A 57,671-nucleotide genomic window follows, 5' to 3' on the forward strand; every position below is an offset into this window, starting at 1 on the left:
GGATTACAACGAGTTCTACAAGTCCACGTTCCACGACTTTGACGATCCCGCGCGCACTATCAGCTTCCATGCCGAGGGTACGCTTGAGTACGATGCGCTGCTGTTTGTGCCGGGTCGCGCCCCGTTCGATCTGTACAGCAAGGACTACGAGAAGGGCCTGGCGCTCTACAGTTCCAACGTGCTGATTATGGAGAAGTGCGACGACCTGCTGCCCGACTACTACAACTTTGTGCGCGGTGTCGTGGACTCTGCCGACGTGACGCTCAACATCTCGCGTGAGACGCTGCAACAGAACCGTCAGCTCAAGGCCATTGCCAAGCGTGTCGAGAAGAAGATCACTGCCGATCTTGAGGACATGCGCGACAACGACCGCGAGGCATACGAGAAGTTCTTTGAGAACTTTGGTCGCGGTCTGAAGTACGGCATCTACTCGAGCTACGGCATGAAGGCCGACGAGCTCGCCGACCTGCTGCTGTTCTGGTCTGCCAAGGAGCAGAAGATGATCACCCTGGCCGAGTATGCCAAGGGCATGCCCGAGGATCAGAAGGCCATCTACTACGCCGCCGGCGACTCGCGTGAGCGCTTGGCCAAGATGCCCGTGGTAAAGGGCGTGCTCGAGCGCGGCTATGACGTGCTGTTGCTGACGCAGGATGTGGATGAGTTCACGTTCCAGGCTATGCGTGAGTACGTTGCCGCCGATATGCCTAAGATCTACGAGGACGACGCCGCCCGCGAGGCTGCCGAGAAGGCCGTTGCCGACGGTGCCGAGCCCGAGGTCGAGGATCGTCACCTGGAGCTCAAGAACGTCGCGACTGGCGATCTTGATCTGGCGACCGAGGACGAGAAGAAGGAGGCCGAGGACGCCACCAAGGAAAACGAGGACCTCTTTAGCGCTATGAAGGAGGCGCTCGGTGACAAGGTCGAGAAAGTTGCCGTCTCCGCGCGCCTGACCGATGCCCCCGCTTGCATCACCACCGAGGGTCCGCTTTCGCTCGAGATGGAGAAGGTGCTCCAGAAGGGACCCGAGGGTGCGCCCGACGGCATGCCCAAGAGCCAGCGCGTGCTCGAGCTCAACGCCAAGCACCCGGTCTTTGACAAGCTTGTCGCTGCCCAGAAGGCAGGTGACGCCGACAAGATCAAGCAGTACTCCGGCCTGCTCTACGATCAGGCCCTGCTGGTCGAGGGCATCCTCCCGGAGGACCCCGTTGCCTTCGCGGCGGCCATTTGCGAACTAATGTAACTACTCGACGCTGCAAACGCCCCTAAGCGGCAATTTGACGTTCAATCGTCGGTCGCGTACCAAAGTACGCTTCCCTCCTCTTTCACGTCACCTTGCTCGCTTAGGGGCGTTTTCGCTGACTTATGCTCAACCTGCGACGCTTTCGTGGCCCTAAGTAGTCGTTGGGGACGTCCCCAATGACTAGTTGGGTTGCTAATTTGTGCGCGTTGTGGTTTTGTGACCTGCTGAAATTAAAGATACTGTACAACTGTACGTTAACTCATCTTCGTAGTATATTGCTACCCGCAAAACTCAACACCATTGTGCTTTGAGACGTTAAAGCGCCTACTACAATGGTTGTCGATAGTACGATTCGATTCAACGACAGGATGGATGGTCCAAGCGTGAGTCTCGGCAGCAAACTATCCGATGCAAAGGTCTCCTTTGCGATATTTAAGCGCGACATTAAGCGACTGCTTGTGAACCCCGTCGCCTTGGTGGTTACCCTCGGCGTGTGTGTTATTCCCTCGCTGTATGCCTGGTACAACATCGTGGCAAACTGGGATCCGTACGGAAACACCCAGGGCATCAAGATTGCTATCGCCAACAACGACCAGGGAACCCAAAACGACCTAGTGGGCGAGCTCAATGCGGGCGATAAGGTGGTCGACCAGCTCAAGGAAAACGATCAGCTGGGCTGGACCTTCGTCGACTCGGCTGCCGATGCCAAAGAGGGCGTCGAGAGCGGGGAATACTACGCGGCGATCGTAATCCCCAAGAACTTCTCCGACAATCTTGTCTCGATGCTCGATGGCAATTACCATCAGCCGAAGCTCACCTATTACGTCAATGAGAAGAAGAGCGCCATTGCGCCCAAGGTCACCGATACCGGTGCCAACACCATCGAGGAGCAGATCAACTCGGAGTTTGTCTCCACGGTGGGCGAGACCGTAGCGGGCATCGCCAAGGATGCCGGCATCGATTTAAAGGACAAGGCAACCCAGACTCAGGACTCGCTGACAAGTTCGGTGTCCGAGGCATCCGACACCTTGGGTGAGGTGCGCGATTCGATTGGCGATATGAATGCCGCCATCGATAAGACGAGTGGCGCTATCGCCTCGGCTGATGCGGCGCTTGCCGGCTTGCAAGGTCAGGCACCGTCGCTGACGCAGGCAATCTCCCAGGGCAACGACCTGCTGGGCGAGGCTCGCGCCACGGCGGGCAACTCTATCACCTCGCTCTCCAAGGCACTCTCGGAAGGTAGCCTTGCACTCACCAAGACGTCAGCCTCCGCGAACGCTGCGATTGGCAAGCTAACGGGTACGGTCACATCTACGACCACCCGCATCGACAACTCGCTCGAGTCTCTCCAGGCGACGATCGATCACAATAAGGCCGTTATCGGGCACTTGGAGATTCTCGTTAATGACACGTCGACAGGTTCCGAGGAAATTGACGCGCGCATTGTATCGACCATCGATTCGCTTCGCGAGCAAAACCAGAAGCTGCAGAGCATCAAGGATGGCCTTTCTGCACAGTCGAGCGCCATGGCAAACGACGCTACGGCAATCTCGAACGCGAGCAACGCACTCAACGCGGCAATTCAGACCGGTACGGCTAGCCTCGGTCAGGCTCAGACCGATCTGGTTCAGAACGCACTTCCGAAGGCTTCGAGCGCGCTTGACTCCTTTGCCGCCGTTTCGGGCGATTTGACCGGCATTGTGTCGGGTATGACCCCCACGATAGCGAGCGCGCGCGGCACGCTGGCGCAGCTCGACGCCACGCTCAAGCAGGCAAAGACCACGCTGTCCCAAACCGACGCCTCCCTTGCCAAGGTTCAGGACAAGCTCGCGACCGCCGCCAATGACATTGCGGCGCTGCAGACCTCTGAGTCTATGGGCGAGTTAGCCGACCTCATGGACGTCGACGTCAATGACGTGGCAGATTTCATGGCATCTCCGGTTGAGCTGACGTCCAAGTCAATCTATCCGGTCAAGAGCTTTGGCTCGGGCATCGCGCCCTTCTACACCAATCTGGCGCTGTGGGTAGGCGGCTATGTGCTCATCGCTATCTATAAACTCGAGGTCGACCGCGAGGGCATCGGTAGCTTTACGGCGCGTCAGGGCTACTTTGGCCGCTGGCTGCTGCTGGTGATCCTGGGCGCGTTCCAGGCCATTATCGTTACGGTGGGCGACCTGGTCATTGGCGTTCAGTGCGTCAATCCGCTGCTCTTTGTACTGGGCGGCATCGCTATTTCGTTCACCTACGTCAACATCATCTATGCGCTGTCCACCACGTTTAAGCATATCGGTAAAGCCATTGGCGTCATCCTCGTCATTGTGCAGATCCCCGGCTCGTCGGGCATGTATCCCATCGAGATGATGCCCGGCTTCTTCCAATGGCTGCATCCGCTGCTGCCCTTCACCTATGGCATCAACCTGCTGCGCGAGACCGTCGGTGGCATGTATTCGTTCAACTACCTGTTCAACCTGTGCATCCTGGGCGTGTTCCTTGCCATCGCACTCTTTATTGGCTTGCAGCTGCGTCCGCTGCTGCTCAACCTCAACCTGCTCTTTGACAAGCAGCTTTCCACGACGGGCCTCATGATCTGCGAGTCCAACGACCTGCCGCGCCAGCGCTATTCGCTGCGCACGGCCATGCGCGTCATGCTCGATTCGGATTCGTACCGTCGCGAGCTGCTCGATCATGCCGTGGCGTTTGAGCATCGCTACCCGTACTACATCAAGGGCGGTTTTGCCGCCGTGGTAGGCGTGCAGGTTCTGCTCTTTGTGCTTTCGACGGTGCTCGATATCGACAATAACGGCAAGATCATCCTGCTCGTTATCTGGATCATTTCGGTTATCGCCATCTGCGGCTGGCTCATCAACATCGAATACATCCGTGCGAGCCTCAATACCCAGATGCGTATCTCGGCGCTTTCGGACGAGGACCTTCGCCGCGAGATGCGCGAGCACACGGCTGCCATCCCTGCCGCCCGTCGCATGTTTGGTCTCAACGCCAGCGAGCGTGGCGCCAAGGGAGGCGAACAGCCTACGAGCCGTCTGTCGCATATCGGTGCGCATCGTAAGGCTCAAGATGCCGACGGCGCTGACAACGTAAACGGAAACGACGGGGACACCACCTCGCTTGGCAAGCACTCTAAAGGAGGTGAGGCATAAATGAAAAACATCCTGCACCTGTTTAAGCGCGATGTCCAAAACGTGTCTCGCTCCGTGATCGGCATGGTCGTCGTGATGGGCCTGATCATCGTGCCATGTCTCTATGCATGGTTTAACATCGCCGGAAGCTGGGATCCGTACGGCAACACCGGCAACCTTAAGATCGCCGTGGTCAACACTGATGAGGGTTACGAGAGCGATCTGATTCCCGTCGAGGTCAACGTGGGCGAAAACGTAACCGCCACCCTGCGCGGCAACGAGAACTTCGACTGGGTTGTGCTCAACGATCGCGATAAGGCCATCGATGGCGTCAAGTCGGGCGCGTACTACGCTGCCGTCGTTATCCCTAAAACGTTTAGCGCCGACATGATGACGCTTTTCTCGACCGAGGTGAAGCACGCCGATATCGAGTTCTACGAGAACCAGAAGGCTAACGCCATCGCACAGATCGTGACTGAAAAGGGCTCGAGCGCCGTCCAGAGTCAGGTCAACGAGACCTTTACCAAGACCATCACGACCATCGGCCTTAAGACCGTGTCCAGCCTGCTCGACTATATGAGTACCGACCAGGTGAGCAACTTTATCGCCAATCTGTCCTCGACGCTGGGCGATTCGGTCGAGGACCTGCAGGACGTTCAGGCGAGTGCGACGTCGCTCGCGGGCATTTTGAGCTCCACGTCCGATTCACTGACATCGGCGGGCGGCATGCTCAAGCAGACGGGCACCGTTGATGAGTCGACGAAGCAGCTGATGGAGCACGCCAAGAGCGGCATCAATGATTCCAAGGAAGCGCTCAAGGCCGCCAACGATGCCGTTGACGCGGCGATTGACGGAAGCGCGGGCTCGTTCGACAACGTGTCCGCCGAGCTTGCGAAGGCATTCGATGCCGCGAATCAGCATGTTGACCTTACGGTGTCTCAGCTCAACGAAGCCGCAGCGGCGCTCAATACGCGTGCTGACGATATCGATGCGATGGCCGATCAGCTCCGCAACCTTGCCGACCAGGTGAGTGATGACAAGCTCAAAGACGGTCTCGAGTCCGCTGCGACGTCGCTGGGCAGAATTGCCGTGGAGTACCGCAACAATGCGAAGGACCTGACGGCGACCGCAAAGTCCCTTTCGGACGGCATGGCGGAGGTCAACAACTCGCGTGCCGAGGTCGACCAGGCCATCGCCGATGCCAAGGCGGGTATCTCGGGAGCCAAGTCCGACTACGATTCCACGTTCTCGGTTAAGGCCAAGGAGCTCAAGAAGACCATTTCGGGCGTTCTGGATTCCCTGAACGGTATCTCGGGTGACTTGGATAGCGCTGTGAGCGGTCTGACCGACGCCTCTGGCTCGCTCGCAAAGGGCCTCTCCAAGGCTGCGACGCTGGTCAACAAGGCTTCTGATCAGTTGGGCGAGGCGTCGGACAAGATCAGCGCTTTTAAGGACGAGCTTGATAGCGCTCTGATGTCGGGTGACCTGGCCATGATTAAGACAATGATTGGCAACGACCCCGAGGGCCTCGCCGTGTCGCTTTCCGGCCCCGTCGCGCTCGACCGCAAACCGGTCTATCCGATCCGCAACTACGGTTCGGCCATGGCACCGTTCTACACGATTCTGTCGCTGTGGGTGGGCTCGATTGTACTGGCGGCCATGATGAAGGTCTCGGTTGACGATGAGCTCATCAACGAGCTCATCCCCGTACGCCTGCACGAGATCTATCTGGGCCGTTACCTGTTCTTTGGCGGTTTGGCCCTGCTGCAGGCAACGCTCGTGTGCGCGGGTGACATCCTGTTCTTTGGCATTCAGTGCGACAACCCGCTGCAGTTTGTGCTGGCGGGCTGGGTCGCGAGTCTCGTGTTCTCCAATATCGTCTATACGCTTACGGTTTCGTTTGGCGATATCGGCAAGGCGCTCGCTGTCGTGCTGTTGGTCATGCAGGTCGGTGGTTCGGGCGGCACGTTCCCCATCGAGATGACCGGTCCCGTGTTCCAGGCGATCTATCCGTTCCTGCCGTTCACCCATGGCATCAACGCCATGCATGCTGCCATGGCCGGCGCCTACCATATGGAGTACTGGGTTGAGCTAGGCATTCTGGCGAGCTATCTGATTCCGTCGCTGGCCCTGGGCGTCGTCTTCCGCCGTCCGGTCATCAAAGCCAACGACTGGATCATCGAAAAGCTTGAAAGCACGAAGCTAATTTAGTTACGCGGTTTTACCAAACCGCGTAACGGCTCGACGCTGCAAACGTCCCTAAGCGGCAATCTGACGTTCAATTTCAAGGGCGCGGCCAGAGAAGGTCGGCGCCCTTTCATTTCACGTCACCTTGCTCGCTTAGGGGCGTTTTCGCTGACGTTGCCGGAACATCGAGGTTTTCTGTTCCGACGCTTTAGTTGAGTGAATTGCACGGGCTGCTTGGTTGTTGCTACAGTAGCGGGGCGTGCCGGGGGTCCGGCGCGTCCCGTTTTTATTTGACCATGAGGCGGCACGCAGCCATACGCGTGCGGACACCACGCCCAGATTGAGTGCGAGGATGTTCCATGGCCCAATACGCTGCCAACGAAATCGAAAACATGCCCGATAGTCCTGTAGCCCGTGAGGATTTGGGCGCGGGCGGTATTCCCCGGGGTGCCGGCGCACGTTCTCCGCTGTTCTGGAAAGTTTTGCTACTTTCGGTGGCGGTCATCTGGGGCTACTCCTTTACCACTATGAAGGACGCACTCGGCACCATTCCGGTGTTCGAGCTGCTCTATGTACGCTTTCTGCCTGCAGCGTTGGTCATGTTTGCCGTCTTCCACAAGCGCATCACTGCACATTTCAACGCTCGCAACCTGATCGTTGGCCTGAGTATGGGCGTGCTCATGTGGGCGGCCTATGCGTTGCAGACGGTCGGCCTGGCGCATACTACGGCAGGCAAGAATGCTTTTTTGACGGGCACGTACTGTATCCTTGTGCCGTTTGCCAGCTATGTCCTGAGCGGCGAAAAGCTCACCCGCTATAACCTGGGTGCGGCACTGCTGTGCCTGGCGGGCATTGGCCTGGTGGCACTCGATAGCGTCGAGTTCAATGCTGGAGATGTCATCACGCTGGGCGGCGCGGTCTTCTTTGCTATCCAGATGGCAGTGACCGCCAAGTATGGCCGCAAGATGGACATCAACGTCATCACGTTTTGGATGTTTGTGGGCAATGGCGTTTTGAGCTTAATCACGTCGCTGCTATTCGAGACTCAGGCGCCTCTGTCCGTGTGGACGCCGAGCTTTGTCGGCGTGGCGGCCTTTCTCTCGGTGGGCTGTACGTGCGTGGCACTGCTCGTCCAAAACGTTGGATTGGCGCACGTCCCGGCCTCGACGGGCTCGCTGCTCCTTTCGATGGAGTCCCCCTCGGGCGTGCTGTTCTCGGTGCTGCTGATGGGGGAGGCGCTCACCTCGCGCCTGCTTGCCGGCTTTGCGCTCATCTTTTTGTCGATTATCTTGAGCGAGACGCATTTCGATTTCTTGCGCCGAAAATCTCGCCCGCAATTGTAAACAACTTGTTGCGCCGCCCTCCTGGGGCGGCGTTTTTTATGCCTCGCCTTTAAAGTTGTACCTTGCACTTTACGCTATCAAAGTGCTTACTGCAAAAACGCTACTGGAGGGCATTTATGGCACCAGCTCAGTCCGATCTTCAACCGCAATCAGCGCCCAAGGCCACCGCAGCGGCGCAGGCCGCTATCGGTGACGGTCTCGTTGCAGAAGCTCAGGCTTTTGCAGACGAGCTCGCTGCGTGGCGACACGATTTACACCAGGTGCCCGAGCTGGGTAATAGCCTCCCACAGACCTCTGCGTATATTCAAGCGCGCCTGACCGAGATGGAAATCCCATTTGCCACGCTCGTCGATGGTTCCTGTGTCGTGGGCCTTGTCGGCGCCGGTGCCGCCGCGGCCCAGGGCAATGGCGTCTGCACGGACGAACAGGCCGGTACGGTCATCATGCTCCGTGGCGACATGGACGCCCTGCCCGTTGCCGAAGAGTCAGGCGAGCCTTTCGCCTCTACGAACGGCTGCATGCACGCATGTGGACACGATATGCACGCGACGGCGTTGCTTGGAGCGGCGCGCCTGCTCAAGGCCCGCGAGTCTGCGCTTGTCGACGCCAACGCCACGGTTAAGTTGCTGTTCCAGCCGGGCGAGGAAACCTTTGAGGGTGCCCGCGCCGCCATCGCCGACGGTCTGCTGCAGAACCCGCGTCCCCAGGCCGCCTTTGCCATGCATGTCAATAGCCAGTCGCCGCTTGGCCTGGTGCTCTACGGCAGCCCGGCGCTCTCGGGCGTGTACGGTTTCCGCATCACGCTCCAGGGCAAGGGTGGCCACGGTTCCAGCCCCGAGATTTGCATCGACCCCATCACGGCGGGCGTGCATGTGCACCTGGCGCTCCAGGAGCTTATCTCCCGCGAGGTGCCGGCGGCCAAGGAAGTCGCACTTACCGTTGGTAAGTTCGCTGGCGGCCTGGCGGCCAACGTCATCCCCGACGCCTGTGTGCTCGAGGGAACGCTGCGCGGCTTTGATGTTGAGCTCATGGAACACCTCAAGACCCGCATCGCGGAGGTCGTTAACGGCGTTGCCACGACCTATCGTACGCCGGCGACCATCGAGACGCTTTCGGATGTTCCGCCGCTTGTACTCGACAGCGATATGACTCAGGCGTCGCTTGGCTACGTGGGCGCAGTGCTGCCCAAGGCGGCTTTCTTGCCGCTTTTCCATGCCATGGCGAGTGAGGACTTCGCGCTTATCTCGAGCAAGATTCCGAGTGCGTACTTTACCGTGGGCGCGGCCGTAACCGACACGGACGAACACTTTGCCCAGCACCATCCCAAGGCACGTTTTAACGATGCCGAGCTTCCTCTCGGCGCCGCGGCTTATACCGCCGTCGCTTTGGGCTATATCGCCGACCACAAGGAGTAACCAATGCCCCAGCAGCGTAAGTTCTTCCCCGGCTGGCTCGTGGTGACCTCCGGCTTCGTGATCATGGCCACGTGCTACACGATTTTCGTCAACTGCATGAGCCTGTTCCAGCCGCTCATCGTCAGCGACCTGGGCATTTCCCTTGCGCAGTACACCATCTCCAACGCCCACGATCGCTGCGTCTAAGCAGTTTGGCATGGCCGACCTCGGTAAGGTCACGGGCACCATTACCTCGCTCGAGATGGTCGGCGGCACCGTGGGCGCTATCGTCTCGGGCGTGCTGTTCGATGCCACGGGCTCCTTTGCGAGCGCCTGGATCGTGTGCCTGGCGTGCTCCGTGGTCATGCTCGTGTTCCTGCTGGCATCCGAGCCCATCGCCGCCAAGCTGCGCGCAAGCGTGGCGGGGGAGTAGCGGGTCGCCGCCTATTCCTGTTTGCCTGTTCTGCCCGTGGCTGCCCTGGAAGCCGAATGGATGCTCGTACTGTCATTCGGTTTCCAGGGCAGCCACGGGTCTACGAAATGATCTCTTTTCCTCCGTCCCCAAGGGATCACGTAATCCGAAGGGGACGGAGGAAAAGGGATCACAAACCGCGGCGGCGTGTCTGGCCGAACGAGTCCCCATACCCTCGTTCGGTCAGACACGCCGCCGCGTTGCTGCTTTGTGCCGTATAATGTCCACTACCTATGACGCGATACAAAAGAAAGGTGTTTGCCCATGCAGGCACAGAAGGCGGAGGGAACCCGCGACCTTATCGGCGCCGAGATGCGCGCTTGGCAAAAGATGCAGCAGATCGCTGCCGGCGTGTTCGAGCCGTTTGGTTTTAAACCCATCGAGACGCCCGCGATCGAGCAGGTGGACGTCTTTGTCCACGGCATCGGCCAGTCGACCGACGTCGTGCGCAAGGAGATGTTCCGCGTCTTTAGCGGCGCCAACCTGGAGCGCGTCTTTACCGAGGGCACCGACACAAAACTCAAGCCCAAGCAGCGCCTGGCGCTTCGTCCCGAGGGCACGGCCGGCGTGGTGCGCGCCGTCGTGGAGAACAACCTGGTGCCCCAGGGCTCCACGCCGTTTAAGGCCTATTACGCCGAGGCCATGTTCCGCGGCGAGCGTCCCCAGAAGGGCCGCCTGCGCCAGTTCCACCAGGTGGGTATCGAGTGGCTCGGCGCCCCCGATCCGGCGGCAGACGCCGAGTGCATCATCATGCTCATGGAGTTCTACAAGCGCCTTGGTTTCGATCTTTCCAAGCTCCGTCTACTCATTAACTCGATGGGCGATGCCCAGTGCCGTCCGGCCTATCGTGAGCGGGTCAAGCAGTTCATTCTCGATCACGCCGACGAGATGTGCGACGAGTGCCGCGAGCGCGCCGAGCTTAACCCGCTGCGCGCCTTCGACTGCAAGAACGACCATTGCCGCGAGATCATGGCCGAGGCCCCGCTGATGGGTGACAACCTGTGCGACGAGTGTCGCGAGCACTACGAGCAGGTCAAGCACTATCTGGATGCCGCCGGTATCGAGTATGTCGAGGATCCCACCCTGGTGCGCGGCCTGGACTACTACACCCGCACCGTCTTTGAGGTCGAGGCCCCTGGCGCCGGCGTCGGCTCCATCGGTGGCGGCGGCCGCTACGACGGCCTGGTCGAGCTCGAGGGCGGCAAGCCCACGGCAGGCGTCGGCTTCGCTGTCGGTTTTGAGCGCGCCCTGCTGGCCCTGCAGGCCTTTGGCAGCGACCTGGGTGCGGAAGAAGTCCCGTGCGTCTACGTTGCTAACGCCGGCAAAGAGCTGCGTCAGAACGTCTTTACCATTACGCAGCAGCTTCGCGCCGCAGGGATTGTGACCGAGGCCGACTATCAGGGCCGTTCGCTCAAGGCCCAGTTTAAGCAGGCCGATAAGGTGGGCGCCAAGCTCATCCTGGTCCTGGGTGGCGACGAGCTTGCCGCCGGCAAGGTCAAAGTGCGCGACATGGAGAGCCACGACGAGGTCCTCGTCGATCTGACCAACGTGGTCGAGGCGGTTCGCGAGCGCCTGTAGCGCATCATTTTGAACTGCGGGTCCGCCAACACGTCCCGCTCGCGGCGCACGATTGTTACGGGGGCGTTTCGCTTTTATGCTGAATGCCCTCGTTTGCGTATGCCGCCCACCGAGAAATACGACCATTTGGGGCAAAAAGCCTTGCAATGCAGAAAATACTTTTGTGTGGTAAAGCGCAATCAGGGCCGAAAGTTTTTGCCGAGTGCCTATAATGAATACCGCATGTTACGTGCATAGAAGGAGGAATGGGAGGAAACGTGGCTGAGAACCTAAGCAACCAGTCTGTACCCGAAGCCGCGGCGCGTGTCGCTGCCGTGGTCAACCGCCTCGTTAACCGAATCGGCTCGAATGCCGAGTCCAAGGAGCGTCTCGCCGAGATCGAGATTCCTGAGGAGCTGCGCGACGATCTGGCGCTGTTCTTGCGCCTGGAGCGCCGTGTGCTTAGCGAGTATGATCCCGAGATCACAGACCTGTTCGACAAGATTTTGACAGCCGAGATTGTGGCCAACGCCGGAAACCCCGGTACGCGTGCTGCCGACGAGTCCGTCGACGAGCAGGGCGTGCCCACTGCCGACGAGCCCACCGCCGTGGCGTTTCGCGAGGTCGTCGATCTGATCGACAGTCTGCCGCTCGATAAGCAGCAGGTTATCGTCCGCGCCTTTACGAGCTTCTTCCATCTGGCAAACCTGTCGGAGGAGAATTACCGCGTGGCGCAGCTGCGCGAGCGTGAGGCCGGCGCATCGACCGATACCGAGGTCGATCCCGCCAACGAGCTCACCGTTGCCTATCACCAGCTGGTGGATGAGATGGGTGTCGAGGGCGCCAACGAGCTGCTCGGCAAGCTTGAGTTCCACCCCGTCTTTACCGCGCATCCCACCGAGGCCCGTCGCAAGGCCGTCGAGGGCAAGATTCGTCGTATCTCCAACCTGCTGGAGGAGCGTCCGCGTCTGGGCGGCTCCGACCTGGTGGAGAACGAGCGTCATATGCTGCAGGAGATTGACGCCCTGGTTCGCACGAGCCCCATCGCGTTGAAGAAGCCCACGCCGGTCGAGGAAGCCGATACCATCATCGACATCTTCGATAACACGCTGTTTGACGTCATTCCCGTCATCTATCGTCGTTTTGACGACTGGGTGCTGGGTGATAAGGCCGGCACCGTGCCGCCGCTGTGCCCGGCGTTCTTCCATCCCGGCAGTTGGATCGGCTCCGACCGCGACGGTAACCCCAACGTCACCGCCAGGGTGAGCCGCGAAGTCGCCGCCAAGTATTTCACCCATATGGTGCTCAAGCTCGAGGACAAGTGCCGCCGTATCGGTCGCAACCTCACGCTCGAGGCCACCTACAGCAAGCCGTCTGCCGAGCTCATCAACCTGTGGAACCATCAGGTCGAGATGAGCACCCAGTACACCGCACGTGCTGAACTGATCTCCGAGCACGAGCCGCATCGCGCCGTCATGCTCGTCATGGCCGATCGTCTGAACGCCACCGTGCGTCGCATCACCGACACCATGTACCACAGTGCCGATGAGTTCCTGGATGACCTGCGCGTCGTCCAGCGTTCGCTGGCTGCCTGCGGTGCCGTCCGTGCCGCCTACGGCCCGGTGCAGACCATTATCTGGCAGGTCGAGTCCTTCGGCTTCCACATGGTCGAAATGGAGTTCCGTCAGCACTCCGTGGTGCACGCCCGCGCCCTCAAGGATATCCACGAGAACGGTATCCATGGCGATTTGCAGCCCATGACGCGAGAGGTCATCGACACCTTCCGTGCCATCGGTTCCATCCAAAAGCGCTACGGCAAGAAGATGGCGCACCGCTACATCATCTCGTTCACCAAGAGTGCCCAGCATGTGGCCGACGTCTTTGAGCTTGCCCACCTGTCCTTTGCACACGAGGAGGATGTCCCCGAGCTCGACGTGATCCCGCTGTTCGAGCAGCTCGAGGATCTCGAGGGCTGCGTCGACGTGCTCGATCAGATGCTTACGCTGCCCGTGGTGCAAAAGCGCCTTGCTCAGACCAACCGCCGCATGGAGGTCATGCTGGGCTATTCCGACTCCTCCAAGGATGCCGGTCCTACCACGGCCATGCTCGCGCTGCACTCCGCGCAGGAGCGCATTGCCAAGTGGGCCGAGAAGAACGATATCGACCTGGTGCTCATGCACGGTCGCGGCGGTGCCGTGGGCCGTGGTGGCGGCCCGGCCAACAAGGCCGTGTTGGCGCAGCCCAAGGGTTCGGTCAACTGCTTCTTTAAGCTCACAGAGCAGGGCGAGGTCATCTTTGCCCGTTACGGCAACCGCACGCTGGCTCAGCGCCATGTTGAGTCCGTTGCCGCCGCAACGCTTTTGCAGTCGGCCCCGAGTGTCGAGAAGACCAACACCGAGACCACGCAGAAGTTCTGGGATATGGCCGAGAAGCTTAACGCCGCAAGCCACGAGCGCTATCTGGACCTGCTGAACACCGAGGACTTTACACCGTGGTTCTCGACCGTGACGCCGCTGACCGAGGTCGGCTTGCTGCCGATCGGCTCGCGTCCCGCCAAGCGCGGCCTGGGCGCCAAGTCACTCGACGACCTGCGTACTATTCCGTGGATCTTCAGCTGGAGCCAAGCGCGTATCAATCTGGCCGCTTGGTACGGCCTGGGTACCGCCTGCGAGCAGTTTGGCGATTTGGACCAGCTTAAGGCTGCCTACCAGGAGTGGCCGTTCTTCCGCACGTTCATCGACAACATCGAGATGTCGATTGCCAAGACCGATCAGCGCATTGCCAAGATGTATCTGCATCTGGGCGACCGCGATGATCTGTCCAAGAAGGTCTTTACCGAGATGCAGCTCACCCGTAAGTGGGTCCTTGCCATCGTCGGTGACGAATGGCCGCTGCAGCGTCGTCGCGTGCTCGGCTGCGCCGTTCGCGTGCGCAACCCCTACGTCGACGCCCTGTCCATCGCCCAGGTCCGCGCCCTTCGCGAGGTGCGTATGAACCAGGACGAGATGGCCGAGGAGAAGAAGGCCGAGTACATGAGCCTGATTCTTTCGACTGTGACCGGCGTCTCGGCAGGATTGCAGAACACGGGGTAATCGATAGCCCTGTAGTCGTCCGGGCCCGCCATCAGCTTACTTTTAGGCACGTCCTCGGACATGCAAGAAGCCCTCGCTGCGCACTTTGTGCGGCGAGGGCTTCTTGCGTCCTGCGGAGTGTGCCTAAAAGTAAGCTGATGGCGGGCCCTGCGATGTCCGGTCTTCGGCGGATTACTGGCTGGGGGAATAATGGCGCGCTTCGCGCGTTTTGGATGGGGCTTGTCCCGGCGGCGCGTTTGGCGCTTCGCGCCTCGCGTCTTATCGATTGGGATTGAGATGCATGTGGCGCTTCTCGATTTACGACTGTAGCGGCCGCGGTCCCGTTTGGGATCGCGGTTGTTTTGTTGTGCTTCAAATATGAACGTTGTGTTAATGAGTCGGTGGACGGTGGTGTTTTTCGGTGAGCGGCGTATCCTTCCAACGGTTTATCTAGTGTGTCAGTTGAAAGGAAGAGGGCGCTCGTCATTGTTTGAATGTGAACTGCCGTTTGACCACAAGACGTTGCATCTGGAGCTCGAGGACAAGAACTTCGCTGGTGTGATGGAGGGTCATCAAAACGAATTTAAGACCACTAAGTCGCAGGAAGAGCTGGTAGAGGAGTCACTTGCCAACCCTTATGGCTCACCTTCGCTCGAGGAGCTTTGTGCTGGCAAGAAGGACATCGTCATCATCAGCTCCGACCATACGCGTCCTGTTCCTTCGCGTGTGACGATGCCTATTCTGCTGCATCACATCCACGCTGCCGCTCCTGAGGCACGTGTGCGTATTCTTGTCGCGACCGGTATGCACCGTCCCTCGACGCACGAGGAGCTCGTCAACAAGTATGGCGAGGAGATCGTCGCCAACGAGGAGATCGTCATGCATGTTGCGACCGATGACAGCATGATGAAAAAGATCGGCACCCTGCCTTCTGGTGGCGAGTGCATCATCAACAAGGTTGCCGCCGATTGCGATCTGCTGCTCGCCGAGGGCTTTATCGAGCCGCACTTCTTTGCCGGTTTCTCTGGTAGCCGCAAGTCCGTGCTGCCCGGCATCGCCAGCTATAAGACCATCATGTACAACCACAACGGTCAGTTTGTGAACGACTCCCATTCACGTGCCGGCAACCTGTGCCACAACCACGTGAGCGAGGACATGTTTGCCGCTGCCGAGATGGCTCACCTCGCCTTTGTGCTCAACGTGGTGCTTAACGGCAAGCACGAGGTCATCGGCTCCTTTGCCGGCGACATCCACAAGGCTCACGAGGCCGGCTGCGAGTTCGTGAAGAGCCTTGCCGGCGTTGAGCCCGTCGAGTGCGAGATTGCCATCACCACCAACGGTGGCTATCCGCTCGATCAGAACATCTATCAGGCCGTGAAGGGAATGTGCGCTGCCGAGGCCACACTTCCCGAGGGCGGTGTGATTATCGATGTCGCCGGTTGTGCCGACGGTCACGGTGGCGAGGGCTTCTATCACAACATCGCCGACAATGATCCGGCAGAGTTTGAGCGCGCCTGCATCGACCGTCCTAAGGATGAGACCCTGCCCGACCAGTGGACGAGCCAGATCTTTGCACGCATCCTGGCGCATCACCCTGTGATCATGGTCACCGACCTGTGCGATCACCAGATGCTCAAGGATATGCACATGACGCCGGTCAACACTATCGAGGAGGCGCTCAAGCTCGCCTTTGAGATGAAGGGTGCCGATGCCAAGGTGGCCGTCATTCCCGATGGCCTGGGCGTTGTCGTCGCTCAGCACTAGTGCGCGGCCCAAACGAATCGTTTGTAACCGACAAGAAAGATAAGGTTTTATGCTTACCAAACTCCTCTGCGAATTCGGCGCAACGGCCCTCATGATCATCTTTGGCGTGGGCGTGCACTGCGATACCGTGCTTAAGGGCACCAAGTATCAGGGCTCCGGCCATATGTTCGCCATCACCACCTGGTCTTTTGGCATCTCGGTCTGCCTGTTTGTCTTTGGCGGCGCCGTGTGCATGAACCCCGCGATGGTGCTTGCGCAGTGCATCGTCGGTCTGGTGCCGTGGGGCAACTGCATCCCCTTTATGCTCGCTGATATGCTCGGCGGCTTTGTGGGTGCCGTGATCGCGTGGTTGATGTATGCCGATGAGTTCAAGGCCTCCGAGGGCGCCGTCGACCCCATTGCACAGCGCAATATCTTCTCGACCAACCCCACCACCGAGGGCACCAACTATGCCCGTAACTTCTTCTGCGAGGCTATCTGCACCTTTGTGTTCATCAGCGCCATCCTTGCTGTCGCTAGCCGCGCCGGCGAGAACGTTTTGATGCTCGCTATCTGCGTCGGTCTGATCGTTTGGGCTGTTGGTATGGGCATGGGCGGCATCACCGGCTTCGCCATGAACCAGGCTCGTGACCTTGGTCCTCGCATGGCCTATCAGGTGCTGCCGATCAAGAACAAGGCCGACAACAACTGGAAGTACGGCCTGCTCGTTCCTGGCATCGCGCCGTTTGTCGGTGCTATTGTCGCCGCGCTGTTTGTGCATGGCTTCTTGGGCATGTTCTAGTCGAAGGACGGCTCTATAAGGTTCGGGCTCGGCAAGGGTTTACTTTCCAACGCGTCCTCGGACATGCAAAAAGGCTCGCTGCGCACTTTGTGCGGCGAGCCTTTTTGCGTCCTGCGGAATGCGTTGGAAAGTAAACCCTTGCCGAGCCCTGGGCATTCTTGGCTGTGTTCGAACAAGCAACCCAACATATATATCTGAATTTGGATGTGAGGGGCGCTTTGTTTTTTGGTGCCCTGAGATGGGGGCGAGATTTTGGAATGAGAGGCTAACTTAGTTGAAGAGGGGCTGTATGGCTGATAGGTAGTCTTTGGCTACTTCGGCCTTATCTGCTTGGAAGTTGTGCCAGGCCCACCATTGGACCATTCCTACGAAGCTTGAGGCTATGTGGTGTAGCAGGAAGCTTCGGTCCATGGTGCCAGCGGGGCCGTTTGGGTCGGTAGGGACGGTTTCGGCTGCTCGTGACATGATGGTCTTGCGTAAACAGTCGGCGAAGACGCGTGAGCCGGCGCCGGCTACGAGGGCTCGAACGCCCTGGCGGCGCTCCCAGAGGTTGTTGAGGATATGCTCGACCTGCACGAGTGGGTCGTCGAGCGGTGTACCATCGTCGTCGAGGGCGTGGGTGCAGATGTCGTTCACGAGCTCGGACAGTAGGTCTTCTTTGCTCTTAAAGAGGCTGTAGAATGTCGCGCGGCCTACGTGAGCGCGCGCGATGATGTCACCGACGGTGATCTTGCCGTAGTCCTCCTCGCGTAGGAGTTCGGAAAACGCCGTGACAATAGCGGCACGGCTTTTGGTTTTGCGGGCATCCATGGCTATGCATCTACGCGAACCAGCAGGCAACGGAGCGTGCCGGAGCAGCCCTCGTAGGGGCGCTTACCGGCGCCGTAGCCGACGGCCTCGATGCGGTAGCGGGCCGGCAGGTGCTCGGACGTGCGCAGTGCGGCTACGATGGCGGCGCCCGTGGGCGTCACGAGCTCGCCGGCGACCGGTGCGGGCGTGAGGGCGATATTGCCTGCTTGGCATAGGTTGACGACGGCGGGCACCGGGATGGGCATAAGGCCGTGGGCGCAGTGGATGGTGCCGTGACCCTCGGAGAGCGACTCGACGACAATATCCTCGATGCCCAGGTCATCGAGGCAGATGGCGACCGAGCAGATATCAACGATGGAATCGATGGCGCCTACCTCGTGGAACATGACGGTCTCGGGCGTTTTGCCGTGGGCCTTGGCCTCGGCGGCGGCAAGTGCGGTAAAGATGGCGAGCGCGCGACGCTTGGCACCATCGCTTAGCTGCGAGCCGTCGATGATGTCGGTGACGTCCGCCAAAGAACGATGCTGATGATGGTGGGCGTGGTGATGGCCCTCGTGCTCATGGGCGTGGCCCTCATGGTCGTGCTCATGACAGTGCTCGTGTTCATGCTCACCATGGTCATGATGGTGATGCTCATGCGCGTGCTCGGTGCCCACTTCGTTGCCGTAGAGCCAGGCCATGTCGTGGTCGTGGTTCTCGAGCTTCTCTGCCAGCCGAACGTCAAAGTCGCAGGCGTCGATGCCATGCTTGTTTACACGCGTAACGGCAATCTCAAAGCCGCCGACCGGGAGCGTGGCGAGCTGCTCGCGCAGATGCTCCTCGCTGGCGCCCAGGTCGAGCAGGGCCGCGACGGTCATGTCGCCGCTGATGCCCGAGGTGCCGTCGATGACAAGCGTGTGCTGATGGTTGGACATGAAATGCTCCTTAGCAGGCGCAGGACGTGCCGGCGCCCAGATGATTGATAAGACTTGCCTGATAGGCGGCGCCGAAACCGTTGTCGATGTTGACGACCGAGATGCCGCTGGCGCAGGAGTTGAGCATGGCGAGCAACGCGGCCACGCCGCCAAAGCTCGCGCCATAGCCCACGCTGGTGGGAACGGCGATGACCGGACAGCTCACCAAGCCGCCGATAACGCTCGCCAGGGCGCCTTCCATGCCGGCGATGGCGATGATCACCTGGGCCTGGGCAAGTTCCTCAGCGTGAGCGAGCAGGCGGTGCAGGCCGGCGACACCCACGTCGTAGAGGCGATCGACCTCGTTGCCGTAGAACTCGGCCGTCAGTGCCGCCTCTTCGGCGACGGGCAGGTCGCTCGTGCCGGCACAGGCGACGACAACGCGTCCGTTGCCGGTGGGGGAGGGCTTGCCACCAACCAGGGCAAGCTGGGCGTCCGGGACATATCCCAGGTCAATGTCGTTATCGAGAAGCTCAGCGGTGCGCGCGGCTTTTTCGGCATCCAAGCGTGTGACCAGGATGCGCTCCTGGTCTGCATCGAGTAATGCTTTGATAATGGCGGCAATTTGCTCGGCGGTTTTACCGGCACCGTAGACAACCTCACCGGCCCCCTGGCGCACTCCGCGCGAAAGATCGAGCTGCGCAAAGCCCAAATCGGCGGTCGGAGCCGTCTGGATGCGCGTCAGGGCGTCGGCCGGGGTGACTGTTCCGCCGGCAACATCGCTCAGTAGCTGCTCAAGATCTCGCTTATCCATATATGTTCCCTTCGACGGCGCAAAGTCTAACACTCAAAGGGGATGTTTCCGAACACTAAGACAAAATTGTTCGGAAACTATAGGACAGACTGATTCAATTGTTAGACGGATCGGCTTGTCACGCAGGATGATGTCCATGGCAAGCATCAGGTTGCGCTCGTCGATGGCAAACGGAGCGGCTTCGCGCGTCTTGGGCTTGGCGCAAAACGCGATGCCCGTGCCCGCGGCCTGGATCATGGGGATGTCGTTTGCCCCATCGCCAACAGCGACCGTGTGGGCCATGTCGACGCCGCACTCAACTGCCCAGTCCAGCAGCTGGATGAGCTTGGACTCCTTGGTCACAATGTCGGCGGCCAGCTTACCGGTGAGCTGGCCGTCCACGACTTCCAGGCGGTTGGCCAGGCAAAAATCGATGCCCGCAGCGGCCACGATCTTGTCAGCGACCTCGTGGAAGCCGCCGCTCACCACGCCGACCTTCCAGCCCTTGCTGTGTGCCGAGCGCACAAGCTCCAACGCGCCGGGGGTAAATGTCACGCGCTCAAAGGCGCGCTCGAACACGCTCTCGTCCAGGCCGGCGAGCAGCCCCACGCGCTCCACGAGCGCTTGCTTAAAGTCCAGCTCGCCGCGCATGGCGCGTTCGGTGATCTGTGCCACCTGCCCACCCACGCCGGCCTCTTCGCCCAACAGGTCGATGACCTCCTGGTTGATGAGGGTGGAGTCGATATCCATAACGATGAGGCGTGCAGTCATGACGGGCCTTTCCAGGTGCTGTTTTATTGGGGCACATTGTCGCACGTGACGAGCGCGGGCGGGTGCCACGGTGCGTCAATTGTTTCGTCTCCGTCAAGTCTTTGGGCGGGAGCCACTTTTTCGCGGCGCATCGGCACGGGTGCGATAAGATAATACGCCATGTCTGGCTGCGCGGTTTACGCAGGCTGGGCAAATCTGTACGACGCCGCCCGGAACGACACGGGGCGGCACAGATCCATAAAGGAGGATCACTGGTATGAGCCAGACCCGTCCCATCGACGAGCATTCCATGCACACCCGTACCTGCGGCGAGCTTCGCCGCGAGAACGTGGGCGAAGAGGTTACCCTCACCGGTTGGGTGAGCCGTCGCCGCGATCACGGCGGCCTCATCTTCTGCGATCTTCGCGACCGCGAGGGCATCACGCAGCTCACCTTCGACCCCGAGCACTCCGACGGCGACGCCTTTAAGATCGCCGAGACCATGCGTCCCGAGTGGCCCATCAAGATTCACGGCGTCGTGCGCGCCCGTGGTGAGGAGACCACCAACGCCAAGCTCGTGACCGGCGAGATTGAGGTCCTGACCGACCACGCCGAGGTGCTCAACACGTCCGTCACCCCGCCGTTCCAGATCGAGGACGGCATCGAGACCAGCGAGGACACTCGTCTGCGCTATCGCTATCTGGACCTCCGTCGTCCCGAGATGATGGCCAACCTCAAGCTGCGCTCCGATTTCACCTTTGCCATTCGCGAGGCACTGCACAACCGTGAGTTCATGGAGGTCGAGACGCCCTCCCTGTTCAAGTCTACGCCCGAGGGCGCCCGCGACTTCATCGTCCCCAGCCGTATTCAGCCGGGTAACTTCTACGCCCTGCCGCAGTCCCCGCAGCTCCTGAAGCAGCTGCTCATGGTCGGTGGCGTCGAGCGCTACTACCAGGTTGCCAAGTGCTTCCGCGACGAGGATCTGCGCGCCGACCGTCAGCCCGAGTTCACCCAGGTCGATATCGAGATGGCCTTCGTGGACCAGAACGATGTCATGAGCGCGCTCGAGGAGGTCCTGTCCGATGCTTTCGGCCGCATGGGTGTCGAGATGCCCACGCCGCTGCGTCGCATGAACTACTGGGAGGCCATGGACACCTATGGCTCCGACAAGCCCGATACTCGCTACGGTATGCACCTGGTCGACCTGACCGACGTGTTTGCCAACTCCAAGTTCAAGGTCTTTGCGACTGCCGCAAACGAGGAGGGCTCTGTCGTCAAGGCCATCAACGCTAAGGGCGCCGGTGCCTGGGCACGTGCCAAGATCGATAAGCTCGCCGGCGTGGCCTCCACGTTTGGCGCCAAGGGCCTGGCCTGGATCGCTTTCCGCGAGGATGGCTCCATCAACAGCCCCATCGTCAAGTTCTTCTCGGACGAGGAGATGGCCGCTCTGCGCGAGCGCATGGACGTCGAGCCCGGCGACCTTGTGATGTTCGCCGCCGGCCCGCGCCTGCTTTCTGACGAGATCCTGGGCGGCATGCGTTCGCACATGGCCAATGCGCTCGAGATCAAGCGCGAAGGTCACGACTTCCTGTGGGTCGTCAACTTTCCGCTGTTCCATTGGGACGAGGATCGCAAGGCCTATGCTGCCGAGCACCAGCCCTTCACCCTGCCGACCGAGACCGACATCGCCAAGATCGAGGCCAATCCGTTGGCAGCCGGTTCTTGCACCTACGACTTTGTCATGGACGGCTTTGAGGCCGGTGGCGGCGGTATGCGTATCCACAACGCCGAGATGCAGATGTCCATGCTCAAGCTCCTGGGCTTTACCGAGGAGCGCGCCGAGTCTCAGTTTGGCTTCCTCATGGAGGCGCTCAAGTTTGGTGCGCCCCCGATGGGCGGTTTCGCTCTGGGCCTGGACCGCGTGTGCATGCTGCTCACCGGTTCCGACTCCATCCGCGACGTCATGGCGTTCCCCAAGACGGCCAGCGGCTCCGACCTCATGTCGGGCGCCCCGAGTGCCGTTAGCGGCGCCCAGCTCAAGGACGTCAGCCTGCGCCTGATGTAGGCAAGCGGCTACATATTGCCCGTAACGAGGGAAGGACACGTGCCTTCCCTCGTTTTTTATGCGCGGGCGTTGCGAGGGCATGGGATGACCGGGTGTCGCGGAAACTGTGTCCCAGAATTTGCACCCAGAGCGGGATGGGCTTTCCGCTAGGGCCGTTCAGCGGAAACTGCGACCCGGAATTTGCGTCCAGAGTGGGCTGCGGTTTCCCAAACAGGGCCCTTTGGGAAACTGGGGCCCAGAATCCAGCCAAATAATGGGACGCACTTTCCGGTCGAGCTTCTGGCGGGTCTCGACAAGCATCTAACGGTACAATAACTACCACGTGGCTGGGTTTTGCCGGCCGAATGTGCGACGTCGTGGGAGGGGACATGGTCGAGTTTACAAAGACGATTAAAGATCCGTTGGGATTGCATGCCCGCCCGGTTGCGCTGCTCTATGACATTATTGCCAAGCATCGTAGCAACGTATCGGTCAGCATCGGCGATCGCCATACCGACGGCCGCGATGTGATGGGACTCATGGCTCTCTACGGCGAATGTGGCGAAGACATCGTGTTCCGCGTTTCGGGCGTGGACGAGGCCTCGTGCGTCACGTCGATCAGAAACCTCTCGCTCTAAAGCGCAACAATGTGACGAAGGGACAGTCCCTTTGTCACATCTTTCTTTGTTGCATATAGGAAACTTTTCCGAAAACTGAATAGGGACCCTTTCCAAAAAGTTAGCCACGTGCTAGTTTACTGTAGCGAACATAGACGTGGTTAACTTTTGCTGCGTCGATGTTGAGGACGAACTGACGTTAGGAGCTCACTCATGTCTTGCGGACCGCAGATGCCGGCTATGCCGCTTTCGATGGTAAAAGCGGGCGAAACCGTGCGCGTGTCTCGCGTAAAGGGCAATGAGGACATGAAGCACCACCTCAAGGACCTCGGCTTTGTCGAGGGCAACGAGATTCACGTGGTGAGCTCGAGTGGCGCCAATATCATCGTCACCGTGCTCGGCGCGCGCTTTGGCATCGATACCAAGGTCGCCATGCACATCATGACTGTCGGTTAGTTCGCAGCATTCCATAAAAGCTGAAAGGGGGAAAAGAATATGAAGACGTTGGGTGACGTTAAGGTGGGCGAGAGCTCTACCATCGTCAAGCTTCACGGCGAGGGCGCGCTTCGCCGTCACCTTATGGACCTGGGACTCATCAAGGGCACTTCGTTCAAGGTCGTAAAGGTTGCACCGCTCGGAGATCCGGTCGAGATCAACGTGCGCGGCTACGAACTCTCCATCCGCAAGGAGGAGGCTGCCGTCGTCGAGGTCCAGTAAGGGCCGGTGGCACATATTTCTGCAGATAAAGTTAGGTTTTTCTAACTCAATAATGCAGTGTTGAAGCACATTATCCAGCCCGCGCGGAGAAAGCAGCGCGGGCACACAAGGAAGAAGGATTGAATGGCGGATTCTCAGATCCATGTCGCGCTGGCGGGTAACCCCAACTGCGGCAAGACCACGCTTTTCAACCTGATCACCGGCGCCAACGGCTACGTTGGCAACTGGCCCGGCGTCACGGTTGAGAAAAAGGAAGCCAAGCTCCTGAGTGACAAGAACGTCACGATTACGGACCTCCCTGGCATCTACTCGCTTTCCCCCTACAGCCCCGAGGAGCAGTGCTCGCGCGACTACCTCATGAGCGGCGAGCCCGATGTGGTCGTCCAGGTCGTCGACGCCACCAACCTGGAGCGCAACCTGTACCTGGCACTTCAGGTCATCGAGACCGGTCTGCCCGTGGTCGTTGCCCTCAACATGGCCGACCTCGTGGAGAAGAACGGCGATAAGATCGACACGGACAAGCTTTCCAAGAAGCTCGGTTGCCCGGTCATGATGATCTCGGCCCTTAAGAACAAGGGCATCACCGAGCTCTTTGAGCAGGTCAAGAAGTCGGCGGCTGCCAAGGCCGACGTGCCGGCGCATAAGTTTGATTCCGCCATCGAGGACGTTCTGACCCACATCGAGAACAACCTGCCGGCGAGCGTTCCCGCCAACAAGCGTCGCTACTACGCCGTCAAGCTGTTTGAGCGCGATGCGGACGCCTGTAAGCTCATCAACCTTACCAAGGAGAAGGCCGATCGCGTTGAGCAGCTGGTCGCCCAGTGCGAGCAGGATTGCGACGACGATGCCGAGTCCATCATCACCGGCGAGCGCTATGGCGTGATCGCCCACATCATCGACGAGTGCCTCACCAAGGCTCCGGCCAAGATGAGCACCTCCGAGAAGATCGACCGCGTGGTTACCAACCGTATCTTGGGCCTGCCGATCTTTGTGGTCATCATGTTCTGCGTGTACTACATCGCCGTTTCTACCCTGGGCGGCACGGTGACCGACTTCACCAACGACCAGCTCTTCGGCACCGACGGTTGGTACGTGCTCGGTCAGGGTCGCGATGCGTATGATGCGGCTGTCGAGGCTGTGGGTGAGGACGCTGCCGATTCGATTGACCCGGCGGAGTACGGCCCCTATGTCCCGGGTATCACCACCGTGGTGCACGACGCCCTCGTGGCGGGCGGCACCGAGGACGGTGGCCTGGTCGATTCGCTGGTCTGCGATGGTATCGTCGGCGGCCTGGGCGCCATCTTTGGCTTTGTGCCGCAGATGTTCCTGCTTTTTGTGATGCTGTCTTTCCTGGAGGACTGCGGCTACATGGCGCGCGTCGCCTTCATCATGGACCGCGTGTTCCGCCGCTTTGGCCTGTCCGGTAAGTCCTTTATCCCCATGCTCGTGTCCTCGGGTTGCGGCGTCCCCGGCGTCATGGCCACCAAGACCATCGAGAACGAGAAGGACCGCCGTATGACGGTCATGACCACCACGTTTATTCCCTGTGGCGCTAAGCTGCCGATCATTGCCCTGCTCATGGGTTCCATCATCGGCGATTCTTCCACCACCGCCGCGTGGATCAGCCCGCTCTTCTACTTCCTGGGCGTCTTTGCCGTCATTGCTTCGGGCCTCATGCTCAAGAAGACCAAGCTCTTCGCCGGTCGCCCGACGCCGTTTGTTATGGAGCTTCCTGCCTACCACTTCCCGGCGATCCGTTCTTGGGCGCTGCACGTGTGGGAGCGCTGCTGGGCCTTTATCAAGAAGGCCGGTACGGTCATCTTCGCGTCCACCGTCGTCGTTTGGTTCCTCTCCAACTTTGGCAGCTACAACGGTTCCTTTGGCTTCCTGCCTGCGATGGACGGCATCCCCGAGGAGTTCATGGATTACTCCGTGCTCGCCATGCTCGGCAACCTGGTCGCTTGGATCTTCGCCCCGCTCGGCTTTAGCACCTGGCAGGCCACCGCGCTGACCGTCTCCGGCCTCGTGGCTAAGGAGAATGTCGTCGCTACCGCCGGCTCGCTGCTCTCCGTCGCCGATGCTGGCGAGACCGACCCGAGCCTGTGGACCGCGTTTGCGGGCATGTTCCCCACCATGGGTGCTTGCGTGGCCTTTGGTGCCTTCAACCTGCTGTGCGCTCCGTGCTTTGCCGCCATGGGCACTATCCGCAACCAGATGGACTCCGGCAAGTGGACCGCGATTGCCATCGGCTACGAGTGCGCCTTCGCTTGGGTGATCGGCCTGTTCATCAACCAGTTCTACAACCTGTTTGTGTTGGGCCAGTTTGGTATTTGGACGATTGTAGCCATCGTGCTGCTGGTTGCGATGCTCTTCCAGATCTTCCGTCCCATGCCCAAGCATGCATGGACCGACGAGGACGAGACCAACACTGCTTCCGCCGCAGTTTCCGCTTAAGTCCGAATAAGGATTAGCCCCTTTCCACGAGCCCGGGTGTCCCAGCGACACTCGGGCTTTTTGGTGAGGGAGATGTGGCGTTTCCGCAGATAAAACCGACCAAAATATACCTGTCCCTTTTTGGCAGGTGGAGAATGGGGTAAAGTAAGTGGTGGTTAACTAGAGGAGGCTTGCTATGGCACCTATCGATATTGTTGTACTGGCTGTTATCGGCATTGCGTTTGTCGCCGTGTGCGTGCGCATTTATCGCAAGGGCACCTGCGCCGACTGCGCTCAAGGTGGCGTTTGCACAGGACATTGCTCCAACAAAAAGACCTGCGCCGCACTTAAGGGCGTAGACAAAATCGCCGAAGACTTGGGCCGCGGTATCAAGTAAGGTCCGTCATCCAAGCGCCTCGCGAGCATCCGTTCGCGGGGCGCTTTGCACATTTGGGGGAGAGCGCGGCGAGTTGAAGAGTGATTTTGGGGTATCGTTACCTGTACTGTTAATTGGCAACTTATCTATAACGGAGTAACCCCATGAGCGCTCGCGTAACCATGAAGGACATAGCCGCCGAGCTTGGCGTTTCCATCAATACCGTGCACAAGGCCCTGACGGGTAAGGCCGGCGTGAGCGAATCCGTGCGCTCCAAGGTGAATGCTAAGGCTGAGGCCATGGGTTACCATCGCAATACGAGTGCCTCGAGCCTGCGCCGCAAGGATATCAACCTGGTGTTTTGCCTGCCCCGCGCATCGCGCGAGGGGGCGTACTTTTTCCGTTACCTTTGGGAAGGCTGCAACCGCTTTGAGCAGGAGGTCATCGATCAGGGCATTACGGTTGAGCGCGTAGAATTTGGCGTGGGCGGCTACGCCGATGCGCTCGAGCAGATCGATGAGCGTCTGCAGGTAGGCGAGAAGATTGACGGCCTGCTTGCCTATGTTCCGGGCGATGACCGCGCGACCGAGCTTTTGAGGCAGATTGCCGAGGCGGGCGTGGCGATTGAGCTCGTCGACGGCGACCGACCGCACCTCGATCGCCTGGGTGCCAGTCTGGCGGACTATTCCGCGGCGGGCAGCCTTATGGCAGAGCAGGCGGCTAACCTGGTCCACGCTTCTGGGGCTGACGCCCGCGTGCTTCTGTTGGCGGGCGACCCCTATACCGATTCACACTACCTGACCGCCCGCGCCTTTCATAATTACCTGCGCGAACACGATATTCCATGGCAGGTTGAGGACCTTGCCGGCGCCCATGCGCAAGTCAAACAGCTCGAGCGCGAGCTTGAGCAGCGCTTGAGTGCGCCGGATGCTCCCGAGCTCATCTGTAGCGTTTTTGCCGTTGGTTCCGAGGTGGTCGCCGACGCGCTTGTTTCAAGCGGCAAGGCCGGCAAGGTCATGGTAATCGGCAACGACCTGTTCCCCGAGAGCGCCTTGGCCTTGCGCCGTGGCATCTTTACCAATATTGTCTATAAGGACCCGGTGAGCCTGGCCTACCGTGGCGCCAAGACCTTGGGCGAGTATCTGCTGTGGGGTAAAACTCCGGCGGAGCCCGTGCAGAAGGGTGCTGTGGAGATGGTGTTTGCCAGCAACGTCGACCGCTACTGCGAGCTTGCGGGAATTTAGCCGTTTAGTCAGGTACCCCCTCTTGCGACGTGCATTTTTTGGAGTATTCAGCAATGGCGTGTCCCGAAAGAGGTTAGGACGACTGTTTTAAGTGCCCCCGATGGCGTAATTCGCCATCGGGGGCATTTATTTATGCCGATTGGGCGCAATATGAGCATCAGATAGGGCTTCGAAGACGGTGCGCGGTGCGCTCCGATGCTGAATACTCCCAAAAATGCACGGCGGAACATGACCCACCTGGCTAAAGCGCTCAAGTTCGGTATTCGGGGACGCCTGCCAATTCGCAATACATACAAGTCGCGGCTCCAGTAACCGTTGAACGGGCAAAATCGACCGTTCACCCCATGGTGGTTAGGTGAACGTTCACCTTTTAAGTCGCAATGAATTAGTATAGTGAACGTTCACCTAGAGGATAACGAGCGCATCGTGCGCCCGCTCCGCCAACAAAGGGGTTGTTTGATGAAAAACTTCATGGACGATCAGGATTTCCTGCTGAGCACCAAAACCGGTGAGGAGCTGTTCCACAACTTTGCCGAGGGCATGCCCATCGTTGACTACCACTGCCACATTTCTCCCAAGGAGATCTGGGACGACAAGCGTTTTGAGAACATCACCGAGGTTTGGCTGGGCGGTGACCACTACAAGTGGCGCCTGATGCGTGCCAACGGCGTCGACGAGCGCTTCATTACCGGCGATGCCCCTGCTCGCGAGAAGTTCCAGAAGTGGGCCGAGACCCTGGGCCGTTGTGTGGGCAACCCCGTCTTTGAGTGGAGCCACCTGGAGCTTAAGCGTTACTTTGGCTACGAGGGCGTCCTGAACGGCAAAACCGCTCAGGAGGTCTGGGACCTTGCCAACGCCAAGCTCGCTGAGGCCAGCTTTACCTGCCGCAACCTGATCAAGCAGTCCAACGTCCGCATGATCTGCACTACCGACGACCCCGCCGACAGCTTTGAGTGGCACAAGAAGATTGCCGCCGACGACAGTTTTGACGTTCAGGTCGTTCCCGCCATGCGCCCCGATGCCGCCCTGCGCATCGAGCGTGGCCAGGAGTTCGCCGACTACTGCAAGCATCTCTCCGAGGTTGCTGGCGTTGAGATCAGCGACTTCGAGGGCATGAAGGCTGCCATCTCCAAGCGCTACGACGTTGCCCACGAGCTGGGCTGCCGCGCTTCCGACCACGCGCTCGACTACGTTATGTACGTTCCGGCTACCGCCGACGAGATCGAGACTATCTTTGCCAAGGGCCTTGCCGCCGAGCCGCTTGCCGAGGACGAGGTCCTCAAGTACAAGACGGCCTTTATGCAGTTCGTCGCCGGCGAGTATGTCCGCCTTGGCTGGGCCATGCAGCTGCACTTTGGCTGCAAGCGTGACAACAACCGCGCTATGTTCGCCAAGCTCGGTCCCGACACCGGCTACGACTGCGTCTCCAACTACACGCCGTCCGACCAGCTGGCCGATTTCCTCAACTCCATCCAGGAGGCCATGGGTCTGCCCAAGACCATTCTGTACAGCCTGAACCCCATCGACAACACCATGATCGATACCGTGATGGGCTGCTTCCAGGAGGCTCCGACCGCCGGTAAGATCCAGAACGGCTCTGCCTGGTGGTTCAACGACAACGAGATCGGTATGCGCGAGCAGCTCACGGCTCTGGCTAACGAGGGCGTGCTGGGCAACTTTGTGGGCATGCTTACCGATTCCCGCTCCTTCCTGTCCTACCCGCGTCATGAGTACTTCCGTCGCGTGCTGTGCGGCGTGATCGGCGAGTGGGTCGAGCAGGGCAAGTATCCGGCCGACATGGAGCTGCTGGGAGCCATCGTGCGCGACATTAGCTACAACAACGCGGTCCGCTACTTTGGCTTTGACCTGGATACCGTCGAGGCCTAAACCCGCATCGAATCACACCGAACTCGGGAGCGCCGTTGCCACACGCGGCGCCCCCGTTTTGCCTGCACGCTAACAGCAATCTAAGGAGAGACATCGATGGAGAACATCAGCTACGAGACGCTCGAGAAGATCGGCTACAAGGGCTACCTGCTGCCCAAGGACGCGCCCGAGAAGGTTCTGCAGTTTGGCGAGGGCAATTTCCTGCGCGCCTTCGTCGACCGCTTCTTTGACATGGGCAACGAGGCAACCGGCTGGAACGGCAAGGTTGTCATGGTCCAGCCCATCAGCGGTGCCTTTGGCTTTGCCGACGGCATTAACGCTCAGGATGACCTGTACACCGTGCTGGTGCGCGGCAAGGAGAGCGGCAACACGGTCGACGAGTCCCGTGTGATCAGCGCCTGCAGCCGCTGCCTCAATCCGTATCGCGAGGACGACTACCGCGCCATGATGGAGGTCGCCGTCTCCGACGATTTGGAGATTATCGTCTCCAACACCACCGAGGCCGGTATCGCTTACGATCCGTCCTGCAAGGCCGACGACATGCCGCCCGCGAGCTTCCCCGCCAAGCTTGCCCAGGTGCTCCACACCCGCTGGGCCGCCGGCAAGCCGGGCGTCATCGTGCTCGCCTGTGAGCTCATCGATCACAACGGCGAGGAGCTGCTGCGCATCATGAACCAGTACGTGAGCGACTGGGGCTGGGAGGACGAGTTTGCGCAGTGGATGGCCAACGACTGCACCGTCTGCACCACGCTCGTCGACACTATCGTCCCCGGCCGTATCCGCGACCCCAAGGAGGCCGCTGCCGTGGCCGAGCGCCTGGGCTACGAGGATCCCTTCCTGGCCGTGCGCGAGCCCTTCCAGATGTGGGGTATCCAGGGCGATGAGTCGCTCAAGGAGCGTCTGCCCTTCGTGAAGGCCGGCCTGCCGGGCGTCTTTGTGACCCCCGATGTCACCCCGTACAAGAAGCGCAAGGTCCGCATCCTCAACGGCGCCCACACTGCCTTTGTTCCGGGTTCCTGGGTTGCCGGCTTTGACATCGTGCGCGATTGCATGCATGACGAGACCGTTCGCGGCTTCATGAACACCATGCTCTACGACGAGGTCATCCCGACGCTTGCCGCCGATCTTGATGTCGAGGACTGCAAGGCCTTTGCCGCCGCCGTCGAGAACCGCTTCGACAACCCGTTTATCGACCACGCGCTGCTCTCCATTTGCCTCAACTCAACCGCCAAATGGCGTGCTCGCGACCTGCCCACGCTCAAGGACTATGTTGCCGAGACCGGCAACCTGCCCAAGTGCCTGGCGACGAGCCTCGCTACGCTCATTGCCTTCTATACGCAGGAGCTCGTTGCTCGCGAGGGCGATGGCCTGCACCTGCGCCGCGCCGACGGCACCGAGTACACCGCTCAGGACGATGCCTTCGTGCTCGATTTCTACGCCGCCCACGCCGGTGCAGACGATGCCGAGCTGGTGCACGACGTGCTCAGCAACGAGCAGATGTGGGGCGAGGACCTTACGCAGATCGCCGGCCTTGAGGAGTTTGTCGTCAACGCGCTTGCCGTTGTGCGCGCTGAGGGCGCCAAGCAGGCATTTGCCAACGCCCAGGCCTAAATCCTTCTGTGCGCCCGCCGGGCAACTGGCGGGCGCCCGCTGACTTCTGCTCAACCTGTAGGGTTAGGACTCTTTGTAATGAATACTATCCAGATCAATCCGGCCGACAACGTGATCGTCGCGCTGTCGCCGCTTGCCAAGGGCACCGCCGTCGCGGTTCCCGGGGTGGGCGAGGTCGTGGCCGCGGAGGATATTCCGCAGGGCCACAAGATGGCCGTGCGCGCCATTGCGGCGGGGGAGGACGTCGTCAAGTACGGTCTTCCTATCGGCCACGTGACGGGCGACATCCAGCCCGGTCAGTGGCTTCATACGCATAACGTCAAGACCAACCTTTCGGGCGAGGTCGAGTACGCTTACAACCCGACGCATCCGGTCGTTGAGCCGGTTGAGCCCGAGACCTTTATGGGCTTCCGCCGCGCTGACGGCCGCGCCGCCACGCGCAACGAGCTGTGGATCATCCCCACGGTCGGCTGCGTCAACGAGGTCGCACGTGCCATGTGCGAGCAGGCTCAGGATCTGGTCGAGGGCTCGCTGGAGGGCGTTTACTACTTCCCGCATCCCTTTGGCTGCTCGCAGACCGGTGCCGACCATGCCCAGACGCGCCGTCTGCTGGTGGCGCTCTCGCGTCACGCAAACGCTGCGGGTGTGCTGTTCCTGTCCCTCGGTTGCGAAAACTGCACGCACCAGCAGGTACTCGACGAGCTCGGTGACTTCGATCGCGAGCGCGTTCGATTCCTCGCCTGCCAGGATGTAGCCGACGAGCAGGTCGAGGGTCACAAGATCCTGTACGAGCTTGCCGACCTGGCCAAGCAGGCCAAGCGTGAGCCCATTCCTGCCTCCGAGCTGGTCATTGGCCTTAAGTGCGGCGGCTCTGACGGTCTTTCGGGCATTACCGCCAACCCCACGATCGGTCGCGTGAGCGATATGGTCGTCGCCCGCGGCGGCACGTCGGTGCTCACCGAGGTGCCCGAGATGTTTGGCGCGGAGAGCATTCTGCTCGATCGTTGCGAGAGCCAGGACGTCTTCAATGCCGCCTCCGACATGCTCAACGGCTTTAAGGACTACTTTATCAGCCACGGCGAGGTCGTCTATGAGAACCCGAGCCCCGGCAACAAGGACGGCGGCATTACCACGCTCGAGGACAAGAGCTGCGGCTGCGTGCAAAAGGGCGGATCTGCCCCCATCGTCGACGTGCTGCCGTATGCCGGTCAGGCTACCAAGCATGGCCTGAACATGCTGTGCGGTCCGGGCAACGACATGGTATCCACCACGGCCCTGACGGCTGCCGGCTGCCACGTAATCCTGTTCTCGACCGGCCGCGGCACGCCGTTTGGCGCACCGGCGCCTACACTCAAGGTGTTCACCAACCAGCGTCTGTGCGACCACAAGGCCAACTGGATGGACTTTAACGCCGGCGTGGTCGCCACGGGCGAGCGTACGCTCGACGAGGCTGCCCACGACCTGTACCAGCTGGTGCTAGAAACGGCGAGCGGCAAGCTTACGAGTGCCGAGCGTCGCGGCTGCCACGAGATCAGCATTTGGAAGGATGGCGTCTGCCTGTAGCGGTAAATGGGTTCGCATAGGGCGCTATTGACCATGGCCCCGTCGGGAGTGTTTCCGGCGGGGCCATGTTTGTTCTGTCTGTTCGGGCGTGTCTTCCTGAGGGTACGGGAGCGGCGAAAACAATAAACGTTCACCTAATCGACCTCAAATTTAAACCCACTCAATACCCATGTAATCGTGATTTTTTTCAAGTCAGATGTCCGTTTAACGGCAAAAAACGACCGTTCAAGGATAATATACAAGTGAACGTTCACCTATCATATGCAATCGAGCATAATCTAGCTAAACGTTCACCCTACGAGTGGGCGATATGCAGACAGACATCGGTATGGACTCCAATGTCTTGTTACAAGACAATCGAGAAAAGAGAGGGAGCTCGATGACTAACAAGATCGGTAAAAAGCGCAAGATCACATTCTGGACGCGCTTGGGCTTTGGTATGGGCGGCATGCTCAACTCCGGTGCCCTGAGCTTTACGCACAGCTACATGGTGCTGTTCCTGTCCACGGAGTGCGGTCTGTCCGCAGGCGAGGCTGCGCTGATCAGCTCGTTCGCCATCTATCTCAACGCCATTCTGTGCCCGCTCATGGGCTTTGTGGCCGATAACTTCTACGCTACCAAGATCGGCCGCATCTTTGGCCGCCGCCGTTTCTGGATCTTGCTGGCTATCCCGATGATGGTCGCCGAGCCGCTCATCTTTGTGGCTACGCCGTTTGGTTTCCCGTACTACTTTGTGTTGTACCTGATCTACAACGTCGCGTACACGTTCTGCACCGCCAACCTGTCGCCGCTTACCATCGAGATGACCGATGACTTCAAGGAGCGTACGTACCTCACCGGCTACAAGCACCTCTTTGGTAACGCCGCCGGCTTCCTGATGGCAGCACTCGTCGGCTTTGGCTTTGGCACCTTCGGCGAGACCAACCCGTTCAGCTACTTCATCATCGCTACGATTAACGCTTCGGTCATGGCAATCTCGCTGCTGTGCGTGTACCTGTCCACGTGGGAGCACACCCCCGAGGAGGTCGCTCAGGAGAAGATCGAGAGCGTCGGCGAGGGTATCAAGAAGTTTTTCATCGACGTTATCTCTACCTTCCGCAACAAGTCCTTCCGCAAGGTCCTGTATGCGCAGGTCTCCACGAAGCTCGCCGCTGCCTGCTGGTCTGCGTGCCTGTCCTTCTTCATCGTCTACTGTCTGCAGATTCCTAAGTCCTACGAGTCCGTGATGGAGATGCCCGGCAAGGTCGTCGCTATCGTCTGCACCGCCATCTGGGTCGCCCTCATGGCCAAGAAGGGCTTCCACAAGTCTTGGTACCTGGCAAACGTCGGTTGCGCCGCGTGCATCATCGCCTACAACTACTTCGCCTTTGGTCAGATCAACGGCACCTCCACGGTCGCCATCGCCATGATCGCCTACCCCATCATCTTCGCCATCTGGAAGTTCTTCTACGTTGGCTTCCAGTATCTGCCCGATGTTCTGCTCAACTACATCCCCGATGTCGATGAGCTCATCACCCTGCGTCGTCGCGAGGGCATCTACAGCTCCGCACAGCAGCTCTGCCAGCAGATTGCCCAGGCTGTTGCCGTCAACGTATGGGCTATCGTCCTTGCTGCCTCCGGCTTCATTCAGACCGCCGGCAACAGCGACGCCGTGACCCAGCCCGCCACCGTGCCTCTGTACATCTGCGGCTACATGCTCATCGGCTGCGCCGGCTTCTTCCTGCTCGCGGCTGTCCTTGCCCGCGGCATCAAGATCGACAAGGAGCAGTGCGACATCCTTTGCGACGAGATCCACCGTGTCAAGGAGGGTGGCAAGATGGCCGACGTCAAGCCCGAGGTCAAGGCGCTTTGCGAGGAACTCTCCGGCTTTAAGTACGAGGACTGCTTCGCCCACAACAATGTTGGCTTCCAGGACGGCAGCGTAATTCCCGCAGAGTAGGGCAGGCGCATCGTCCAAACCACAGGGCCGTGCCACCGGAGATCCACCGGCGGGTACGGCCCTTTTTTAAAAACGAGTAGTATGAACTTCTGATTACATTTGAGGGAGAGACCCATGGAGACGAACGTTATCTGGCGCAATGCCCGCGCGGCCGTTATCGAGCTCGACGATGGCGGCTACTTTACCTGTGCCGATACGTGGGAGATCTTTGTCAACGATGAGCCCGCCGGTACCACGAATACGGTCGAGACCTATGTCGATGGCCTGACCCCCGGCAAGCGCAACCTGATCCGCTTTGTCTGCGGCGAGCGCGAGTTGAGCGTAGGCGTCACCACGCCGGCGGAGCCCTTTACCATCAACGTTCGCGACTGCGGAGCCAAGGGCGATGCCGAGCACGATGACACCACCAACATTCAGGCTGCCATCATGGCCTGCCCCAAGGGCGGGCGCGTGCTGATCCCCGCCGGCAACTACCGCATCAAGTCCCTCTTCCTTAAGAGCAATATCAACATCGAGCTTGCCGAGGGCGCGGTGCTGCTGGCCCGTCACGACCGCGCGGCGCTTGCCTACATTCCGGGCGCGGTCACGGGTGACGAGGGGGCTGGGTACGCCGGCACCGATATGCTGCCCCTGGGCCGTTGGGAAGGCGAGAGCTTTTCGACCTACTGTTCGACCTTTACGGGCCTGAGCGTGCACGACGTGTGCATCTATGGCCGCGGCGCCATCGACGGCCAGACCGATTTTGCCGAGGACAACTGGTGGAATAAGGACTTTAAGAACATCTTCCGTCCCGAGGAGGGCCGCGAGATCGCCCGCCCGCGCATGATCTTCCTGTCCGAGTGCGAAAACGTGAGCCTTGCCGGCTTTACCGTGCGCAACAGCCCGGCGTGGAATATCCATCCCATTCTGTGCGAGCACGTCGATGCCCTGTGCCTGTCCATCGAGGGTCCCAAGAACTCCCACAACACCGACGGCTTCGATCCCGAGAGCTGCGGTTTTGTCCGCATCCTTGGCTGCCAGTTCTCGGTGGGCGACGACTGCATCGCCATCAAGAGCGGCAAATTGGGCATTGAGCCCGAGCTTCGTCCCGCCACGCACGACGTGCTGATCTCGCACTGCTACATGCACGACGGCCACGGCGCCGTGGTGCTGGGATCCGAGGCCGCCGGCGGCATCAAGGACCTCACCGTGAGCAAGTGCCTCTTTGAGCGCACCGACCGCGGCCTGCGCGTCAAGACCCGTCGTGGTCGCGGCAAGGACGCCGTCAACGAGGGCATCACCTTCGAGCACATTCGCATGGATAAGGTGCTCACGCCCTTCGTGGTCAACTCGTTCTACTTCTGCGACAAGGACGGCAAGACCGACTACGTGCAGTCTCGCGAGGCGCTGCCCGTCGACGACCGTACGCCCGGCTTTGGCGCCACGACGTTTTGCGATATCGAGGCCACCAACTGCCATGCGGCCGCGGCCTATATCACGGGCCTTCCCGAGAGCAAGGTGACGCGCCTGACGTTCCAGGATGTCCATGTGACCTTTGCCGCCGATGCCGAGCCCTTTGTGCCGGCCATGGCCTGCGGCGTGGAGCCCATGGTGCGCCAGGGCATCATCGCGCAGAACGTGAAAGTCCTCGACCTGCAGAACGTGCGCATCGAGGGTCAGGATGGCGACGAGCTGCAGCTGCAAAACGTCGACAAGGTTATCCGCGCGTAGGGTAGTGCTCCTGCACAAGTGAATACGGCATGTTGAGGCGTGCGACGGTCGGGTCTGCCCGGCTGTCGCACGCAATCTATAGGTGCCGGCATTGCACGGCGGGTGTTCTGTGACAGAAAGCGTAATGACAGATGAGTGGTAAAGAGCAGCTCTTTGAGGTATCGCTCGAACGCGAAGGCGCGTATCGCAGCATTTCGGCGGCGCTCGAGGCGGCGGAGCGGTGCGTGTCCGATACGACCGTGCCGGTGCGTGTGCTGGTGGCGCCGGGCGAGTATCGCGAGCAGGTTGAAATTCGTCGTCCGCATGTGACGCTCGAGGGCGAGACGGCCGACAGCGTGCGTATCGTGGGAGGCCTGGGTGCCAAGATGCCTTCGGAAGATGGTAGCGGCCAGGATGGAAGACTCGGCACCTTCCGTACGTACACGGTGCTGGTCGATGCCGACGACGTGACGCTTGCGGGTCTAACAATCGAAAACAACGCCGGTGATGGGCGCGAGGTCGGCCAGGCGATTGCCCTGTATGCCGATGGTGACCGCCTGGTTGTCGATGCCTGCTGCATTAAAGGACACCAGGACACGCTCTTTTTGGGGCCGCTGCCGCCGCGCGAGGCCAAGCCGGGCGGCTTTATAGGCCCCAAGCAGTTCGCCCCGCGCCGCGTGGGGCGGCAGTATTTTCGACGTTGCCGGATCGAGGGCGATGTCGACTTTATCTTTGGTGGCGCGCGTGCCTACTTTGAGGGGTGTGAGATTCGCTCGCTCAACCGCGATATGGATGTCAACGGGTATGTAACGGCAGCCTCCACGCCTCAGGGCGAGCCGTACGGATTTGTGTTTCATGGCTGTTCGTTTACAGCCGATGAGGGCATTGCCCCCGGATCGGTCTATCTGGGTCGTCCATGGCGCGAGTGGGCCCAGACCGTTTTGCTCGAATGCTGGCTGGGCCCCCATATTTCACTCGAGGGTTGGTGGGATTGGAATAAGCCAGCGGCACATGACGGCACCCTGTATGCCGGCGGTTCCCTGTTTGGCCCGGCGGGTGATACTGCCGCTTGGGTGCCGTGGGCGCATTGCCTGACCGGTCAGGATTCCGAACGCTATGCGCGTGACCGAGTGCTTGCCGGCACGGATGGTTGGGATCCCGAGGGCGGCGACGGTGATGCGGTAGAGACGGCCGGGCTATCTGCCAATGGCCGCACCGTGCACATCGAGACGTACTACGAGGACGAACCTGCGCTGCGCGCCCGACTGAAGCGCGAGGGGCGCTCGGCCGCATTTACGGGCAAGACTCCCATAGACTTTGAGGCATGGAAGGCTGCGACCAGGACTCGTCTGTACGATATTTTGGGTCTTTCGCTTATGGACCGCGCCCCGATTGAGATTCGTGAGCTCAATCGCGTGCGGGTTGCCGGCAGCATCGTGCGTACTCATGCGGTGTTGCAGGTTGAGCACGATGTGTGGATGCCGTTTTACCTGTTGGAGCCGTCCCGCCCCAAGCTTGACGAGCGGGGACTCAAGCGCTGCTATATCTGCCCGCATGGTCACCAGGGGGCGGGTGCTGCAAGCATAGCCGGCGTTGCGGGCGTGCCGGCGGTCGACGATGCCGTGCGTAAGTTCAATTACGACTACGGTCTGCGTTTGGCGCGCATGGGTTACGTGACCGTCTGCCCCGATGCGCGTGGTTGGGGATACCGTCGTGACTGGAAGGGTCAGGGCGACGACGAGAACAGCTACCTGCGCGGTACGTGTCTGAATCAAGCACGTATGGCCGAGCCGCTGGGTCTTACGGTCGCGGGCCTCAACGCCTGGGACAACATGCGCTTGATTGATTACTTGGAGACACGCGGTGACATTGCCATGGACGACCTGGGCTGCTTTGGTTTTTCGGGCGGCGGTTACATGACGTTGTACCTGTCCGCGCTCGACCCGCGCGTGCGCAAGGCGTTTGTCTCGGGCTATCTGTACGGCGTTGATGATTCGCTACTGCACCTCAACGGCAATTGCAGCTGCAATTACACGCCTGGACTCTGGCGTCTGCTCGACATGGGCGACATTGCATCGCTTGTCGCGCCACGGCCGCTCTTGGTTCAGAGCTGCGAGAAAGACCATCTCAACGGCGCCCGCGGGCTTGCGAACGTAGACGAGCAGCTCGATATCGTTCGCGACGCCTACGCGCTGCTGGGCAAGGACGAAAACCTTCTGCACGAGGTCTGCCCGGGTGGACACCACCTGGGCGTGGCGCATCTTGCCGAGGATATCGAATGGCTCGATTCGCAAGTTGCGGAATGCGCCCACGCATAGCCCCTCGGATGTTGCGAATGAACGGTATGTACCTGTATGACCGCCGGTGTGCGGGTGAGGAGAAGAATATGGAAACGAAAAACTTGAGCGAATCGACCATCTGCTGCTTTGGCGATTCGACCACCTGGGGCGATAACGGATGCGGCGGGGGAGGCAACGATATCTCCTGGACTTCGCACCTGGGTGCGCTGCTGGGCGGCGCTACGATCGAGAACTTTGGTATTAAGGGTTCGCGTATTGCCGTCAAGGCCGACCGTAGCGATTCGTTTGTCGAGCGCTTGGACGGCATCGATCACACGGCAGATATCTGCATCGTCTTTGGCGGCGTTAACGACTTTAGCCGTAACGTGCCGCTGGGAGAGCTGGGCAGCACGGACGTGCACGAGTTCTACGGTGCGCTCGACTACCTGATCCGCACCATCACGGCGCGCTCGCCTCAGGCAAAGCTGGTGTTTATGACGCCGTGCAAGACGAGCGGCAAACACGAGAAGGATATTCCGGCAAGCAACGAGGCCAACCATCTGGGCCTGACGCAAGACGCCTATGTGCGCGCGATGCTGGAGGTCTGCGATCGCTACTCGGTGCCGGTGATCGACCTGTATGCGCAAAGCGGCATCAGCCCGTTTTTGCCGGAGCACCGCGAGCTCTACATGCCGGACGGTCTGCATTACAGCCCTACCGGCTATGAGCGCCTGGCGCATCGCATCGCTGCGGGCCTCACCGCCGTTTGCCGTTAAAAGTTTGCCGTTCACGGGGATTATAGGGTTAACGTTCACCCTATAATCCCCGTTCGCGTTACACTAGGGGAAACGTTCACCCATCAATAACGTCAGAGGGGACAGCAATGGGTTGCAATCAGATTCTGGACCGTTATATCGAGCAGTTGATCGAGACCTCTACGCCTCAGGCGCCGGCCTGGAATATCGAAAAGCTTCGCGCCGGCAAGGAGAACACCTGGAATTACATTGACGGCTGCATGATCAAGGCACTCATCGAGCTGTACGAGATCACCGGCGAGCAGCGCTACCTGACCTTCGCTGACGACTATATCGACTTTTTTGTCCAGGATGACGGCACCATCAAGCATTACGATCCCCAGGAATACAACCTCGACAACGTCAATGCGGGCAAAACCCTCTACAAACTCTATGACCTGGTGGGCAAGCCCAAGTACCGTGCCGCCATGGATACCATCTATCGTCAGCTCGAAACCCAGCCGCGTACCAAAGAGGGTGTGTTTTGGCACAAAGCCGTCTACCCCAACCAGATCTGGCTCGACGGCATGTACATGGCGCAGCCGTTCTACATGCAGTACGAGCTGAGCTTCCACAACCGCCGTGCCTGCTCGGATAGTTTCCATATGTTCCAGGTCGTGCATGACCTGATGCGCAACCCCCTCAACGGCCTGTACTATCACGCCTACGACGCGAGCCGCAAGCAGTTCTGGTGCGATCCCGTCACCGGCCTTTCGGCCAACTTCTGGCTGCGCGCCGAGGGCTGGTTCGCCATGGCGCTCATCGATACCTGGGAGCTCATGCCGCCCTCGATGTCGGCCGAGAAGGACGAGATCCGCAAGATGTTCCACGACCTGATCGACGCCATGCTGCCGTATCAGGACGAGAAGACCGGCATGTGGCACCAGGTCATCAACCTGCCCAATATCGCCCCCAACTATCTGGAGGAGTCGGGCAGCGCCATCTTTGCCAACGCCATCATGAAGGGCGTGCGCCTGGGCGTGCTGGGCGAGCGCTACTACCAGTACGGCCGCCGTGCGTTTGACGGCATCTGCGACACGTGCCTGTCCGAGCGCGACGGGCAGCTGGCGCTCGACAACATCTGCCTGGTGGCGGGTCTTGGCAACACCGCGCACCGCGAGGGCACGTTTGGCTACTACATGAGCGAGCCCGTCGTCAAAAACGACGCGAAGGGCGTGGCGCCGCTGGTGCTTGCCTATATCGAGACCATGCATCATGACAAGCTTGCCGGTAAGCGCGATCCGCTTGCCCCTTCGGGCGTGTGCTCCATCGACGACCCGTTTGGCGGCTACACGCCGGGCATCAATGCGTGCAAGGAGGTTTAGGCATGGCGCAGTCAAAAGGCGCACTGAGCGTCGGCGTGCGCCTGCACGACCTGCCCGAGGGTACGGTCGAGGAGCGCATTCGCATGGCAGGCAAACTGGGTTTCTCGTGCATTCAGCTGCCGAGCAAAGTACTCTACAAGTCCTTTGGCATTAATCGTTCCGGCCTTACGCACGAACTCGCCGACCATCTGCGCGAGGTGCTCGACACCAACGGCGTGCAGGTGGCGGTGCTCGGCTGCTATAAAAACCTGGCAACGCCCGATCAGAATCAACTGGTGGATACCTATGCCGAGTACGAGGCGTGCCTGAGGTTCGCGCGCTGGCTTGGGGGCTGTCCGGTGGGGACCGAGACGGGGCGCCCTAACGCGCAGAACAAGATGGCCGATGACCGTTTTTCGGCCGCTGCGCTCGATGCGTTTTGCAAAGGACTCGCACGCGTGTGCTCGATGGCCGAAAAGGAGGGCGGCGAGCTTCTGATCGAGCCCGGTTGGAACGAGATCGTCAATACGCCCGGGCGCTGCCGCGAGGTTCTGGAGCGCGTCCCGAGCCCGGCGCTCGGCGTGATCTACGACCCGGTGTCGCTGCTGCATCCCACGATCGTCGGTGAGGCTTCCGAGCAGGTGTCGCGTATGTTGCACCTGTGCGGCAGCAAGATTCGCGTGCTGCATGCAAAGGACTACGAGATCGTAGACAACGAGGACCAGGATGGCTGGTGTGATGGCTCGGGCTCTCGTTTGGTATGCCACGGCGCCTGTACTTGCGGAAACTTTGATTTTGAGGCTATTGCCGCCTGGGCCGCGGCCGCGCGACCGGGCATTATGACCGTTATCGAGAACAGCACACCGTCCACGGTCGAGCGTTCGCGCGACGAGTTGCTGCGCATGGGCCGCAGCGTGATGTGCGAGCACGTGATTCTGTAACGAAGCAGGTTGGCGAAAGAGATTGTCGTAGAGGTCCAGGAGAGGAACCGATGGCTATTCATATTGTTGAGGAAGCGAACCGTTGCCTTGGGTGCAAGAAGGCGTTCTGCCAGCTTAAAGGCTGCCCGGTGCAGACGCCTATTTCGCAGGTCATTGACTTGTTCAAGCAGCGTCGTCTGGAAGAGGCAGGTGAGCTGCTGTTCCAGAACAACCCCATGAGCGCGGTCTGCTCCATGATCTGCAACCATTCGGGTCAGTGCGAGGGCTCGTGCATCCAGGGCCGCAAGGGCACGCCGGTGCATTTCTCGAGCATCGAGAACTATATCTCGACCGCGTATTTGGACCGCAAGGAGTGGAAGCCCGCGCCGTCGTGCGGCAAGCAGATTGCCGTGGTCGGCTCCGGTCCTGCCGGCATTACCGTAGCCATTAAGATGGCCCAGCTGGGCTGTGCCGTTACGGTGTTTGAGCAGCGCCCCGAGATCGGCGGTGTGCTGGAGTACGGTATCCCCGAATTCCGCCTGCCGCGTTCGCTGGTGCAAAAGTACCGTCACGTGATGTGCTCGCTCGGCGTGCGCGTTCGCCCCTCGACCACCATCGGCGGCGCGCTGCATATCGACGATCTGCTGCGCGACGGCTACGATGCGGTCTTTGTGGGTACCGGTACCTGGCGCGCCCGCAAGCTGGGTATTCCCGGCGAGTCGCGTGGCAACGTGCTGTTTGGTATCGATTACCTGGTCGATCCCACGAGTGTGGCGATCGGGCAGAACGTGGCAGTCATCGGCGCCGGCAACGTGGCCATGGATGTCGCCCGCACGGCCCTGCGCTCGGGCGCTCGCAAGGTTACCGTGTATGCTCGTTCGCGCCATATCTCGGCTATCGATGACGAGGTCGAGCTGACCGAGCTCGACGGTGCCGAGATCGTGTGCGGCAAGGCAATCTGCGCCATCGACGATAACGGTCCGGTGTTCGAGACCGCTATCTTTGACAAGGACAACAACGTGGTAGGCTACGAGGAAGAGCTTGACCATGTGCCCGCCGACACCGTGGTGATTGCGGCTTCGCAGATGCCCAAAGACAAGCTCGTGCTTACAACGGGTGGTCTGGAGACCGACCATCGCGGTCTTCTTTCGGTCGATGAGTGCGGTATGACCACCGTGTCGGGTGTCTTTGCCGCCGGGGACGTGGTCAACGGTCCGCTCACCGTGGTCCATGCCGTGGCCGGCGCCAAGCTTGCCGTCGAAGGCATGACCAGCTACCTGGGCCTCTAACTCATCCCACCCATCAGTTGCGGTGAAATACGGACTGTTTTGGCTGTCAGAAGCCTCATCTACTCCGTATTCCACCGCAACTTTTTTGTGGGTCGAGTAAAAGCCGGGGGAGCGCTCACGGTCGGGCATTGCGCGGTTACTGCTACGATAGGTAGGTCAGCAACTGCCGCCGAGCGGCTCAAACGAAAGGAAGCCTGCATGGAGTCCTGTGCCTACCCGATGCTCTTTAGCCCGATCAAGGTCGGTACGACCGAGGTCAAGAACCGCGTCTTTATGCCGCCGGTGTCTACCAACCTGGCCGACCACGGCTATGTGACCGACGATCTGGTCGACCATTACCGCGCCCGCGCCAAGGGCGGCGTGGGCCTCATCATCACCGAGGTCGTGACGGTCGAGCCCACCTATACCTATCTGCCGGGCGACATGTGCTGCTACGACGACACGTTTATCCCCGGCTGGGAAAAGCTCGCCACAGCCGTCCACGAGTACGGCTGCAAGATCATGCCGCAGCTCTTCCACCCCGCCTACATGGCCTTTAACATTCCGGGCACGCCGCGCCTCATTGCCCCGTCCTTTGTGGGCCCGTCCTATGCCCGCGAGGCGCCGCGCCCCATCACGGTCGATGAGATCCATACGCTCACGCATCAGTTCGGCGACGCTGCCGTGCGCATGCAGAAGGCCGGCGTCGATGGCGTCGAGGTCCATGCGGCGCACGCCCACGGTATGCTCGGCGGCTTTTTGACCCCGCTCTATAACAAGCGTACCGACGAGTACGGTGGCTCGCTCGACGCCCGCATGCGCTTCTTGCTCGAGGTCATCGCCGAGATTCGCGAGCGTTGCGGCAAGGACTTCATCATCGACGTCCGCATCTCGGGCGATGAGTACACCGATGGCGGCCTGACCCTCAACGACATGATCTACGTCTCACGTCGCCTGGAGAAGGCTGGCGTCGACATGATTCATGTGTCGGGCGGCACCACCATCAAGCGCGGCTCTGCGATTCCCGCCGCCGGCACGCAGCAGGCCTCGCACGCCGCCTGCTCGCGCGAGATTAAGAAGCACGTCAACATTCCCGTCGCCACCGTCGGCCGCATCAACGAGGCATGGATTGCCGAGGAGCTGATCGAGGACGGCGCTGCCGACATCTGCATGATGGGCCGTGCCAATCTATGCGATGCCGAGTTCTGCAACAAGGCCGCTGCCGGCAACGCCGACGACATCCGCCCCTGCATTGGCTGCCTGCGCTGCCTGAACGGCATCATGTTTGGCAAGCGCATCTCCTGCACCGTCAACCCGGACGTGGAGCGCGACGAGGCCGGCTACGAGCCTGCCGCTGAGGCCAAGAACGTGCTCGTTGTGGGCGCTGGTCCTGCGGGTATGGAGGCGGCCTACATTGCCGCCAAGCGTGGCCATAACGTGGTGCTCGTGGATAAGCAGGACGAGCCGGGCGGCGAGATGCGCATCGCGGCCGTTCCGCCGGCAAAGCAGGAACTCACCCGCGTGATCAAGTATCAGTACCGTCGCCTGGCCGAGGCGGGCGTCACGTGCGTCTTTGGCACCGAGCTTACTGCCGAGGACATTCAGCGCGACTACGCGGGTTACGAGGTTGTCCTGGCTTATGGCGCCGAGCCCATCGCTCCGGCCTTCATGCAGGGCTTTAAGCAGGTTATGACGGCCGACGACCTGCTGGGCGGCAAGGCTTTCCCGGGCAAGAAGATCGTCATCGTGGGCGGCGGCACCGTCGGCTGCGAGACGGCCGATTACCTGGCCCCGTTGGTCAACGACCTGTCGCCGGCCAACCGCGATGTCACCGTCATCGAGATGACCAAGACGCTCGCCGCTAACGAGGGCGGCGCCGGTCGCGCGGTGCTCATCACGCGCATGCTCTCCAAGGGCGTCCACGTGCTGACCGAGGCCAAGGTGACCGAGATCGCCGAGGACACCATCAGTTACGAAAAGGACGGCGAGGTCCACACTATCGCCGATGCCGACACGCTGGTGCTTGCCATGGGCTACCGTCCCAATACCAAGCTGGCCGACGACCTGGCTGCAGCCGGTGTTGCCACCCACGTGCTGGGCGATGCCAACAAGTGCGGCAACATCCGCGACGCCATCGGCGATGGCTACAAGGTCGCCTGCGAGCTCTAGGCTCTTGGCAAATAGGGGAGCGGCCGCCTTGCGGTGACTCAAGCGATAGCCAATCTAAAAAGGCGCCGCGACACATGGATCGTCGCGGCGCCTTTTGTCTGGCGGCTTGTTGGGGGGTGGTGCGCCCCGTGGGCCTTATTACAGGCCCAAGATCTCCTTGACCTTGGCGATGATGGCCTCGTCGGTGGCGTTGGCAAAGAAGTACTCCTGGAAGTGCTCACCAGCGAGGGCGCCCTTCACCAGGTCCTGATCGATCTCGCCCAGGACGTCGACGAGCGGACGCATGGTCACAGCGCGCACGCCGTCGAGGATCTTCTTGTTGCGCTGCTCGGGCTCAACGCGCTCGGCGGGGTAGCCGTTGCCCGAGCCAAAGCCAAAGAGCTTCTCGAAGGTGTACTCGAGGTTGAGCTCCTGGCCCCAGCCGTTCTTGAGGGCGAAGGGCATGGCGACGGCGTTGCCATCGTTGACCTGGGCAAAGGTGTAGGCATCCAGCGGGTCAGCAACATGGCCGCACAGCACGCCGGGGAAGGAGTTGCAGGCGAGCATAGCGCCCTCGCCGGTGCCGCAACCGGTCACGACGTAGTCGGCGGCGCCGGAGTTGAGCAGCACGGCGGCAAGGATGCCGTTCTGCACGTAGGTGAGAGGCTTGGAATCGGCATCGGCATACATGCCATAGTTAAAGACGGTGTGGCCCATGGGCTCGACAACCTTCTTAAGCGCAGCCTCAATCATGGGGTTCTTGGAGTTCTGAGAATTCTCATTAATCAGAGCGATCTTCATTTGAGTTAACCTTTCAACTTAATCTTCCAGTTTTTTGCTTCTGTGCGCGGGCGGCGGCAAAGCCAACCCGCGATGAGCTATGCGGGCGGTCGGCAGTTAAGTCTGTCGCGAGTTCCGCACAAACCGAAGCGCCTGTGTTGGCTGGTGCGTGACGGTGGCGAGGGCGCGCGGAGTGCGGCAGATTGGCGTGAAAGAGGAGCGAAGCGTACTTCGGTACGCGAGCGACGGTTTGAGCGCCAAGGTGCCGTGCTCCGCGCGGCCGCAGCCTATTGCGGCTGTTTGCCGATGTAGGCGAGGATGCCGCCGTCCACGTACAGAATGTGCCCGTTGACGAAGTTCGAAGCATCGGAAGCCAGGAACACGGCGGGACCCTTCAGGTCCTCGGGCGTGCCCCAACGGGCTGCTGGCGTCTTGGCAATGATGAACTGGTCGAACGGGTGACGGCTGCCATCGGGCTGCGTCTCGCGCAGCGGCGCGGTCTGCGGCGTGGCAATGTAGCCCGGCCCAATGCCGTTGCACTGGATATTGGCCTCGCCAAACTCGGAGCAGATGTTCTTGGTGAGCATCTTGAGTCCGCCCTTGGCGGCGGCGTAGCCAGCGATGGTTTCGCGGCCCAGCTCGCTCATCATGGAGCAGATATTGATGATCTTGCCGTGACCCTTGGCGATCATGCCCGGCAGGCAGGCCTTGGACACGATAAACGGGGCATTGAGGTCGATGTCGACGACGCGACGGAAGTCCTCGGCGCTCATGTCGAGCATCGGGGTGCGCTGGATGACGCCGGCGTTGTTGACCAGAATGTCGGGCGTGGTGCCAAAATCGGCCTCGATCTTGGCGATGAGCTCGGCGACGACGGCCTCGTCGGTGACGTCGGCAACATAGCCGTGAGCATCAAAGCCCAGCTCGCGGTAGTGCTTCTCGGCCTCGGCGACCTTGTCGGCGTGACGGGCGTTAAAGGCGATCCTGGCGCCGGCTTCGCCGAGTGCCTCGGCCATGGCCATGCCGATGCCATAGGTGGCGCCGGTCACGAGCGCGACCTTGCCGTCTAGGCGGAAGCTGTCCATAAGGTTAGACATTACAATCCTTCCAAAAGAAACGTTCATCTATATAAGTCTTGCTTCTATTACAAGTTCAGTATAGGAGAAGCGGAGGAATTAAAAGTCAGGTTTTCCTAGAATCAGGTGAACGTTCACTTTTAAAAGGTGAACGGTTGCAGCCGCTCGTCGCGATATCTGCTACATGGAGTAGCGCCCGTGCGCATCGCATTTCTCCTCTCATAGATGCGCGGCGCAAGAGGCCCCGAGTTCAACACTGAGCTCGGGGCCTTTTTGTTTGGATTACGGACGCATTGCCGGACGAAAACACTATGCGTTTGGTAAATAGTCGTATGAACGTGAAATTTGTATCTAGTTTCCGTACGCAAATAAGACGAAAACAGTTTGCGTCTGGTTCTAAGCCGTACGCAAATGTTTTTCGTCTTATAATACGGTTCAGATGAGCATGAAAAGGAGAAGGCCCGTACGTATGGTTGTCAGAGAGAGTCCTACCGTCGAATACAAGGAAAGCGTAACGCCGACGTTTCTTAAAACGGTGAGCGCCTATGCAAACTACGGGACGGGCAAGATAGAGTTTGGCGTTGACGACGGTGGTGTTGCAGTCGGTCTTTCTGACCCGGTTGCGGAGTGTCTGCGCATCGAGAACATGATTAATGACAGTCTGGATCCTGCGCCTCGTTACACGCTCGAGCTCGACGAGAACCGCGGAACTGTAACGCTTACGGTTTACGAGGGGCAGGACAAGCCCTATCGAAGCAAGGGGAAGGCCTACAGGCGAAATGATTCGGCGACGGTAGAGGTCGACCGTTTTGAGTACGGCAGGCTGACGCTCGAAGGCAGCAATCTGACGTTCGATGCGCTCACCTCGGCTCGCCAGGACCTGAGTTTTCATACGCTCGAACACAAGTGCATCGAGCATCTAGGCATTTCTGAGCTCACGTCGGATATCATGCGAACGCTTCGCCTGCTCGGCAAGGATGGCTATACCAATGCCGCGGCGATATTGGCGGATAACAACGAATTTCCGGGCATCGACTGCGTTCGTTTTGGCGACACCGAGGACGTGCTTTTAGATCGTGAGACGACGACGGGCCTGTCTGCAATTGAGCAGGTCGATAGAGCAGTTGCCATGTTCGCGCGCTACTATCGTTATGAGCGCATCGAAGGTGTCGAGCGTGTTCAGACCGACCGGATTCCCCTCGAGGCATTCCGCGAGGCAGTTGCAAACGCTCTAGTGCATCGGACGTGGGACGTGCAAGCGAATGTTCAGGTTGCTCTGTATGATGATCGCGTCGTTGTGACTTCACCCGGGTCGTTGCCCGCTGGCTTGACGACGGAGCAATACCTGTATGGACAGATATCCGTGCTCAGAAATCCCATCGTTGCCGAGGTCTTCTTAAAGTTGGACTATATCGAGAAGTTTGGAACGGGAATTGCGCGCATTAGGCGTGCCTATCGCGATTCGATTAATCAGCCGGTCTTTGATATTCGTGGCGGCGTGGTAGCTGTCGCGTTGCCCGTTACCGATGCCTTTGAAGGGTCTGGAGAAGAGGCTCAGGTTCTTAAGGCCTTGTCGGGCGGACGAATTATGTCGCGAAGTGAGATTGAGAAACAGACGGGGCTGAGCCGTGCGCGAACATTGTCCGCACTCGAATCTCTGCTCAGCCGAAACGCGATCATGAAACAGGGGACAGGCCGCGCCACGAAATACGAGCGAGCGTAGTCCGAAAGACCTGTGTTACCAGGCAGGCCCCAAGCCGCGAATGGCTTGGGGCCTTTTGCATGCCGGCTGGCAATGGACCAATTTATGTCAAGTTATAGCAACATATAGCTCCGCTTGCGGGGTTTGCGACGGGCTATTCCTCATCGTCCGTATAGCGCGTGCGTCGTTATTTGCGACATCGATATGCCGGGCACTCGAGCCTCGTTTGCTCCGCGGCTGTTCGCTATTTGGCGCCAAACGCCATGCGGACGAATCGCTGGGCAAACAGCTTGTTGGCGAAGTTGATGATGTGGCCCAAGAACAGTGCCGAGATGGCGGTGGTTACGCCAAAGCCGCCTAAGTTGTGCATGCATACCAGCGACAGCGTGAGCGAGGCGGCGACATGCGAGCAATCGAACATGACCTTTACGTCTCCAAAACGGCGCTTGAGCTTTTCCGCAATGACCTGCACCAAGCCGTCGGGTGCGTTGGGGACAACGCCCATGTTGACGACGAGACTGACGCCAAATGCGGTGATAGCGAGGGAGAGCAGCATGGTCGCAACCTGCGCGGGGAGCGCCGTGGGATGCAGCGGGTTGAACGCCATGAACAGATCGGTGAAGCCGCCCATTAGCGTTGAAAAGCAAAGCTCGAGCAAAATGCGCGGTTGAAATTCGCGTCGCAAGATGGCGAGCTGCGCCGCGATGTAAGCGACATAGGTAGTTGTAATCCAAAAGCCGAGCGTCTTGCCCGTGAGCATGGATAGGGTCGTGGCAAAGCACGTGAGCGCGGCGACGCCCAGGCCAGATGCCGTCTGGAGGCTCATACCGAGTGCCAGCACGGCAACGCCCGCCAGATACATCAGCATTCTTATGACGGTATGACGCCAGTCGATCTTCTCGCCATGCATGATGATGAGCGGTCGCATGCTGCTGCATCCTTTCGATTGAAGGATATTTAAAGAGAAATGTCTGACCTGGGCCGGCAAAAAGAGGGTTATCGGAGGCACTGCCTCAACGGCAGAAAAGCCGGCCCCATGGTCAGTCGTCTAGGAATGTCTCGTTGTGCCGGAATGGGACTGAAGGGCTCAACGAGACGGGAAGAAAGCAAATGGCATGGCATGGGCAATAGGATGCCAAGATGGTAGGGTGCGTCTTAGCATCCTATTGCCCAGGCTTGACGAAATCGGTTTCGTTGAGATTTAGTATACGTATGGGAATCCATTTGCAAAGCGAAATAGAAGAAATTAGGTGAACGTTCACCTAATTGCAACAACTTATCGGTCAAAAGCCGAATCCCGGCCCTACCCCTCAAACATCGCCGTGGGATGGGGGATGCGATAGTATTACGTGGAGTTATTCGACAAACCGTGGGCTTCATTCGAGGGCTTTATGGAACAGCACCAGCATTATCAGAGCCTGCAAGATCAGGCATACAACGCATTGCGCTCCAAGATCATCTATGCCGAGCTCAAGCCCGGCACGCGCTTATCAGCGATCGGTCTGGAAAAGGAGACGGGAATCGGGCGCACGCCCATTCGCGAGTCCTTTGTGCGCCTGCGTGAGCAAGAGCTGGTGGAAACACGGCCCAAAAGCGGCACCTATGTCTCAAAAATCAGCATGGAGCGCGCCGAGAACGCCTGTTTCTTGCGCGAGAAACTTGAGAGAAGCGTGCTCATTAAATGCTGTTCGGCCGCCACGCCCGAGCAAAAGGATCGGCTTGAGCAGATTCTGGCCGAGTCAGAGTCGCTCGACCATCGAGAAACGCGCCGCTTTTTCGACCTGGACAACCTGTTCCACGAGACGTGCTTTGAGATTGCCGGCCGCCACATGTTGTGGGATTGGATGAAGAGCGTCAACACGCATTTTGAGCGATACAACTGGTTACGTATGGTGTCGCAGGATTTGGATTGGGAGCCGATCCGTCGTCAGCATCGCCGGATTCTCGAGGCCATTAAGAAGGGTGATACCGACACGGCGAGCTATCTGGCAGAGACGCACTTGCATCTGATGCCCGAGGAGCAGGGCCCGGTTATCGCCTTACATCCCGACTATTTCGAGCTGCCCAAAGACTCGGCCATCTAACTCGCTCCCTTACTTAGTTGCGGTGAAATATGGACTGTTTTGCGGTTCTGGCGGCGTAAACAGTCCGTATTTCACCGCAAGTGCGGGGGTGCTATTGGGGCGTAAAAAGGCTGCGGCGCCGCTTGGAGGAAAAGACCGGAAGCAGGGGCCCATTCCTCCAGACGGCGCCGCAGCTGTTTTGGCGGGTTGGTTTTTGTCAAAGTGGCTTAGCTGAGCACGGCTGCCAGTCGAGTGGGAAAAGCGGCTCGGGTGCGTGTCGCTTCCGTCACGTTCTATCAGCATACAAGACGGTTTCGGTTCTTGTTCGTGACGGAAACGGCGCGCTTCCGAGCCGTTTTAAAGGGGCGCAACCGTGGCCGCGCCCCCACGATAGAGAGCGGATCAAACGGGGAAGTCAAGCAGAAAACCTACCATATCTACCCCGTACCCAAATGGCAGGGTTAGCCGCGGACCTTCTTGACGACGTCCATGGCCTCGCGGGCGATCTGCTCGACCTTGGAGAAGTCGCCGTCGGCGAACAGGGCCGGCTTGACCATCCAGGTGCCACCGCAGGCGATGATGGCGCTCGAGCTCAGGTACTCCTCGACGTTAGCGGTGCTCACGCCGCCGGTGGGCATAAAGCGATGGCCGACAAACGGGGCGGCGAGGGCCTTGATGGTGTTCAGGCCACCATACTGGGCCGCGGGGAAGAACTTGGTGACCTTGAGGCCAAGGTTCTCGGCGGCGGTGACCTCGGAGGGGGTCACGGTGCCGGGAAGGACGGGCAGGTCGATGTCGATGCAGTGCTTCACGACGTCTTCGTTATAGCCCGGGGAGACGATGAACTTGGCGCCGGCGGCGCGGGCCTGCTCAACCTGCTCGACGGTCAGGACGGTGCCGGCGCCAACACACATCTCGGGCTCGGCCTCGGCCATAGCGGCGATGCACTCGGCGGCGCAGGCGGTGCGGAAGGTGACCTCGGCGGACTTCATGCCAGCTGCCATAAGGGCGTGAGCGAACGGAGCGGCGTCCTCGACCTTATCGAGCACGACGACGGGCACGATGCCCAGGGACTCAAGCGTGGTGTAGAACTGATCGAACATGGTGTTCCTTTCGAATGTGTGGCGCGCGTGGGCGCATAGTTGCCAAATGCGCTGGTCAAGAGCCGATTTTGGATTGGTTATCGGAGGCACTGCTTGGGGTCACAAGCAATTCCAAAACCGGCTACGCGACCAGTCGTATAGGAAATGCCGGGCAAAACCGGAATGGGACTGGTGGTTTTGCCCGACCGGAAAAATCGGGGATCGGGCCGCAGGGGTATGGGTATGGAGAACTGCGGCCCACGGAATGGGGCGGTTTAGCGCGCGACGCGAGTGCCACCGTCGGCGGCGAATGCCACGGCTGCGATCTCGTCTGCGGTCACCAAGTTGGAATCGCCCTTGATGGTGAGCTTGAGGATCGATGCCGCAATCGCGTAGTTGACGGCGTCCTGCGGGTCAAAGTCGTTGATGAGGGCATGGACGAGACCGGCGTTGAAAGCGTCGCCGGCGGCAACGCCCTCGAGCACGTGCACGTCGTGAGCGGGGGAGAACCAGTGCTCGCCGCTCACGGCGTCAAAGAACATGCCCATCCAGATGGAGCGCTCGACGCAGGAGATGTTACGGACGACCGAGGCGACCTTTTTGCAGCCGTACTCGGCGCAGATCTGACGGGCCATCTCGACGTAGGTGTCGCGCTCCTCGATGCCGTGGGCAAGGGAGCCGGAGACGCAGGTCATACCGAGGCCAGCGGGCGCGTCCTCGTCGTTGGCGATGCAGATGTCGACGAGCGGCAGGAGCTCCTTCATGGTGGCCTGCGACTTCTCGGGCGACCACATCTTGCCGCGATAGTTCACGTCGCACACGGTGGTGATGCCCTTGGCGCGGCAGGCGGTGAGGGCATCCTTGCAGGCAGCGGCCATCTCGTCGGACACGGCGGGCGTCACGCCAGAGAAGTAGAAGACGTCGATGCCCTTGAGGATCTCGTCCCAATCAAAGACGTCGCGCTTAGCCATGTTGATGGCGGAATACTTGCGGTCGTAGACGCAGCCGTTACCGCGCTGCGAGGCGCCAACCTCAAACACATAGGAACCAAGACGGTCGCCCTGGCGCACGACGCGCGAGGTATCGACGTCGTAGACCTTCAGCGAACGCAGGGCGCACTCGCCCAGACGGTTGGCCGGGACAACGGAGACGTAAGCTGCCTTGTCACCCTGGTAGGCCAGGGAAAGGGCGGTGTTGGCCTCGGCGCCGCCGTAGCGGACATCAAACTCGGTGGCCTGCTCAATGCGCAGGTGATCTTTGGGCGAGAGCCTCATCATGATCTCGCCGAAGGTAAGAACCGTTTTACCCATGGTCGCGCAGCTCCTTCTTGCTCGTGCGTTCACCTTTGATATGGCGTTGGCACGGAGGTGCCAAGACGGTAGGGTGCATCTTTGCACCTCCGTGCCAACGCTCGCCGAAATCGGTTTACGAAATCGGTTTCGTTTCGACTTGTAGTATACTCACCTACAACGTTTTGCAAGCGAGATTTTTAAAAAAATGCCTAAAATGGCTCAGACTGCCGACAATTGGGAAACGGGGTGCGCTATGGCGCAGATGAGAATCAAGGACATTGCCGCCGAGGCGGGCGTGAGCCCGGCCACGGTCTCGCGCTATCTCAACAACCGCCCCGGGCAGATGACCGAGGAAACCCGCGCTCGCATCGCGGCGGTTATCAAACGCACCGGCTATCGCCCACGTGCCGCCGCGCGCAATCTGCGCAGCTCGCGCACCAACCTCATCGGCGTAATCTTGGCCGACATCGCCAACCCGTTCTCCAGCTCCATGCTCGAAGGGCTTTCCGTCAGCGCCGCCGCGCGCGGCTGCTCGCTTATGACTGCCATTAGCGGCAACGACCCCGCTAAGGAAGCAGAGTCGCTCACTAGGCTTATCGATGCCGGCGTGGACGGCATGGTCGTCAACACCTGTGGCGGCAACGACGAGGCGATCGCCGCGGCCGCGGGGCGCCTGCCCGTTGTGCTGCTCGACCGCGACGTTACTGACGGTGGCATCGATCTGGTGACCTCCAACAACCGCGAGCTGGTTGCCGGCCTGGTAGACGCCTTGGCCTCTGCAGGCAGCGAGCGCCTATGCCTGCTCACCGAGGCAAGCGACGACAGCCCCGTGCGTCGCGAGCGCGCCGAGGCGTTTGCCGACGAGCTCTCGCGCTGCGGTCTTGCGGGCGAGGTCGTCACCCTGGCCAACGGTGGCGCCACGGGTGTCAGCCGTCTGGACGGAGCTATCCGTGAATATGCAGGTAAAAAGCTCGGCCTCATTGCCGTCAACGGCCTGGTCTTTCTGCGCCTGACCGAGGCGCTGGCACAGCTGGGACCCTCGTTGCCTGCTGGTCTCAAGATCGCGACGTTTGACGACTATCCCTGGAACCACGTGCTCTTTGGCGGCGTGACCACGGCCGCGCAAGACACCCTCACCATTGCCGAGCGCGTAGTCGAGCTCCTCTCCGAGCACATCGATATCGTTACCACTACGGTGGGCGATGCCGCAAAGCTCGCCCCCAAGCGCATCGAGGTCCCCGGCCGCATCGAACACCGCGCCTCGACCTCGCGCTAGTATGTGTGATAATATATAGACGATGTCATACAGGAGGTATCCATGGCTGCGTCTGTGTTGAGTGTGCGAGTGGACTCGTCAATTAAAGATTCATTTGCCGAGCTGTGCGAAGAACTTGGCATGACTTCGTCTGTTGCGGTCAACATGTTTATGAGACAGATGCTGCGCGAGCGCTCGCTGCCGTTTGTTCCTTCACTTGGTAAAAGCTATGCGAGCGAAAGCGCCTCGGCGGGCATTTTGGACCCTGCTCAGATTGAGTCCGCCGTTCGCGAGGCGGCCAGTCAAATCCCCGCCATCAAATCCGTGATTCTTTTTGGCTCGTATGCCCGTGGCGAGGCGCGTGTCGATAGCGATATCGACTTGCGTCTCGAAGTCGATCGTGAGCAGGGATTTGGTCTTTTCGCGCTGTCGGCGTTTGGCGAGGCGGTGCGCAAAGAAACCGGGAGGCAGGTCGACCTTGTCTCGAGTGACTATCTTGATGACGATCTTGCCGCGGTAATCGAGCGCGAAGGAGTGGTCCTTTATGATCGCGCGTAAGTCATACCCGCCTGCTCGCGCACGTTTTTTGAGCGCTTGATACGCTTTAACCCTGCGGAAACATTTTTCTGCGATAGTATCTGCGATATAGACCAGTCGAAACCCGCCCGAAAGAAAGGGGAGCGACATGAACCAGCAGAACATCGATTACGTACTCCGCTCCGTAGAGCAGCGTGACATCCGCTTTGTGCGTCTGTGGTTTGTCGACATTCTCGGCCGCCTCAAGAACTTTGCCATCAGCCCCGAGGACCTCGAGGTCGCTTTTGAGGAGGGTATTGGCTTTGACGGCTCCGCCATCGAGGGCTTTGCCACGCCCGAGGAAGCCGACATGCTCGCGTTCCCCGACGCCTCGACCTTCCAGATCCTACCGTGGCGTCCGAGCCATAACGGCGTCGCCCGCGTGTTCTGCGACGTGTGCACTCCCGATCGCAAACCGTTCGCCGGCGACCCGCGCGATGCCCTGCGCCGCATGTTCTATAAGGCCGAGAAGGCCGGCTACCTGCTCAACGTGGGCGCCGAGCTGGAGTACTATTACTTCCCCGACGAGCACACGCCCGAGCCGCTCGACAACGTGGGCTACTTCGATCTTTCGGTGAGCGATGCCGCTCGCGACCTGCGCCGCAACACGGTCCTCACGCTCGAGAAGATGTCCGTGCCCGTGGAGTACACCTTCCACGCCGCCGGTCGCTCGCAGCACGGCATGAGCCTGCGCCACGCCGAGGCCCTGAGCATGTCCGACGCCATCACCACGGCAAAGCTCATCATTAAGCAGCAGGCCTACGAGAGCGGTTGCCACGCATCCTTTATGCCCAAGCCGTTGGCAGGCGAGGACGGCAGTGCTATGTTCCTGTGCCAGTCGCTATTCGACCACGACGGCAACAACGTCTTTTGGGGCGCGGACGACGAGAAGTACCATCTTTCCGACATCGCCAAACACTACATGGCCGGTATCCTGGCGCACGCGCGCGAGATCAGCGCCATCACCAACCCTACGGTCAACTCCTACAAGCGCATTACTACCGGCGGCGACTCCGTGCCGCAGTACGCCACGTGGGGCCTGCGCAACCGCGCGAGCATGATCCGCATTCCGGTCTACAAGCCCGGCAAGCAGTTGTCCACGCGCATCGAGCTTCGCAGCCCCGACCCCATGGCCAATCCGTACCTGGTCAACGCCGTCACGCTGGCGGCTGGACTCGACGGCATCGAACGCAAGCTGGAGCTCCCGCCCGAGGCCACGGCCGAGACACTCAAGCTCACCGACCGCCAGATGCTCGAGGCCGGCTACACGCCGCTGCCGCGCTCGCTTAAAGAGGCACTCGACGTCTTTGAGGACTCGCAGTTTATGAAGGATGCTCTCGGCGAGCACATCCACGGCTTCTTCCTTAAAAAGAAGCGCGACGAGTGGCATAAGTTTGAGTCCACGATCACCGAGTGGGAGATCAAGCATTATCTGGCGAACTCCTAATCGCGCTGGCTTGTTCCAGTACGATTGAGCTCATTTCTTTGGAGGCTGATATGTCCGAAAAGAGTGCCCTGTTCATGGCGCGCACGACGCGCTTCCACGAGTTTGCCCGCAGCTTGACGACCACCCTGGGCGTCGAGGTGAGTCTGGCCACTCCCGATTCGCCGACTGCGGCGCACGACTTTGACCTGCTGATCCTCGATTCCGATGGCATCCGCAGCGACCGCATCGATCAGATTGCCAAGTGGCTTGACGATCGCGGCGGTGTCCCCATGCTGGTGATTGTCGACGACGAGGCGCTCGGTACCTTGCGCCTGCCCAATCACGCGCATGCCGACTTTGTGTGCCCCACGGCGACGCCCAACGAGCTCAAGGCTCGCGCGCAGCGCTTGATGGGCGAGGAGGAGACCGTTACCGCCGACGATGTACTCAACATCGATAACCTCGAGATCAACCTGGCTACCTACCAGGTGACGCTCGATAACGAGCCCATCGACCTGACGCTGATGGAGTACTCGCTGCTGAGCTTCTTGGCCACGCACCCCAACCGCGCCTACAGCCGCGAGGTGCTGCTGCACCGCGTGTGGGGCTTTGAGTACTGCGGCGGCACCCGTACCGTCGACGTGCACATCCGACGCATTCGCTCCAAGGTGGGCCCGCAGATCGCGGCGCACATCACCACCGTCCGCGGCGTTGGCTATCTGTTTAAGGACTAGCAAGTAAATAGAGGGCAATGTGAGGGTACCGGAGATTTCACCAGTACCCTTTTCTCGTTAAGGGCGAAAAGAAGATCTTGCACCGATTAAAAGTGTGTCAGTAAAAACAATATCAAACGTATAACACTATCTAGCAAATATCATCTAGTTACCGTATCTCCCTACTACACGGATGGAGGAAGAAATGCGTTATTCGAGAAAGGTGATTGTTGGATTCATAGTGTTGCTTGCCGCCCTGATGTCTCCAAGGTTGGTTTTTGGAGACGACGACTTGGTCCGTGTCACACCGCAAATAGCTGTGGAGCAAGCGCAAGCTTTCTTTGATGATGTATCGGATGAGCCGGTGACCGCTTGTGACCCAGTAAAAATGGTGAATTCCGATGGGGAATCAATCGGGTATATCGTTCGTGCGAAGCGGGATGACGTTAACTATGGCTACGTCGTATTTGATTCAGAGCGATCTTGGTGGATCAGCGAATACTGCTTGGCTCCGAACGCTCTTCTACCTATCGAGCGTGCAAGCGAAGAAATTGCACTCCTTGCATCCTCAGATAACGTTGTTGCGTTAAAGATTGACGAGCTAACTGTTGGCGTTGCCGACTTAGATAAAAACATTGCTTTAGACGTAAGTGGGAAAAAAGTACCAAGCAAATTGTCCTC

General features: G+C 59.9%; 45 protein-coding genes (2 of these 45 cut by a window edge). 36 read left to right on the plus strand and 9 right to left on the minus strand.

The features are described from left to right. The 11 genes from htpG to larD all read left to right on the plus strand — a co-directional run. Nucleotides 1–1,240: the 3' portion of a molecular chaperone HtpG gene (htpG, locus tag DXD39_RS07315; RefSeq protein ID WP_117803629.1), read on the plus strand. 785 nt of this gene lie to the left of the window's left edge; the window shows 1,240 of its 2,025 coding nt (coding positions 786–2,025); its start codon lies beyond the left edge, outside the window; it ends in the stop codon at nt 1,238–1,240. Between the two features lie 368 nt (nt 1,241–1,608). After that, the gene (locus DXD39_RS07320; protein WP_233541138.1) at nt 1,609–4,398 is read left to right on the plus strand and encodes a YhgE/Pip domain-containing protein; all 2,790 of its coding nucleotides are present in this window, start codon (nt 1,609–1,611) and stop codon (nt 4,396–4,398) included. Then, nucleotides 4,399–6,588 (plus strand): YhgE/Pip domain-containing protein, encoded by a 2,190-nt coding sequence (locus DXD39_RS07325; RefSeq protein WP_117803631.1) that lies wholly within the window; start codon nt 4,399–4,401, stop codon nt 6,586–6,588. A gap of 335 nt (nt 6,589–6,923) precedes the next feature. Next, nucleotides 6,924–7,907 (plus strand): DMT family transporter, encoded by a 984-nt coding sequence (locus tag DXD39_RS07330; RefSeq protein WP_117803632.1) that lies wholly within the window; start codon nt 6,924–6,926, stop codon nt 7,905–7,907. Between the two features lie 116 nt (nt 7,908–8,023). Next, entirely contained in the window at nt 8,024–9,322 is a 1,299-nt protein-coding gene (locus tag DXD39_RS07335; RefSeq protein ID WP_117803633.1) for a M20 family metallopeptidase, read from the plus strand. Between the two features lie 3 nt (nt 9,323–9,325). Continuing rightward, on the plus strand, nt 9,326–9,508 hold the full coding sequence (locus DXD39_RS07340; RefSeq protein ID WP_117803634.1) for a hypothetical protein: 183 nt from the start codon (nt 9,326–9,328) through the stop codon (nt 9,506–9,508). A 10-nt stretch (nt 9,509–9,518) separates the two neighbouring features. Then, nucleotides 9,519–9,734, plus strand: a complete 216-nt coding sequence (locus DXD39_RS07345) for a hypothetical protein (protein WP_117803635.1) — start codon at nt 9,519–9,521, stop codon at nt 9,732–9,734. Nucleotides 9,735–10,037: 303 nt separating this feature from the next. Continuing rightward, complete coding sequence (gene hisS / locus DXD39_RS07350; protein ID WP_117803636.1) at nt 10,038–11,351, plus strand: histidine--tRNA ligase; 1,314 nt, start codon at nt 10,038–10,040, stop codon at nt 11,349–11,351. A 257-nt stretch (nt 11,352–11,608) separates the two neighbouring features. Further along, a complete protein-coding gene (locus DXD39_RS07355) occupies nt 11,609–14,422 on the plus strand; it encodes a phosphoenolpyruvate carboxylase (RefSeq protein ID WP_369832139.1) in 2,814 nt (937 codons plus the stop codon). A gap of 465 nt (nt 14,423–14,887) precedes the next feature. Then, a complete protein-coding gene (gene larA / locus DXD39_RS07360; RefSeq protein ID WP_233541139.1) occupies nt 14,888–16,165 on the plus strand; it encodes a nickel-dependent lactate racemase in 1,278 nt (425 codons plus the stop codon). A 49-nt stretch (nt 16,166–16,214) separates the two neighbouring features. Next, complete coding sequence (gene larD / locus DXD39_RS07365; RefSeq protein ID WP_117803639.1) at nt 16,215–16,946, plus strand: D/L-lactic acid transporter LarD; 732 nt, start codon at nt 16,215–16,217, stop codon at nt 16,944–16,946. Between the two features lie 270 nt (nt 16,947–17,216). Here the strand turns inward: larD and DXD39_RS07370 are convergent, their stop codons facing one another. Genes DXD39_RS07370 through serB form a run of 4 tightly spaced genes read right to left on the minus strand, consistent with a single transcriptional unit; the run spans nt 17,217 to nt 20,213 of the window. Then, entirely contained in the window at nt 17,217–17,756 is a 540-nt protein-coding gene (locus tag DXD39_RS07370; protein WP_117803640.1) for a TetR/AcrR family transcriptional regulator, read from the minus strand. A gap of 2 nt (nt 17,757–17,758) precedes the next feature. Then, nucleotides 17,759–18,670 (minus strand): LarC family nickel insertion protein, encoded by a 912-nt coding sequence (locus DXD39_RS07375; protein WP_117803641.1) that lies wholly within the window; start codon nt 18,668–18,670, stop codon nt 17,759–17,761. A 10-nt stretch (nt 18,671–18,680) separates the two neighbouring features. Continuing rightward, entirely contained in the window at nt 18,681–19,463 is a 783-nt protein-coding gene (larB, locus tag DXD39_RS07380; RefSeq protein ID WP_117803642.1) for a nickel pincer cofactor biosynthesis protein LarB, read from the minus strand. Nucleotides 19,464–19,496: 33 nt separating this feature from the next. Beyond that, a complete protein-coding gene (serB, locus tag DXD39_RS07385; protein WP_233541140.1) occupies nt 19,497–20,213 on the minus strand; it encodes a phosphoserine phosphatase SerB in 717 nt (238 codons plus the stop codon). Nucleotides 20,214–20,469: 256 nt separating this feature from the next. Here serB and aspS point away from each other — a divergent pair, with 256 nt between their 5' ends. From aspS to DXD39_RS07475, 18 genes are all read left to right on the plus strand, one after another. After that, nucleotides 20,470–22,257 carry an aspartate--tRNA ligase gene (aspS, locus tag DXD39_RS07390; protein ID WP_117803643.1) on the plus strand — a complete coding sequence of 596 codons (1,788 nt, stop codon included), beginning with the start codon at nt 20,470–20,472 and terminating at the stop codon, nt 22,255–22,257. A gap of 368 nt (nt 22,258–22,625) precedes the next feature. Next, nucleotides 22,626–22,874 (plus strand): HPr family phosphocarrier protein, encoded by a 249-nt coding sequence (locus tag DXD39_RS07395; RefSeq protein ID WP_158564421.1) that lies wholly within the window; start codon nt 22,626–22,628, stop codon nt 22,872–22,874. Between the two features lie 192 nt (nt 22,875–23,066). Further along, nucleotides 23,067–23,309, plus strand: a complete 243-nt coding sequence (locus DXD39_RS07400; RefSeq protein ID WP_233541141.1) for a FeoA family protein — start codon at nt 23,067–23,069, stop codon at nt 23,307–23,309. 39 nt (nt 23,310–23,348) lie between these two features. Next, entirely contained in the window at nt 23,349–23,570 is a 222-nt protein-coding gene (locus tag DXD39_RS07405; protein ID WP_006234774.1) for a FeoA family protein, read from the plus strand. 123 nt (nt 23,571–23,693) lie between these two features. Continuing rightward, on the plus strand, nt 23,694–26,024 hold the full coding sequence (locus DXD39_RS07410; RefSeq protein ID WP_117803645.1) for a ferrous iron transporter B: 2,331 nt from the start codon (nt 23,694–23,696) through the stop codon (nt 26,022–26,024). 175 nt (nt 26,025–26,199) lie between these two features. Then, complete coding sequence (locus DXD39_RS07415) at nt 26,200–26,400, plus strand: hypothetical protein (RefSeq protein ID WP_035136858.1); 201 nt, start codon at nt 26,200–26,202, stop codon at nt 26,398–26,400. A gap of 143 nt (nt 26,401–26,543) precedes the next feature. Then, nucleotides 26,544–27,623 (plus strand): substrate-binding domain-containing protein, encoded by a 1,080-nt coding sequence (locus tag DXD39_RS07420; protein WP_117803646.1) that lies wholly within the window; start codon nt 26,544–26,546, stop codon nt 27,621–27,623. A gap of 459 nt (nt 27,624–28,082) precedes the next feature. Further along, nucleotides 28,083–29,510 (plus strand): glucuronate isomerase, encoded by a 1,428-nt coding sequence (uxaC, locus tag DXD39_RS07425; protein ID WP_117803647.1) that lies wholly within the window; start codon nt 28,083–28,085, stop codon nt 29,508–29,510. A gap of 96 nt (nt 29,511–29,606) precedes the next feature. Beyond that, nucleotides 29,607–31,121, plus strand: coding sequence for a tagaturonate reductase (locus DXD39_RS07430; RefSeq protein ID WP_117803648.1), 1,515 nt, complete (start codon nt 29,607–29,609; stop codon nt 31,119–31,121). A gap of 78 nt (nt 31,122–31,199) precedes the next feature. Continuing rightward, complete coding sequence (locus DXD39_RS07435; RefSeq protein ID WP_117803649.1) at nt 31,200–32,684, plus strand: UxaA family hydrolase; 1,485 nt, start codon at nt 31,200–31,202, stop codon at nt 32,682–32,684. A 379-nt stretch (nt 32,685–33,063) separates the two neighbouring features. Continuing rightward, nucleotides 33,064–34,623, plus strand: coding sequence for an MFS transporter (locus DXD39_RS07440; protein ID WP_157758022.1), 1,560 nt, complete (start codon nt 33,064–33,066; stop codon nt 34,621–34,623). A 114-nt stretch (nt 34,624–34,737) separates the two neighbouring features. Next, the gene (locus tag DXD39_RS07445) at nt 34,738–36,333 is read left to right on the plus strand and encodes a glycoside hydrolase family 28 protein (RefSeq protein WP_117803650.1); all 1,596 of its coding nucleotides are present in this window, start codon (nt 34,738–34,740) and stop codon (nt 36,331–36,333) included. Between the two features lie 131 nt (nt 36,334–36,464). Beyond that, nucleotides 36,465–38,630, plus strand: coding sequence for a pectinesterase family protein (locus DXD39_RS07450; protein ID WP_117803651.1), 2,166 nt, complete (start codon nt 36,465–36,467; stop codon nt 38,628–38,630). Between the two features lie 68 nt (nt 38,631–38,698). Further along, nucleotides 38,699–39,367, plus strand: a complete 669-nt coding sequence (locus DXD39_RS07455; protein WP_233541142.1) for an SGNH/GDSL hydrolase family protein — start codon at nt 38,699–38,701, stop codon at nt 39,365–39,367. Nucleotides 39,368–39,474: 107 nt separating this feature from the next. Next, entirely contained in the window at nt 39,475–40,710 is a 1,236-nt protein-coding gene (locus DXD39_RS07460; RefSeq protein WP_117778846.1) for a glycoside hydrolase family 105 protein, read from the plus strand. A gap of 2 nt (nt 40,711–40,712) precedes the next feature. Further along, complete coding sequence (locus DXD39_RS07465) at nt 40,713–41,630, plus strand: sugar phosphate isomerase/epimerase (RefSeq protein ID WP_117803653.1); 918 nt, start codon at nt 40,713–40,715, stop codon at nt 41,628–41,630. 50 nt (nt 41,631–41,680) lie between these two features. Beyond that, a complete protein-coding gene (locus tag DXD39_RS07470) occupies nt 41,681–42,898 on the plus strand; it encodes an FAD-dependent oxidoreductase (protein ID WP_117803654.1) in 1,218 nt (405 codons plus the stop codon). A 198-nt stretch (nt 42,899–43,096) separates the two neighbouring features. Further along, nucleotides 43,097–45,046: an NAD(P)/FAD-dependent oxidoreductase gene (locus DXD39_RS07475; RefSeq protein ID WP_117803655.1), complete on the plus strand. Its 1,950-nt coding sequence runs from the start codon at nt 43,097–43,099 to the stop codon at nt 45,044–45,046. A gap of 138 nt (nt 45,047–45,184) precedes the next feature. Here DXD39_RS07475 and DXD39_RS07480 read toward each other — a convergent pair whose 3' ends face one another. After that, complete coding sequence (locus DXD39_RS07480; RefSeq protein ID WP_055309683.1) at nt 45,185–45,826, minus strand: RpiB/LacA/LacB family sugar-phosphate isomerase; 642 nt, start codon at nt 45,824–45,826, stop codon at nt 45,185–45,187. A 266-nt stretch (nt 45,827–46,092) separates the two neighbouring features. Further along, entirely contained in the window at nt 46,093–46,902 is an 810-nt protein-coding gene (locus DXD39_RS07485; RefSeq protein WP_117758209.1) for a gluconate 5-dehydrogenase, read from the minus strand. A gap of 448 nt (nt 46,903–47,350) precedes the next feature. Here DXD39_RS07485 and DXD39_RS07490 point away from each other — a divergent pair, with 448 nt between their 5' ends. Next, nucleotides 47,351–48,604 (plus strand): ATP-binding protein, encoded by a 1,254-nt coding sequence (locus tag DXD39_RS07490; protein WP_158548901.1) that lies wholly within the window; start codon nt 47,351–47,353, stop codon nt 48,602–48,604. 223 nt (nt 48,605–48,827) lie between these two features. Here the strand turns inward: DXD39_RS07490 and DXD39_RS07495 are convergent, their stop codons facing one another. Further along, nucleotides 48,828–49,511, minus strand: a complete 684-nt coding sequence (locus DXD39_RS07495) for a YitT family protein (protein WP_117758208.1) — start codon at nt 49,509–49,511, stop codon at nt 48,828–48,830. A 463-nt stretch (nt 49,512–49,974) separates the two neighbouring features. On the opposite strand from DXD39_RS07495, the gene DXD39_RS07500 reads away from it, so the two are divergent. Continuing rightward, on the plus strand, nt 49,975–50,667 hold the full coding sequence (locus tag DXD39_RS07500) for a GntR family transcriptional regulator (RefSeq protein WP_117803657.1): 693 nt from the start codon (nt 49,975–49,977) through the stop codon (nt 50,665–50,667). Between the two features lie 440 nt (nt 50,668–51,107). Here DXD39_RS07500 and eda read toward each other — a convergent pair whose 3' ends face one another. Continuing rightward, complete coding sequence (gene eda, locus DXD39_RS07505; RefSeq protein WP_117803658.1) at nt 51,108–51,749, minus strand: bifunctional 4-hydroxy-2-oxoglutarate aldolase/2-dehydro-3-deoxy-phosphogluconate aldolase; 642 nt, start codon at nt 51,747–51,749, stop codon at nt 51,108–51,110. Between the two features lie 254 nt (nt 51,750–52,003). Beyond that, nucleotides 52,004–53,038 (minus strand): sugar kinase, encoded by a 1,035-nt coding sequence (locus DXD39_RS07510; RefSeq protein ID WP_117803659.1) that lies wholly within the window; start codon nt 53,036–53,038, stop codon nt 52,004–52,006. A gap of 235 nt (nt 53,039–53,273) precedes the next feature. Here DXD39_RS07510 and DXD39_RS07515 point away from each other — a divergent pair, with 235 nt between their 5' ends. The 5 genes from DXD39_RS07515 to DXD39_RS07535 form a co-directional block, all read left to right on the plus strand. Continuing rightward, nucleotides 53,274–54,296, plus strand: coding sequence for a LacI family DNA-binding transcriptional regulator (locus DXD39_RS07515; RefSeq protein ID WP_158565478.1), 1,023 nt, complete (start codon nt 53,274–53,276; stop codon nt 54,294–54,296). A 42-nt stretch (nt 54,297–54,338) separates the two neighbouring features. Next, nucleotides 54,339–54,833, plus strand: coding sequence for a type II toxin-antitoxin system RelB/DinJ family antitoxin (locus DXD39_RS07520; protein WP_117803661.1), 495 nt, complete (start codon nt 54,339–54,341; stop codon nt 54,831–54,833). Between the two features lie 127 nt (nt 54,834–54,960). Then, a complete protein-coding gene (locus DXD39_RS07525; RefSeq protein WP_117803662.1) occupies nt 54,961–56,298 on the plus strand; it encodes a glutamine synthetase family protein in 1,338 nt (445 codons plus the stop codon). Between the two features lie 50 nt (nt 56,299–56,348). Next, nucleotides 56,349–57,011, plus strand: coding sequence for a response regulator transcription factor (locus DXD39_RS07530; protein WP_006234733.1), 663 nt, complete (start codon nt 56,349–56,351; stop codon nt 57,009–57,011). 184 nt (nt 57,012–57,195) lie between these two features. Next, a protein-coding gene (locus DXD39_RS07535) for a hypothetical protein (protein WP_117803663.1) crosses the window boundary here: on the plus strand, nt 57,196–57,671 show its 5' end (the start). Its footprint extends 649 nt past the window's final position; 476 of the gene's 1,125 nt are visible here — the first part of the coding sequence; its start codon is at nt 57,196–57,198; its stop codon lies off the right edge, out of view.

It is taken from the genome of Collinsella sp. TM04-29, from assembly GCF_003466565.1.
Classification (GTDB): Bacteria; Actinomycetota; Coriobacteriia; order Coriobacteriales; family Coriobacteriaceae; genus Collinsella.

Coding starts and splice junctions, on each gene's coding strand:
- hisS (WP_117803636.1), top strand. CDS start 10,038: ATGCAGGCACAGAAGGCGGAGGGAACCCGCGACCTTATCGGCGCCGAG.
- DXD39_RS07440 (WP_157758022.1), top strand. CDS start 33,064: ATGACTAACAAGATCGGTAAAAAGCGCAAGATCACATTCTGGACGCGC.
- serB (WP_233541140.1), bottom strand. CDS start 20,213: ATGACTGCACGCCTCATCGTTATGGATATCGACTCCACCCTCATCAAC.
- DXD39_RS07510 (WP_117803659.1), bottom strand. CDS start 53,038: ATGGGTAAAACGGTTCTTACCTTCGGCGAGATCATGATGAGGCTCTCG.
- DXD39_RS07420 (WP_117803646.1), top strand. CDS start 26,544: ATGAGCGCTCGCGTAACCATGAAGGACATAGCCGCCGAGCTTGGCGTT.
- uxaC (WP_117803647.1), top strand. CDS start 28,083: ATGAAAAACTTCATGGACGATCAGGATTTCCTGCTGAGCACCAAAACC.
- DXD39_RS07335 (WP_117803633.1), top strand. CDS start 8,024: ATGGCACCAGCTCAGTCCGATCTTCAACCGCAATCAGCGCCCAAGGCC.
- DXD39_RS07395 (WP_158564421.1), top strand. CDS start 22,626: ATGGTCGAGTTTACAAAGACGATTAAAGATCCGTTGGGATTGCATGCC.
- DXD39_RS07485 (WP_117758209.1), bottom strand. CDS start 46,902: ATGTCTAACCTTATGGACAGCTTCCGCCTAGACGGCAAGGTCGCGCTC.
- DXD39_RS07475 (WP_117803655.1), top strand. CDS start 43,097: ATGGAGTCCTGTGCCTACCCGATGCTCTTTAGCCCGATCAAGGTCGGT.
- DXD39_RS07455 (WP_233541142.1), top strand. CDS start 38,699: ATGGAAACGAAAAACTTGAGCGAATCGACCATCTGCTGCTTTGGCGAT.
- DXD39_RS07500 (WP_117803657.1), top strand. CDS start 49,975: ATGGAACAGCACCAGCATTATCAGAGCCTGCAAGATCAGGCATACAAC.
- larB (WP_117803642.1), bottom strand. CDS start 19,463: ATGGATAAGCGAGATCTTGAGCAGCTACTGAGCGATGTTGCCGGCGGA.
- DXD39_RS07470 (WP_117803654.1), top strand. CDS start 41,681: ATGGCTATTCATATTGTTGAGGAAGCGAACCGTTGCCTTGGGTGCAAG.
- larD (WP_117803639.1), top strand. CDS start 16,215: ATGCTTACCAAACTCCTCTGCGAATTCGGCGCAACGGCCCTCATGATC.
- DXD39_RS07330 (WP_117803632.1), top strand. CDS start 6,924: ATGGCCCAATACGCTGCCAACGAAATCGAAAACATGCCCGATAGTCCT.
- DXD39_RS07415 (WP_035136858.1), top strand. CDS start 26,200: ATGGCACCTATCGATATTGTTGTACTGGCTGTTATCGGCATTGCGTTT.
- DXD39_RS07515 (WP_158565478.1), top strand. CDS start 53,274: ATGGCGCAGATGAGAATCAAGGACATTGCCGCCGAGGCGGGCGTGAGC.
- DXD39_RS07435 (WP_117803649.1), top strand. CDS start 31,200: ATGAATACTATCCAGATCAATCCGGCCGACAACGTGATCGTCGCGCTG.
- DXD39_RS07520 (WP_117803661.1), top strand. CDS start 54,339: ATGGCTGCGTCTGTGTTGAGTGTGCGAGTGGACTCGTCAATTAAAGAT.
- DXD39_RS07495 (WP_117758208.1), bottom strand. CDS start 49,511: ATGCGACCGCTCATCATCATGCATGGCGAGAAGATCGACTGGCGTCAT.
- DXD39_RS07525 (WP_117803662.1), top strand. CDS start 54,961: ATGAACCAGCAGAACATCGATTACGTACTCCGCTCCGTAGAGCAGCGT.
- DXD39_RS07405 (WP_006234774.1), top strand. CDS start 23,349: ATGAAGACGTTGGGTGACGTTAAGGTGGGCGAGAGCTCTACCATCGTC.
- DXD39_RS07370 (WP_117803640.1), bottom strand. CDS start 17,756: ATGGATGCCCGCAAAACCAAAAGCCGTGCCGCTATTGTCACGGCGTTT.
- DXD39_RS07430 (WP_117803648.1), top strand. CDS start 29,607: ATGGAGAACATCAGCTACGAGACGCTCGAGAAGATCGGCTACAAGGGC.
- DXD39_RS07325 (WP_117803631.1), top strand. CDS start 4,399: ATGAAAAACATCCTGCACCTGTTTAAGCGCGATGTCCAAAACGTGTCT.
- eda (WP_117803658.1), bottom strand. CDS start 51,749: ATGTTCGATCAGTTCTACACCACGCTTGAGTCCCTGGGCATCGTGCCC.
- DXD39_RS07450 (WP_117803651.1), top strand. CDS start 36,465: ATGAGTGGTAAAGAGCAGCTCTTTGAGGTATCGCTCGAACGCGAAGGC.
- DXD39_RS07530 (WP_006234733.1), top strand. CDS start 56,349: ATGTCCGAAAAGAGTGCCCTGTTCATGGCGCGCACGACGCGCTTCCAC.
- DXD39_RS07320 (WP_233541138.1), top strand. CDS start 1,609: ATGGATGGTCCAAGCGTGAGTCTCGGCAGCAAACTATCCGATGCAAAG.
- DXD39_RS07490 (WP_158548901.1), top strand. CDS start 47,351: ATGGTTGTCAGAGAGAGTCCTACCGTCGAATACAAGGAAAGCGTAACG.
- DXD39_RS07400 (WP_233541141.1), top strand. CDS start 23,067: ATGTCTTGCGGACCGCAGATGCCGGCTATGCCGCTTTCGATGGTAAAA.
- DXD39_RS07410 (WP_117803645.1), top strand. CDS start 23,694: ATGGCGGATTCTCAGATCCATGTCGCGCTGGCGGGTAACCCCAACTGC.
- DXD39_RS07480 (WP_055309683.1), bottom strand. CDS start 45,826: ATGAAGATCGCTCTGATTAATGAGAATTCTCAGAACTCCAAGAACCCC.
- aspS (WP_117803643.1), top strand. CDS start 20,470: ATGAGCCAGACCCGTCCCATCGACGAGCATTCCATGCACACCCGTACC.
- DXD39_RS07375 (WP_117803641.1), bottom strand. CDS start 18,670: ATGTCCAACCATCAGCACACGCTTGTCATCGACGGCACCTCGGGCATC.
- DXD39_RS07465 (WP_117803653.1), top strand. CDS start 40,713: ATGGCGCAGTCAAAAGGCGCACTGAGCGTCGGCGTGCGCCTGCACGAC.
- DXD39_RS07345 (WP_117803635.1), top strand. CDS start 9,519: ATGGCCGACCTCGGTAAGGTCACGGGCACCATTACCTCGCTCGAGATG.
- DXD39_RS07340 (WP_117803634.1), top strand. CDS start 9,326: ATGCCCCAGCAGCGTAAGTTCTTCCCCGGCTGGCTCGTGGTGACCTCC.
- DXD39_RS07460 (WP_117778846.1), top strand. CDS start 39,475: ATGGGTTGCAATCAGATTCTGGACCGTTATATCGAGCAGTTGATCGAG.
- DXD39_RS07445 (WP_117803650.1), top strand. CDS start 34,738: ATGGAGACGAACGTTATCTGGCGCAATGCCCGCGCGGCCGTTATCGAG.